This is a genomic window from Streptomyces sp. H27-D2, from assembly GCF_035828615.1.
Classification (GTDB): domain Bacteria; phylum Actinomycetota; class Actinomycetes; order Streptomycetales; family Streptomycetaceae; genus Streptomyces.
Window position 1 is genome coordinate 55,531 of sequence record NZ_JAYMZR010000007.1, and the last position, 56,013, is coordinate 111,543.

The 56,013-nt window shown below is 70.8% G+C and carries 53 protein-coding genes (2 of these 53 cut by a window edge); 30 read left to right on the forward strand and 23 right to left on the reverse strand.

Features of this window, described 5'->3' with window-relative positions:
* The 4 genes from QMK28_RS04850 to mshD all read right to left on the reverse strand — a co-directional run.
* A protein-coding gene (locus QMK28_RS04850; RefSeq protein ID WP_326435719.1) for an NUDIX hydrolase crosses the window boundary here: on the reverse strand, nucleotides 1-271 show its 5' portion. The gene continues 146 nt to the left of window position 1, outside the view; only the first 271 of its 417 coding nucleotides appear in the window; the start codon lies at nucleotides 269-271; the stop codon falls past the left edge of the window.
* Between the two features lie 122 nt (nucleotides 272-393).
* Nucleotides 394-1,725 (reverse strand): CHAD domain-containing protein, encoded by a 1,332-nt coding sequence (locus QMK28_RS04855; RefSeq protein ID WP_443050537.1) that lies wholly within the window; start codon nucleotides 1,723-1,725, stop codon nucleotides 394-396.
* A 256-nt stretch (nucleotides 1,726-1,981) separates the two neighbouring features.
* Nucleotides 1,982-4,402 carry an RNA degradosome polyphosphate kinase gene (locus QMK28_RS04860; RefSeq protein WP_326435721.1) on the reverse strand — a complete coding sequence of 807 codons (2,421 nt, stop codon included), beginning with the start codon at nucleotides 4,400-4,402 and terminating at the stop codon, nucleotides 1,982-1,984.
* 300 nt (nucleotides 4,403-4,702) lie between these two features.
* The gene (mshD, locus tag QMK28_RS04865) at nucleotides 4,703-5,653 is read right to left on the reverse strand and encodes a mycothiol synthase (RefSeq protein ID WP_326435785.1); all 951 of its coding nucleotides are present in this window, start codon (nucleotides 5,651-5,653) and stop codon (nucleotides 4,703-4,705) included.
* A gap of 389 nt (nucleotides 5,654-6,042) precedes the next feature.
* On the opposite strand from mshD, the gene QMK28_RS04870 reads away from it, so the two are divergent.
* On the forward strand, nucleotides 6,043-7,875 hold the full coding sequence (locus QMK28_RS04870; RefSeq protein WP_326435722.1) for a bifunctional metallophosphatase/5'-nucleotidase: 1,833 nt from the start codon (nucleotides 6,043-6,045) through the stop codon (nucleotides 7,873-7,875).
* A gap of 358 nt (nucleotides 7,876-8,233) precedes the next feature.
* Nucleotides 8,234-9,250: a hypothetical protein gene (locus QMK28_RS04875; protein ID WP_326435723.1), complete on the forward strand. Its 1,017-nt coding sequence runs from the start codon at nucleotides 8,234-8,236 to the stop codon at nucleotides 9,248-9,250.
* Nucleotides 9,251-9,422: 172 nt separating this feature from the next.
* Here QMK28_RS04875 and QMK28_RS04880 read toward each other — a convergent pair whose 3' ends face one another.
* Complete coding sequence (locus QMK28_RS04880; RefSeq protein ID WP_326435724.1) at nucleotides 9,423-9,722, reverse strand: DUF397 domain-containing protein; 300 nt, start codon at nucleotides 9,720-9,722, stop codon at nucleotides 9,423-9,425.
* Between the two features lie 208 nt (nucleotides 9,723-9,930).
* Here QMK28_RS04880 and QMK28_RS04885 point away from each other — a divergent pair, with 208 nt between their 5' ends.
* A complete protein-coding gene (locus QMK28_RS04885; RefSeq protein ID WP_326435725.1) occupies nucleotides 9,931-11,358 on the forward strand; it encodes an LmeA family phospholipid-binding protein in 1,428 nt (475 codons plus the stop codon).
* A gap of 139 nt (nucleotides 11,359-11,497) precedes the next feature.
* Here QMK28_RS04885 and QMK28_RS04890 read toward each other — a convergent pair whose 3' ends face one another.
* Complete coding sequence (locus tag QMK28_RS04890; protein WP_326435726.1) at nucleotides 11,498-12,487, reverse strand: GlxA family transcriptional regulator; 990 nt, start codon at nucleotides 12,485-12,487, stop codon at nucleotides 11,498-11,500.
* Nucleotides 12,488-12,603: 116 nt separating this feature from the next.
* Between QMK28_RS04890 and QMK28_RS04895 the strand changes: the two genes are divergently transcribed.
* Entirely contained in the window at nucleotides 12,604-13,293 is a 690-nt protein-coding gene (locus tag QMK28_RS04895; protein ID WP_326435727.1) for a DJ-1/PfpI family protein, read from the forward strand.
* A gap of 135 nt (nucleotides 13,294-13,428) precedes the next feature.
* On the opposite strand, the gene QMK28_RS04900 is transcribed toward QMK28_RS04895, so the two are convergent.
* From QMK28_RS04900 to QMK28_RS04930, 7 genes are all read right to left on the reverse strand, one after another.
* A complete protein-coding gene (locus QMK28_RS04900; RefSeq protein ID WP_326435728.1) occupies nucleotides 13,429-14,886 on the reverse strand; it encodes a sensor histidine kinase in 1,458 nt (485 codons plus the stop codon).
* Nucleotides 14,886-15,668, reverse strand: coding sequence for a response regulator transcription factor (locus tag QMK28_RS04905; protein ID WP_326435729.1), 783 nt, complete (start codon nucleotides 15,666-15,668; stop codon nucleotides 14,886-14,888). The genes QMK28_RS04900 and QMK28_RS04905 overlap by 1 nt, the downstream gene beginning before the upstream one ends.
* Before the next feature lie 233 nt (nucleotides 15,669-15,901).
* The gene (locus QMK28_RS04910; RefSeq protein WP_326435730.1) at nucleotides 15,902-17,131 is read right to left on the reverse strand and encodes a S1C family serine protease; all 1,230 of its coding nucleotides are present in this window, start codon (nucleotides 17,129-17,131) and stop codon (nucleotides 15,902-15,904) included.
* A 225-nt stretch (nucleotides 17,132-17,356) separates the two neighbouring features.
* Nucleotides 17,357-18,379, reverse strand: coding sequence for a LacI family DNA-binding transcriptional regulator (locus QMK28_RS04915; RefSeq protein ID WP_326435731.1), 1,023 nt, complete (start codon nucleotides 18,377-18,379; stop codon nucleotides 17,357-17,359).
* Nucleotides 18,380-18,403: 24 nt separating this feature from the next.
* Nucleotides 18,404-19,258 carry a winged helix-turn-helix transcriptional regulator gene (locus tag QMK28_RS04920; RefSeq protein WP_326435732.1) on the reverse strand — a complete coding sequence of 285 codons (855 nt, stop codon included), beginning with the start codon at nucleotides 19,256-19,258 and terminating at the stop codon, nucleotides 18,404-18,406.
* Between the two features lie 719 nt (nucleotides 19,259-19,977).
* Complete coding sequence (locus QMK28_RS04925; RefSeq protein ID WP_326435786.1) at nucleotides 19,978-21,876, reverse strand: ABC transporter ATP-binding protein; 1,899 nt, start codon at nucleotides 21,874-21,876, stop codon at nucleotides 19,978-19,980.
* 287 nt (nucleotides 21,877-22,163) lie between these two features.
* Complete coding sequence (locus QMK28_RS04930) at nucleotides 22,164-23,906, reverse strand: ABC transporter ATP-binding protein (RefSeq protein ID WP_326435733.1); 1,743 nt, start codon at nucleotides 23,904-23,906, stop codon at nucleotides 22,164-22,166.
* A gap of 304 nt (nucleotides 23,907-24,210) precedes the next feature.
* Between QMK28_RS04930 and QMK28_RS04935 the strand changes: the two genes are divergently transcribed.
* The 7 genes from QMK28_RS04935 to QMK28_RS04960 all read left to right on the forward strand — a co-directional run bounded on the left by QMK28_RS04935 (nucleotide 24,211) and on the right by QMK28_RS04960 (nucleotide 29,245).
* Entirely contained in the window at nucleotides 24,211-24,456 is a 246-nt protein-coding gene (locus tag QMK28_RS04935; RefSeq protein WP_326435787.1) for a MoaD/ThiS family protein, read from the forward strand.
* A 10-nt stretch (nucleotides 24,457-24,466) separates the two neighbouring features.
* Nucleotides 24,467-26,212, forward strand: coding sequence for a hypothetical protein (locus QMK28_RS04940; protein ID WP_326435734.1), 1,746 nt, complete (start codon nucleotides 24,467-24,469; stop codon nucleotides 26,210-26,212).
* Nucleotides 26,213-26,290: 78 nt separating this feature from the next.
* On the forward strand, nucleotides 26,291-26,995 hold the full coding sequence (locus QMK28_RS04945) for an LmeA family phospholipid-binding protein (protein WP_326435735.1): 705 nt from the start codon (nucleotides 26,291-26,293) through the stop codon (nucleotides 26,993-26,995).
* 399 nt (nucleotides 26,996-27,394) lie between these two features.
* A complete protein-coding gene (locus QMK28_RS34165; RefSeq protein ID WP_443050543.1) occupies nucleotides 27,395-27,475 on the forward strand; it encodes a putative leader peptide in 81 nt (26 codons plus the stop codon).
* Between the two features lie 175 nt (nucleotides 27,476-27,650).
* Nucleotides 27,651-28,493 carry a sulfurtransferase gene (locus QMK28_RS04950; RefSeq protein ID WP_326435736.1) on the forward strand — a complete coding sequence of 281 codons (843 nt, stop codon included), beginning with the start codon at nucleotides 27,651-27,653 and terminating at the stop codon, nucleotides 28,491-28,493.
* 58 nt (nucleotides 28,494-28,551) lie between these two features.
* Nucleotides 28,552-28,842, forward strand: coding sequence for a DUF1416 domain-containing protein (locus QMK28_RS04955; protein ID WP_326435737.1), 291 nt, complete (start codon nucleotides 28,552-28,554; stop codon nucleotides 28,840-28,842).
* Nucleotides 28,843-29,044: 202 nt separating this feature from the next.
* The gene (locus tag QMK28_RS04960) at nucleotides 29,045-29,245 is read left to right on the forward strand and encodes a DUF3099 domain-containing protein (RefSeq protein WP_326435738.1); all 201 of its coding nucleotides are present in this window, start codon (nucleotides 29,045-29,047) and stop codon (nucleotides 29,243-29,245) included.
* Between the two features lie 54 nt (nucleotides 29,246-29,299).
* On the opposite strand, the gene QMK28_RS04965 is transcribed toward QMK28_RS04960, so the two are convergent.
* Nucleotides 29,300-29,662 (reverse strand): DsrE family protein, encoded by a 363-nt coding sequence (locus QMK28_RS04965; RefSeq protein ID WP_326435739.1) that lies wholly within the window; start codon nucleotides 29,660-29,662, stop codon nucleotides 29,300-29,302.
* A gap of 256 nt (nucleotides 29,663-29,918) precedes the next feature.
* On the opposite strand from QMK28_RS04965, the gene QMK28_RS04970 reads away from it, so the two are divergent.
* The 3 genes from QMK28_RS04970 (at nucleotide 29,919) to ygfZ (ending at nucleotide 32,280) form a co-directional block, all read left to right on the forward strand.
* On the forward strand, nucleotides 29,919-30,500 hold the full coding sequence (locus tag QMK28_RS04970) for an FABP family protein (protein WP_326435740.1): 582 nt from the start codon (nucleotides 29,919-29,921) through the stop codon (nucleotides 30,498-30,500).
* Nucleotides 30,501-30,622: 122 nt separating this feature from the next.
* Nucleotides 30,623-31,252, forward strand: coding sequence for a Fur family transcriptional regulator (locus tag QMK28_RS04975; protein ID WP_443050538.1), 630 nt, complete (start codon nucleotides 30,623-30,625; stop codon nucleotides 31,250-31,252).
* 47 nt (nucleotides 31,253-31,299) lie between these two features.
* Complete coding sequence (gene ygfZ, locus QMK28_RS04980; protein WP_326435741.1) at nucleotides 31,300-32,280, forward strand: CAF17-like 4Fe-4S cluster assembly/insertion protein YgfZ; 981 nt, start codon at nucleotides 31,300-31,302, stop codon at nucleotides 32,278-32,280.
* A 107-nt stretch (nucleotides 32,281-32,387) separates the two neighbouring features.
* Here the strand turns inward: ygfZ and dtd are convergent, their stop codons facing one another.
* Nucleotides 32,388-32,813, reverse strand: a complete 426-nt coding sequence (gene dtd / locus QMK28_RS04985) for a D-aminoacyl-tRNA deacylase (RefSeq protein ID WP_326435742.1) — start codon at nucleotides 32,811-32,813, stop codon at nucleotides 32,388-32,390.
* A gap of 172 nt (nucleotides 32,814-32,985) precedes the next feature.
* On the opposite strand from dtd, the gene QMK28_RS04990 reads away from it, so the two are divergent.
* Genes QMK28_RS04990 through QMK28_RS05000 form a run of 3 tightly spaced genes read left to right on the forward strand, consistent with a single transcriptional unit; the run spans nucleotide 32,986 to nucleotide 36,057 of the window.
* The gene (locus QMK28_RS04990) at nucleotides 32,986-33,669 is read left to right on the forward strand and encodes an RsiG family protein (protein ID WP_326435743.1); all 684 of its coding nucleotides are present in this window, start codon (nucleotides 32,986-32,988) and stop codon (nucleotides 33,667-33,669) included.
* Between the two features lie 54 nt (nucleotides 33,670-33,723).
* On the forward strand, nucleotides 33,724-34,791 hold the full coding sequence (locus QMK28_RS04995; RefSeq protein WP_326435744.1) for an asparaginase: 1,068 nt from the start codon (nucleotides 33,724-33,726) through the stop codon (nucleotides 34,789-34,791).
* Between the two features lie 24 nt (nucleotides 34,792-34,815).
* Nucleotides 34,816-36,057, forward strand: coding sequence for a GNAT family N-acetyltransferase (locus QMK28_RS05000; RefSeq protein WP_326435745.1), 1,242 nt, complete (start codon nucleotides 34,816-34,818; stop codon nucleotides 36,055-36,057).
* A 196-nt stretch (nucleotides 36,058-36,253) separates the two neighbouring features.
* On the opposite strand, the gene QMK28_RS05005 is transcribed toward QMK28_RS05000, so the two are convergent.
* Both QMK28_RS05005 and QMK28_RS05010 read right to left on the reverse strand, forming a co-directional pair.
* On the reverse strand, nucleotides 36,254-36,430 hold the full coding sequence (locus tag QMK28_RS05005; RefSeq protein WP_326435746.1) for a hypothetical protein: 177 nt from the start codon (nucleotides 36,428-36,430) through the stop codon (nucleotides 36,254-36,256).
* Nucleotides 36,431-36,565: 135 nt separating this feature from the next.
* Nucleotides 36,566-36,742, reverse strand: coding sequence for a hypothetical protein (locus QMK28_RS05010; RefSeq protein ID WP_326435747.1), 177 nt, complete (start codon nucleotides 36,740-36,742; stop codon nucleotides 36,566-36,568).
* Nucleotides 36,743-36,979: 237 nt separating this feature from the next.
* Here QMK28_RS05010 and QMK28_RS05015 point away from each other — a divergent pair, with 237 nt between their 5' ends.
* The 5 genes from QMK28_RS05015 (at nucleotide 36,980) to QMK28_RS05035 (ending at nucleotide 41,523) form a co-directional block, all read left to right on the forward strand.
* Nucleotides 36,980-37,861 (forward strand): winged helix-turn-helix domain-containing protein, encoded by an 882-nt coding sequence (locus tag QMK28_RS05015; protein WP_326435748.1) that lies wholly within the window; start codon nucleotides 36,980-36,982, stop codon nucleotides 37,859-37,861.
* Nucleotides 37,862-37,999: 138 nt separating this feature from the next.
* Nucleotides 38,000-38,926 carry a FadR/GntR family transcriptional regulator gene (locus QMK28_RS05020; protein WP_326435749.1) on the forward strand — a complete coding sequence of 309 codons (927 nt, stop codon included), beginning with the start codon at nucleotides 38,000-38,002 and terminating at the stop codon, nucleotides 38,924-38,926.
* A gap of 67 nt (nucleotides 38,927-38,993) precedes the next feature.
* Nucleotides 38,994-39,692 carry an HAD family hydrolase gene (locus QMK28_RS05025; protein ID WP_326435750.1) on the forward strand — a complete coding sequence of 233 codons (699 nt, stop codon included), beginning with the start codon at nucleotides 38,994-38,996 and terminating at the stop codon, nucleotides 39,690-39,692.
* A gap of 257 nt (nucleotides 39,693-39,949) precedes the next feature.
* Nucleotides 39,950-41,014, forward strand: coding sequence for a phosphotransferase (locus QMK28_RS05030; protein ID WP_326435751.1), 1,065 nt, complete (start codon nucleotides 39,950-39,952; stop codon nucleotides 41,012-41,014).
* A 68-nt stretch (nucleotides 41,015-41,082) separates the two neighbouring features.
* A complete protein-coding gene (locus QMK28_RS05035) occupies nucleotides 41,083-41,523 on the forward strand; it encodes an ankyrin repeat domain-containing protein (RefSeq protein ID WP_326435752.1) in 441 nt (146 codons plus the stop codon).
* Nucleotides 41,524-41,702: 179 nt separating this feature from the next.
* Here QMK28_RS05035 and murJ read toward each other — a convergent pair whose 3' ends face one another.
* Nucleotides 41,703-43,340: a murein biosynthesis integral membrane protein MurJ gene (gene murJ / locus QMK28_RS05040; RefSeq protein WP_443050544.1), complete on the reverse strand. Its 1,638-nt coding sequence runs from the start codon at nucleotides 43,338-43,340 to the stop codon at nucleotides 41,703-41,705.
* 378 nt (nucleotides 43,341-43,718) lie between these two features.
* Here murJ and QMK28_RS05045 point away from each other — a divergent pair, with 378 nt between their 5' ends.
* From QMK28_RS05045 to QMK28_RS05055, 3 genes are all read left to right on the forward strand, one after another.
* Nucleotides 43,719-44,285, forward strand: a complete 567-nt coding sequence (locus tag QMK28_RS05045) for a helix-turn-helix domain-containing protein (protein WP_326435753.1) — start codon at nucleotides 43,719-43,721, stop codon at nucleotides 44,283-44,285.
* A gap of 32 nt (nucleotides 44,286-44,317) precedes the next feature.
* Entirely contained in the window at nucleotides 44,318-44,980 is a 663-nt protein-coding gene (locus QMK28_RS05050) for a hypothetical protein (RefSeq protein ID WP_326435754.1), read from the forward strand.
* 258 nt (nucleotides 44,981-45,238) lie between these two features.
* A complete protein-coding gene (locus tag QMK28_RS05055) occupies nucleotides 45,239-45,589 on the forward strand; it encodes a DUF2516 family protein (RefSeq protein WP_326435755.1) in 351 nt (116 codons plus the stop codon).
* Between the two features lie 34 nt (nucleotides 45,590-45,623).
* Here QMK28_RS05055 and QMK28_RS05060 read toward each other — a convergent pair whose 3' ends face one another.
* Together QMK28_RS05060 and QMK28_RS05065 are read right to left on the reverse strand one after the other, a co-directional pair.
* Complete coding sequence (locus tag QMK28_RS05060; RefSeq protein ID WP_326435756.1) at nucleotides 45,624-47,144, reverse strand: PP2C family protein-serine/threonine phosphatase; 1,521 nt, start codon at nucleotides 47,142-47,144, stop codon at nucleotides 45,624-45,626.
* Between the two features lie 465 nt (nucleotides 47,145-47,609).
* Entirely contained in the window at nucleotides 47,610-48,764 is a 1,155-nt protein-coding gene (locus QMK28_RS05065) for a C40 family peptidase (protein ID WP_326435757.1), read from the reverse strand.
* 448 nt (nucleotides 48,765-49,212) lie between these two features.
* On the opposite strand from QMK28_RS05065, the gene pstS reads away from it, so the two are divergent.
* The 4 genes from pstS (at nucleotide 49,213) to pstB (ending at nucleotide 53,349) form a co-directional block, all read left to right on the forward strand.
* Nucleotides 49,213-50,340, forward strand: a complete 1,128-nt coding sequence (gene pstS / locus QMK28_RS05070; RefSeq protein WP_326435758.1) for a phosphate ABC transporter substrate-binding protein PstS — start codon at nucleotides 49,213-49,215, stop codon at nucleotides 50,338-50,340.
* Between the two features lie 75 nt (nucleotides 50,341-50,415).
* Nucleotides 50,416-51,417 (forward strand): phosphate ABC transporter permease subunit PstC, encoded by a 1,002-nt coding sequence (gene pstC / locus QMK28_RS05075; RefSeq protein WP_326435759.1) that lies wholly within the window; start codon nucleotides 50,416-50,418, stop codon nucleotides 51,415-51,417.
* A 46-nt stretch (nucleotides 51,418-51,463) separates the two neighbouring features.
* The gene (pstA, locus tag QMK28_RS05080; protein ID WP_326435760.1) at nucleotides 51,464-52,540 is read left to right on the forward strand and encodes a phosphate ABC transporter permease PstA; all 1,077 of its coding nucleotides are present in this window, start codon (nucleotides 51,464-51,466) and stop codon (nucleotides 52,538-52,540) included.
* Between the two features lie 32 nt (nucleotides 52,541-52,572).
* Entirely contained in the window at nucleotides 52,573-53,349 is a 777-nt protein-coding gene (pstB, locus tag QMK28_RS05085) for a phosphate ABC transporter ATP-binding protein PstB (protein ID WP_326435761.1), read from the forward strand.
* Between the two features lie 162 nt (nucleotides 53,350-53,511).
* Here the strand turns inward: pstB and QMK28_RS05090 are convergent, their stop codons facing one another.
* Both QMK28_RS05090 and QMK28_RS05095 read right to left on the reverse strand, forming a co-directional pair.
* Nucleotides 53,512-54,510, reverse strand: coding sequence for an inorganic phosphate transporter (locus QMK28_RS05090; protein ID WP_326435762.1), 999 nt, complete (start codon nucleotides 54,508-54,510; stop codon nucleotides 53,512-53,514).
* A 6-nt stretch (nucleotides 54,511-54,516) separates the two neighbouring features.
* On the reverse strand, nucleotides 54,517-55,137 hold the full coding sequence (locus QMK28_RS05095; RefSeq protein WP_326435763.1) for a DUF47 domain-containing protein: 621 nt from the start codon (nucleotides 55,135-55,137) through the stop codon (nucleotides 54,517-54,519).
* 196 nt (nucleotides 55,138-55,333) lie between these two features.
* On the opposite strand from QMK28_RS05095, the gene QMK28_RS05100 reads away from it, so the two are divergent.
* Complete coding sequence (locus QMK28_RS05100) at nucleotides 55,334-55,684, forward strand: metal-sensitive transcriptional regulator (protein ID WP_326435764.1); 351 nt, start codon at nucleotides 55,334-55,336, stop codon at nucleotides 55,682-55,684.
* A gap of 283 nt (nucleotides 55,685-55,967) precedes the next feature.
* Here QMK28_RS05100 and QMK28_RS05105 read toward each other — a convergent pair whose 3' ends face one another.
* Nucleotides 55,968-56,013 carry the end of a hypothetical protein gene (locus tag QMK28_RS05105; RefSeq protein ID WP_326435765.1) on the reverse strand. Its footprint extends 149 nt past the window's final position, so 46 of the gene's 195 nt are visible here — the last part of the coding sequence; the start codon falls outside the window, past its right edge; the stop codon is at nucleotides 55,968-55,970.

Genomic DNA, 56,013 nt, shown 5'->3' on the forward strand with positions numbered 1-56,013 from the left:
CCGCCCAATAGCGGACCTCCTTGGGACGGCCGTTGGCGAGGTAACGGACGGTGGGCAGGCCCGCACCGGGGGCGCACGTCATGCCGGTCTCCTCCAGCACTTCACGCAGCGCCCCGGCGAGCGCGTCCTCGCCGCGCTTCAACTTGCCCTTTGGGTATGACCAATCTGCCCACTTCGGCCGATGGACCAGGGCAAGCTCGATGCCGTCGACGCGAGGCGAAACCCGCCACAGCACGCACCCCGCCGCGCGGATCGGATCGGCGTCAGTCATCCTCGTCGTCTCCCTCGTCCGTACCGTCCCCACCTGCTTCCCCGACGTCCCCACCGGCTTCCCCGACGTCCTTCCCGTATTCCTCATGCCCGCACGACCCCGCCGCCCGCCCTCGTGCGCCGTCATCCTCTTTCGAGTACGGACACCGCCGCCGACACGGCCGCCGAAGCCCGCGCCGAAGCGGCGGCGGACACCGATCCTGACGCGGGCAGCCACAGCGCGCCGAAGGCGAAGCGGGCCGCCTCGACCTCGTGCCGCTGGTCGGCGTGCAGGACGCCGAGCGCGTAGGCGGTGGCCGGGGCGATCCTGGGCGTACGGGCCGCCGCGGCGGCGGCCCCCGCGGCCTCGGCGGCGTCCCGGTGCCGCTCCAGCGCGCGGCTCGCGGCTGCCAGCCGGGCGTCCGGTTCGTACTCCCTGGGCCCTTCGCGGGCCTCTCGCCCGTCCCGTACGGCCGGTGCGCCGGACGCCTCCCGTTCATCCTGCCGCGCGCCCTGCGCGGGGCCGGGAGCGTCGCCCCACCGCAGTACCTCCTGCGCGTAACGGCTGAACCGCAGCAGCAGCCGCACCTGGAGCCAGGGCGCGTCCTGGTGCTCGGTGGCCGCCAGTGCCCGGGTGGTGCCGTACGGGTGCGTGTGGCCGGACAGCGGCAGCGCGGCGACCGCTTCCGCGAGCCGCCGGTGCGCCTGCTCGGCGAGCGGCGGCAGCGTCTTGGCCGCGGGGCGCGCGGCGGCGACCGGGTCGAGCGGCACCTCAGAGGCCAGCACCGCGACGGCGTCCGCGACCGCGTGGAAGCGGGACGAGCCGAGGACTTGCAGCGCGGCCGAATGCGCCCGGGTCCTGGCCAGCGTCAACTGCCGCTCCAGCAGCGCCCCGGCGCGGGCCGCCCCGACGGTGAGCGCCGTCGCGCCGTCGGAGGCGGGCGCGCTGGGCACGGCTTGCCCCCGCGCATCCAGCCGCTGACGGCCTTGCTGCTGACCGCCCTGCTGCTGAGCACCTTGCTGCTGACGGCCTTGCTGCTGACCGCTCTGCTGCTGACCACCTTGCCGAGGCGGAGTGACGGTGCTGCTACCTGGGCCGGCGCCGCCCGCGCCCCTGCCCGTGTCCGGGCCGGAACCTGCCGCAGCCGTACCCGTACGGGGCGCCTCGACGCCCGGCGTCTCAGGCCCGCCCGAGAGCCGGTGCAGCGCGCTCAGCAGCCGCGACAGCCGGGCCGCGTACGCGTGCTCGCTCGCCAGCGAGCTGGACAACCAGCTCAGCTCGGCGCGGAGTTCGTCCGCCCACGCGGTGTCCGTCAGCGGCCGGAACGTATGCAGCGCGCCGATGATGCGCCGGGCCGAGCGGCGCAGCAGCCTGGCCGCCTCGCTCGCCGCTTCCGCGTCCGCTCCGCTCTCGCTGTGCAGGCGGAGACTGCGCAGGAACTCGGCCGCCTGCTCGTGCAGATACGCCTCCAGCACGTCTCCCGCCCTTTCCCCGTGATCGCCGCGTTGGCCGGGTCCCCCGGGTCCCCCGGGTTGACCGAGTGATCCCGCGTTCTTGCCGGCGGGCCCCGCCTTGCCGGCCGGCACCGCGTTCCTGCCGAGCCCTCCGGGTACCCCTTGTCGAGTCTTGGGTCCCGCCGATCCCGCCGAACCCGCAGGTCCAGCCCCTCGGACAGCTCCCATCACTCCGGCGGGTCCACCCACTCCGGTCTCCGCGGTACTGCCCGTTGGGTCAGGGTGTCGCTGGGCCACGCCGGCGCCTCCGGGCGTCTATGAGCATCTCCTGCACGTTCCGCAGCGGTTGCCCGTCCGCGTCTGTGGCGTGCCGTGTCCATTCGCCGTCCGGGCCGAGGTGCCAGGAGGCGGTGCCGTCCGACATGCCGGTCTCCAGCAGCCGGCTGAGGGACCCGCAGTGGCCCGGGTCGGTGACGCGTACCAGGGCCTCGATCCGCCGGTCCAGGTTGCGGTGCATCATGTCCGCGCTGCCGAACCAGACTTCGGGTTCGCCCGCGTTGCCGAAGGCGAAGACCCGCGAGTGCTCCAGGAACCGCCCCAGCACGCTGCGCACCCGGATGTTCTCGGACAGCCCGGCGACGCCGGGGCGCAGCGCGCAGATGCCGCGCACCCAGATCTCCACCGGCACGCCCGCCCGGGAGGCCCGGTACAGCGCGTCGATGATGGCCTCGTCCACTATCGAGTTGCACTTGATCCGGACGTACGCGCTGTGTCCCGCGTGGTGGTGGACGACCTCCTTGTCGATGCGCTGGAGCAGTCCGTCGCGCAGCGACTTGGGGGCGACCAGCAGTCGGCGGTAAGTCTCGCGGCGCGAGTAGCCGGAGAGCCGGTTGAAGAGGTCGGAGAGGTCCGCGCCCACTTGCGGGTCGGCCGTCAGCAGCCCCAGGTCCTCGTAGAGCCGCGCTGTCTTCGGGTGGTAGTTGCCGGTCCCCACATGGGAATAGCGGCGCAGCATCTCGCCTTCCTGCCGCACCACCAGGGACAGCTTGCAGTGCGTCTTGAGCCCGACGAGGCCGTAGACGACATGGCAGCCGGCCTCCTCCAGCTTCCGCGCCCACTTGATGTTGGCCTGCTCGTCGAAGCGCGCTTTGAGTTCGACCAGGACGAGCACCTGCTTGCCGGACTCGGCCGCGTCTATCAGCGCGTCGACGATCGGCGAGTCGCCCGAGGTGCGGTAGAGCGTCTGCTTGATGGCCAGGACGTCCGGGTCGGCCGCGGCCTGTTCCAGGAACGCCTGGACCGTGGTCGAGAAGGAGTCGTACGGGTGGTGCAGCAGCACGTCCCGCGCGCGCAGGGCGGCGAAGATGTCGGGCGCGGAGGCCGATTCGACCTCGGCGAGGTCGCGGTGGGTGCCCGCCACGAACTTGGGGTACTTCAGCTCCGGCCGGTCGAGGGCCGCTATGCCGAACAGGCCGGTGAGGTCGAGCGGGCCGGGCAGCGGGTAGACCTCGGCGGCCGAGATCTTGAGCTCCTGGACCAGCAGGTCGAGCACGGACGGGTCGATGGACTCCTCGACCTCCAGCCGCACCGGCGGCCCGAAGCGCCGCCGCATCAGCTCCTTCTCCAGCGCCTGGAGGAGGTTCTCGGTGTCGTCCTCCTCGACCTCCAGGTCCTCGTTGCGGGTGACCCGGAACATGTGGTGCGCGAGCACCTCCATGCCGGGGAACAGCTCCTCCAGGTGCGCCGCGATCACGTCCTCCAGCGGCACGTACCGCTGCGGCGAGGCCTCCAGGAAGCGGGAGAGCAGCGGCGGGACCTTGACCCGGGCGAAGTGCCGGTGGCCGCTGACCGGGTTCCGTACGACGACGGCGAGGTTCAGCGAGAGCCCGGAGATGTACGGGAAGGGGTGCGCGGGGTCCACGGCCAGCGGGGTGAGGACCGGGAAGATCTGCTGCCGGAAGAGGGTGAAGAGGCGTTCCTGCTCCTTCTCCGTCAGCTCCGGCCAGCGCATCAGGTGGATGGACCGCTCGGCCAGCTCGGAGGCGATGTCCTGCTGGTAGCAGGCGGCGTGCCGGGCCATGAGCTCGCGCGAGCGGGTCCAGATCAGGTCGAGGACTTCGCGCGGCTGGAGGCCGGAGGCGGAGCGGGTGGCCACGCCGGTCGCGATACGGCGTTTCAGGCCGGCGACCCTGACCATGAAGAACTCGTCCAGGTTGCTCGCGAAAATAGCGAGGAAGTTCGCCCGTTCGAGGAGCGGGGTCGTCGGGTCCTCGGCCAGTTCGAGCACCCGCTCGTTGAAGGCCAGCCAGCTCCGCTCACGGTCGAGGAACCGGCCGGAGGGCATCTCCTCGCCGTCCGGGCCGATGTCCGGGCCCGCCTCCGGCGCGTACGCGTCCAGATCGGCGTCGAGATCGGGCTCCAGCGCCGGCCCGGACGGTGTGACGGTCTGCGGGCGGTGCGCCGTGATGGCGCCGACCGAGGGCTGGGGCCGCGGGGCCGCGGTGCCGGGCGGGACCTGGGCCGGAGCCTGGTCCCGGGCCGGAGTCCGGGGCGTTGCCGGAGCCTGGTCCCGGGCCGGAGCCTGGTCCCGGGCCGGAGTCCGGGGCGTTGCCGGAGCCTGGTCCTGTGCCCCGGCCGTTGCCCGAGTCTGGGCCGTAGCCGGAATCTGGGCCTTTGCCTGCGCGCTGGACTGGTTCATGTCCCCATTCTTCCGCGCCTGGGTTACAACAGGCTCGGCGAAGAGCGAGGCTGATCGGAGCCACCGGTCGGGAGCTTTGGGCACAGCTGGCTGCATTCAGCGATGCTCGCAAGCGCGGTTGAATCGCCGGTAACGCGGACATGGCGGACAGGCAAGCGGATTCCTTCGGCAGGGTGCCGGGGGCGGGTATGGAACGGGTGCGGGGGCGGCCCGTGAGCCACCCCCGCACCCGTTCCCCCTCCGCTACCCGAGGGCTGTTCCGCTGGTCAGGCCGTGCAGCGGCGCGTCCGCCCCGCGCAATCAGCTCTCCGTGCGGTACATCAAGTCCGTCTCATGCGTGCTGAACCCCAGCCGCTCGTAAACCGTCACAGCCGGAACGTTGTCAGCATCGACATACAGCATCGCGGTAGGCAGCCCCGCTCCCGCAAGGTGCCGCAGACCGATCGCGGTCAGCGCCTTGCCCAGGCCGCCGCCCTGCTCCTTGGGGTCCACGCCGAGGACGTACACCTCGCCGAGCTGCTCCGCGGCATGCACCTTGGTCCAGTGGAACCCGACGATCCGGTCCGTGCCCGCGTCCGTGCCCGGTCCGCCGCCCGGTCCGCCGCCCGCAGGGCGCACCGCTAGGAAGAACCCCTTGGGGTCGAACCAGGACTCGGCCTTGCGGTCGTCGAGGTCCCGCTGGGTGAGCGAGCCCTGTTCGGGGTGGTGGGCGAAGGCCGCGGCGTTCACGGCGAGCCAGGCCGCGTCGTCCTGGCCCGGCACGAAGGTCCGTACGGTGACGCCCGCGGGCAGCACGGGCTCGGCCTGTGCGAGGTCGGCGAGCGGGCGTCGCAGCTGCCGGAGCTCGCGGAAGAGCGTGAGCCCCAGGACCTGCGCGAGATGCCGCGCCGCCGGGTGTCCGCCGTGCGCCCACACCCGCAGCCGCTTGCCGGACTCCGCGAGCAGCGCGAGCCCGAGCGCCCGCCCGTGGCCCTTGCCGCGGTGCTCGGGGTGCACGACCAGCTCGGCGGCCGGGGCCTCGACGGGGTCGGTGTCCTCCAACTGCCCGTAGCCGACGAGCACGCCCGCCGCGTCCCGCATCACCAGATGCCGTACGCCGTCCCTGCGCCCGCCGCGGAGCTGGAGCCGGCCCTGCTCGGAGACCGCGGACTGGCCGTCCTGGACCGCCGCCGCCCCGATCAGCTCCAGCACGCCCCGCGCCACCTCGGCAGCCGGCTCGTCCGTCGCCTCGACCTGCCGCAGGCCGCCCACCGTGCTCACTGTGGTGGCTGGGTTAGCTGTGCCGGCCGCGTCGGCTGCGTTGGCTGTGCCGGCCGCGTCGGCTGCGTTGGCTGTGCCCGCCGCGTCGGCTGCGTTGGCTGTGCCCGCCGCGTCGGCCGCGTTGCCCGCGTCGGCTGGGTTGCCCGGGGTGCCCGCGTCGCCTGCGTCGGCTGGGTTGGCCGGGGTGCCCGCGTCGCCCGCATCGGCTGGGTTGGCCGGGGTGCCCGTGTTCCTCGCTTCGCTCATGGCCCCGAGCCTACGGCCGCACCCACGCGCAACCCGCTCGTTACCTCGCCGGTCCTGACACGCTACGCGCGTTGACCCTAGGCTGCCGTGCACTCGACAAGGCCGACCTCACGGCTGACGACGAAGGGGACCACATGCCAGCGACACCTCAACGGCGCCGGGTGGCGCGCAGGTTGACCGCCGCGGCGGCCGTGCTCGCCGCCGCCGCGGGCGCGCTGTCGGCCGCCGGACCGGCAGGGGCCGAGAGCGCCGAAAGCGCCGGGAGCACCGCCGCCGGCTACGGCAAGCACCGCCCCGGCCGGACCGTAGACGTACAGTTGCTGTCGTTCAACGACCTGCACGGCAACCTGGAGCCCCCGCAGGGCTCCTCAGGCGCCGTCACCGAGCGGCAGCCGGACGGCACCACGAAGGCCGTCCCGGCCGGGGGCGCGGAGTACCTGGCCAGTTCGCTGCGTACGGCCCGCGAGGGGCACCCCTACTCGGTGACCGCCGCGGCCGGCGACATGGTCGGGGCCAGCCCGCTGCTGTCCGGGCTGTTCCACGACGAGCCCACGATCGAGGCGCTCAACAAGCTCGACCTGGACGTCAGCTCGGTCGGAAACCACGAATTCGACGAGGGGCGGGCCGAGTTGACCCGCCTCCAGCGGGGCGGCTGCCACCCGAAGGAGGGCTGCTACGAGGAGGGCAAGCGCTTCAAGGGCGCGGACTTCCCCTACCTCGCGGCGAACGTCACCGACGAGAAGACCAAGAAGCCGATCCTCAAGCCGTACACCGTGTGGAAGCACAAGGGCGTGAAGATCGGCTTCATCGGCGTCACCCTCGAAGGCACGCCGGACGTCGTCACCGCCGAGGGCGTCAAGGGCCTCGCATTCCACGACGAGGTCGAGACGATCGACAAGTACGCCAAGGAGCTGAACCGCAAGGGCGTGAAGTCGATCGTCGCGCTCATCCACGAGGGCGGCTCGCCGGCCTCCTCCTCGTACAACTACGACTGCGACAGCCCCGGTCCCGGCGACGGCGTCTCGGGCCCGATCACCCAGATCGCCAAGAAGCTCACCCCCAAGGTCGACGCGCTGGTCACCGGCCACACCCACCAGGCGTACGCGTGCACGATCCCGGACCCGTCCGGCACCCCGCGCACCGTCACCTCCGCCGCGTCCTTCGGCAAGCTCTACACGGACACCACGCTCACCTACGACCGGCGCACCCGCGACATCGTGCGCCCCGGCGTCGCCTCGGCCAACCACGTGGTCGACCGCGAGCAGCCCAAGGCCGCCGACATGACCTCGCTGATCAACCGCTGGAACAAGCTGGCCGCCCCGGTGGCCAACAAGCCCGTCGGCTTCATCTCCGCCGACATCCCCGGCCGCGGCGCCGGCGCCCTGGAGTCCCCGCTGGGCGACGCGATCTCCGACGCCCAACTCGAAGCGACCGCGCCCGCCGGCAAGGGCGGCGCGCAGCTCGCCTTCATGAACCCCGGCGGCATCCGATCCGACCTCGCCTTCACGGCGTCCGGAGCCGAGGCCGACGGGGTGGTGACGTACGGCGAGGCGTTCACCGTGCAGCCCTTCACCAACATGATGAACGTCCTCGACCTGACCGGCGCGCAGCTGATCACCGCGCTCCAACAGCAGGTCAGCGGTGGGAACGAGGCGTCCCCGAAGATCCTTCAGGTCTCAAAGGGCTTCACCTACACGCTCGACATGACGAAGTCGGGCGCCGCCCGGATCGTCACCGGCACGGTGAAGCTGGACGGCGTCGCGATCGACCCGTCGAAGACCTACCGGGTCGCGATGAACGAGTTCCTCGCGGGCGGCGGCGACGGCTTCGCGGCCTTCAAGGACGGCAAGAACAAGCTCGTCGGCGCATCGGACCTGGACGCCTTCACGGCGTACCTGACGGCGCACTCGACGGCGTCCGCGCCGCTGGACCCGCCGAAGGCCGACCGCATCACCATCGTCAGGTAATCACCAAGAAGTCACCAAGTAATCGCTTTCGCGAGGGGCGGCCCGGAGTCGGGCCGTCCCTTCGGCGTGCGTCGCCCACAAGGCGCCGCACCGGATATCGAACCGCGCGTGGACAGCCGATGACGTTCATCATGTTCGTGCTCTGAGTTGACGGGTCAACAATTCCCTTTCGTTTATCACACCTCCCCGGAGCGCGGGCAAGAACGCGATTCGCGACAGCTCCCCGGAAATCAGCCAACTTCACTACCGGACCCCACCTTTCCGGTCCCGGGCGAATACCTTTCCCTTCGGCGCGACTTCAGCGTGCGACAGATCCAGTGCGCGACAGATTCAGTGTGCGACAGAGGAAGGGATCGGAATGACCACACCCGGAACTACGTGGGGCGCTTTCCAGTCATTGAAGGGCGGACTGCACAATGACCCCGCCGTGGCGGCTCTCGCCGACGACCGGCTGATCGTCTTCGCGGAGGGCGGCGACCACGAACTCTGGTACATCTGGCAGAACCACGACCTCAAATGGTCGCAGTGGTCCCGGCTGCACGGCGCGAAGATCGACGGCGTGCCGGCCGCGATCCTCGGCCGCGACGGCCTGGTCCATGTCTTCTGGCGCTCCCCGGACCGGAACCTGTACGCGACCAGGACCGACCACGTACTCGGCGGCCTGACCAAGGCCCCGGTGCACCTGGTGACGGGCATCGGCAGCGACCCCGCCGCGACGCACAACGCCGACGGCCGTATCTCCGTCTTCTTCCGGGGCACGGACAACGCGGCCTGGCACATCACGCAGAAGTCGGTCGCGTACACCGACTGGGCCCCGGTCGCCACCATCGGCGGCGACATCTTGGGCGTGCCGGCCCCGATCCTGTCCGCCGACGGCCGGGTGGAGGTGTTCGTCCGCGGCAGCGACGACGGCCTGTGGGTCTCCCAGCAGAAGGCTCCGGACAACAGCGACAACTGGAACAGCTTCGTCCAGATCTCCCAGGGGATGACCTCCGACCCCAAGCCCGCGCGGGACGCGGACGGCCGCATCCGGGTCTTCTGGCGCGGCACGGACAACAAGGGCTACTTCGTCAGCCAGCAGGGCGGCTACGACACCTGGAACCCGAAGGGCACCCTGAACGGCGGGCTCGACAGCGCGCCGTTCCCGATCCGCGCCCTCGACGGCCGGCTCGAAGTGTTCGTCACCGGAACGGACAGGTCCACCTGGGTGGCCGAGCAGAAAAGCGTCAACGGTGAATCCTTCGAAGAGTTCGTGACGCTGCACGGCGGCATCGCGGGCGACTCGATACCGGCCCGGCACACGGACAACCGCATCTTCGTATTCGTCCGCGGCACCGACCAGGCCATCTGGTTCGCGCCGCAGAACTGGGCGTAACCGGAAAACGGCGTAACCGGAAAACGTCGCCGAGGTCCGCCTCCGGACGGGGAGGCGGACCTCGCAGCGCGCGCTGTGCGGCACGGCACGTTGCACGGCACCGCATGTTGTACGGCAGTGCACGTTGCACAACACGGGGTACCGCGCGCCTTACGGTTTTACGCTGGACACATTACGCGCCGGCCGCAGCCGGGCCGCCGCCCGTTCCGCCTTCTTCGCCCGCTTCACCTTCGGATTCATCCTCGGCACCGCCCTCGGAGCCGCCCTCCGCCGCGTCTTCCACGAAGTGATCGAACTCGCCCGCTTTCACGCCCAGGATGAATGCTTTCAGCTTCTCCGGGGTGGTGGTCACGATGACATCCGGGTCGTTGCCGCCCTCGAATTTGATCGTGCCGTCCTCGGCGGCGTAGACGTGGAGGCCGGGCGCCTCACCCTCGCCCCGGTCGGACTGCTGCCGGTCCTGCGCGCTCATGTTCGATTCCTCTCGGTTGTGCGCACTCACGATCACGCGGCCCCGACCATGTCCATGGCCCCGACTGCGACTTGCGTCACCACACGGCCGTCGCATTCGCGCCGTAACCATCCCTGACCGGCGCAAAACTTGCCGGTGTTCCGGATACCGACGTCAGTACTACGCCAGGACTTGCGTTCGGGGGGCGCGCGCGTGGTGGGATGACCCGATGCGACCCCCCACACGCATACCCTCACATGCGCCCCGCTCACCGCTCGGACCGGACGACGGCCAACCCGCCGTCCGCCCCAACGACGCCCGCTCCGCGATGCCCCGCCCCGATGACACCCTGCCCGGCGACGGCTCCGGCGGCATCCCGCACGCCCACCCGCAGGACGGCTCCCAGGACGCCCCGCGCGAGCACCCGTACAGCAGGCCCGCGACGCACAACCCCTATGACGCCCTGGCCGCGCTCGCCGACCCGGAGCCTGTGCCCGGGACCGAGCCCGCGGCGGACGACAACAACGACCCGCTCGGGCTGGGGCTGCGGTCCGACGAGGACGACGAGGAACCCTGGGAACGGCCCAACCACCGCCGGATGCGGCGCGGGCGGAGCAGATTCGCCGCCGTGCCGATCACCGTCAAGGCGGTCGGCGCGGTGCTCATCGGCGCGGCGTTCCTCGGGCTCGCGGACCGCTGGGCGGTGCTCTACGCGGAGCAGAAGACCCAGGAGAAGGTGCAGGACTCGCTGCACCTGACGGCCGCCCCCGAGGTGACCATCCATGGATTCCCCTTCCTCACCCAGGTGTTCGACAAGCGCCTGGAGAAGGTGGACGTCACCATCCCGGACGTCGCGGCCAACCGGGTCTCGCTCGCCAAGGTGGAGGCCACCGCCGACGACATCCGGATCACCGGCAGCCTGCCGAACTCCATCAACGGAGCCGTCGTCAGCCGGATGCACGGCAACGTACTGCTCGCCTTCGACGACCTGAACCGCGAACTGGGCGCTTCGCAGGTCAAGTTCAGCGAGAACGGCCGCAACTCGGTGCGCGCCAGCGGGCATCTGCCGATCGCCGGACACGACCTCAAGGTGCGGGCCGAGGCGCGCATCCGGCGTGTCGGGAGCCAGGGCATCGCGACCAGCATCAGCGGCATGCGGCTCGACATCGCCGACCTGGCGAGCTACGAGCCCGGCCCCGGCGGCGGCCTGCGGCTGAGCCGTAAGACGGCCGAGCAGGTGAGCCGGGAGGCCGCGAAGGCCAAGGCGCTGTTCGCGGTGCCCGCCGTGGCCAAACGGCTCGGCGTGCCGCCCGGCGCGGTCGAGCAGGCGAAGCACAGCGAGAAGAAGCTGCACGAGCTCACCGGCGCCCCGCGCTTCGTCGACAAGCTCATGAAGCTGAACCTGGTCGACGTCGTCATCGACCACCCGTGGCTGCTGGAGAAGATCGGCATCGACCCGGGCCTGGTGAAGACCCTGACCGGGCTCAAGCAGCCGGAGCTGGCCGATCGGCTGTCGCTCTCCTTCCAACTGCCGGACATCCCGGGCTACGTACGGCTCCAGCACATCACCGTCGAGCGCGAGGGCATCCGGGCCGACCTGACCGGGATGGACCTCCCGTTCGGCGACGCGGCCAAGGATGACGCCAAGAAGAAGTGAGTCCGGGGCGGCTGGGTCGGGGGCGGTTGGGTCCCGGACGAGTGGGCCAGGGACAAGTGGGTCCAGGCCGAGTGGGCCAGGGACCGCGGAAGCGGCAGCGGCCAGCGGCCGCGGTAACAGCAGTGCCGTGCAGGCGCGTTCAGTCGGCTGCCCGTACGCCCTGCGTCGCTCGGTAGCGCGACGGCGGAACCCCGTACCGGGCGACGAACGCCTGCCGCAGCGTCTCGGCCGAGCCGAAGCCGCAGCGCGCGGCCACGCTCGCCACTGGCAGCGACGACGAGGCCAGCAGATGCCCGGCCGCTTCGGTGCGGGCCCGCCGGACGAACCGCCCCGGTGTCTGCCCCAGATGCTCCACGAACAGCCGGGTCAGCTGCCGCTCGCTCACGCCCGCGCCGGCCGCCAGCGTCGCCGCCGACAGATCGGCGGTCAGCCGGCTGGCGATATGGTCGACGACCCGCCGGACCAGGCTGTGCACCGGCGCCGGCGCACTCATGAACATGCTCATCTGCGCCTGGTTGCCCGGCCGGTGGAGATAGGTGACCAGCCCACGGGCCACCCCGCGCGCCAACTCCGCCCCGTGGTCCTCCTCGATGAAGGCGAGCGTCAGATCCAGTGCGCTGGTGACGCCCGCCGCGGTGGATACGCGGCCGTCACGGATGTAGATCGGCGCGGGATCGACCGTGACCTGCGGATAGGCGGCGGCGAGCCGCGGCGCGTAATTCCAGTGCGTGGTGGCCCGTTTGCCGTCGAGCAGACCGGCGGCGGCCAGCACGGTGGCCCCCGTGCACACCGAGGCGACCCGGCGGGCCTCCCTGGCCAGCCGGCGGACATGGCCGACGATCCGCGGGTCGTCCGCCGCGGTCTCGTGTCCGAGCCCGCCCGTGACGAGCAAGGTGTCGAGCGGCCCCCTGACCCGTTCCAGCGTTCCCTGGCCCTGGAGCGTCAGACCCCCGTCGCAGGCGATCGCGCGCCCGCCGGGCGTGGCCACGTCCACGCTGTAGCCGGGGACGGCGCCGATCCGGTTGGCCCCGTTCAACGCCGTGGTCACACACGCGATGTCCAACAACTCCGCCGCGTCGTAACCGACGACGACCACCCGCCGCCGCTCCGTGAGCTGTACGTCTGCCATGGGCTGCGCCTCCGCCATGAGCCGCACCCTATGGCGTAACGACTGGCATCCCAAGATTCCGGACAGCTTCTTCCGCCGCCCTGGAGCCTCCCCGGGCGGCGGAAGAAGCTGGCGTCATGACCAAAACAATCGCCTTTGTGCTCTATCCCGGCATCACCGTGCTGGACCTGGTGGGACCGCTCCAAGTGCTCAGCGCGTTCGCCGAGTTCGACCCCTCCTACCGGGTCGCGGTCGTCGCCCAGGGCCTCTCCGTCCTCGGCACCGACACCCCGCTGAAGGTGGCCCCCAGCCACACCTTCGACCAGATCCCCGAGCCCTTCGCGCTGATCGTGCCGGGCGGCGGACCGCCGGCCTTCGCCGCGCTCGGCAACGAGCCGCTGCTCGACTGGGTCCGGCGGGCTGCACGCACCGCCGAGGTCGTCGGCTCGGTCTGCACCGGCTCGTTCATCCTCGGCGCCGCGGGCCTGCTGGAGGGCCGGCGGGCGACCTCCCACTGGGGAGTCCGGCGACTGCTGGCGAAGTTCGGCGCGACCCCGGTCGCCGAACGCTGGGTCGAGGACGGCCCGGTGCTCACCGCCGCCGGGGTGTCGGCCGGGATCGATATGGCGCTGCGCCTCGTCGAGCGGCTGGCGGGCGAGGAGACCGCCCGCAGCGTCCAGCTCTTCATCGAGTACGACCCGCAGCCGCCCCTCGGCCCCATCGACTGGGCGGCCGCCGACCTCAGCTCCTTCGAGCCGCACAGCAAGGCCATGCTGGAAACGGGGCTGGCCGATCAACCCGAGATGTTGGCCCGGCTGATGAACTGAGCACCCTGATGAACTGCGCGCGGGGGCAGGCAACTGAGGTGGAGTGGCTGGACGCTTATGTGGAGTGGCTGGACTCCGGCTCGCGGCCGGTGCGCCGGCACTCCACACCATTGCGCCGTCGCTCCACAGCGGCAGTCACTCCACAGGCGCAGTAGAGGCCCGAGGCCGGCTCTCCGGCGGTGCGACGGGCGCGCCGGGCAGCCGGACCGCCGCGATCGCGCCGCCGCCGTAGGCCGCCCGCAGCGCGACCTCGCCGCCCGCCTGCTGGACCGTATGGGCGACGATCGACAGCCCGAGCCCGGAGCCCGGCAGGCTGCGGGCGCTGGGCGAGCGCCAGAACCGCTCGAAGACGTGCGGCAGTTCCTCGGCCGGGATGCCGGGGCCGTGGTCCCGTACCGTCAGCTCTCCGCCGTGCAGCGCGACCTCGACCACCCCGCCCTGGGGGCTGAACTTCACCGCGTTGTCGAGCAGGTTGACCAGCGCCCGCTCCAGCGCGGCCGGCTCGGCCCGTACGTACCAGGGCGCGAACGCCGCGGTGATCTCGATGCCGCTGCCGCGCAGCCTGGCCCGCTGCACCGCGCGGGCCGCGAGCTCGTGCAGCGCGATGACGGGGACCGGGGCGCTGCCCGCCGCCGCGTCCGGCCTGGACAGCTCCTGGAGATCGCCGATGAGCGCCGCCAGCTCCCCCATCTGCGCCCTGACCGAGGTGAGCAGCGCCCGCCGGTCGTCCTCCGGGATGCTGCGGCCGGACTCCTCGCTGCGGACGAGCAGGTCGATGTTGGTGCGCAGCGAGGTCAGCGGGGTGCGCAGCTCGTGCCCGGCGTCCGCGATCAGCTGCTGCTGGCGCTCGCGGGAGGAGGCGAGCGCCTCGGTCATCGAGTTGAAGGCGGCGGAGAGCCGCGCGATCTCGTCGTCCCCCTCGACCGGGATGCGGACCGCGAGGTCGTCGGTGCGGGCGATGTGCTCGACCGCTTCGGTCAGCTGGTCCACCGGCTTCAGCCCGGCGCGGGCGACCCACAGGCCGGCTGTGGCCGCCCCGAGCACGCCGACCCCGGCGACCATGAGCAGGACGAGCGCGAGGGTGTTGAGCGGGCCGGTGATCTCGCTCAGCGGGCGGGCGATCGACAGTGCGAGCTGCTGGTGCGAGCCGACAATCTGGATCGGCTGGGTGTAGACGCGCATCTTGGTGCCGTCTTCGGTGGTGACGTCGTGCAGCGTGCTGTCGCTGCGCCCGGTGGCGACCGAGGTGTCGGCCGGCACCACCGGCAGCGCCTCGGTGCCGGTCACCCAGCAGCGCGAGCCGTCCGCCTGGACCAGCTGGACGGAGGAGTTCATCGGGTTGACGAAGGCGGGCTGCTGGTCGGAGCCCTTGCCCAGCGGCTCGCTCAGGCACCCGTACTGGTCGAGCACGCGCTGCACCGAGGAGATCGCGGAGGTCGAGCTCAGCGACTTGTCGAGCTGTTCGGTGAGCTGGTGGCGGGTGATGAACCAGCACGCGAACGCGGACGCGGCGACCGCCACCGCCACGGCCGCCGCGGTGAGGATCGTGAGGCGTGAGCGCAGCGGCAGTGCGTGGAAGCGGGGGCGTCGCATCAGGCGCTGTCCGCCGAGGTGCTCTCGCCCGCCCGCGGCACGCCGGGCCGCGTGCCGTCGGCGGCCTTGAGGACGTAGCCCACGCCCCTGACGGTGTGCACGAGCCGGGACATGCCGCCCGCTTCCGTCTTGCGCCGCAGGTACATCACGTACACGTCGAGCGAGTTCGACGTCGGCTCGAAGTCGAAGCCCCAGACCGCCTTGAGGATCTGCTCGCGGGTGAGGACCTGCCGGGGGTGCGCGAGGAACATCTCCAGCAGCGTGAACTCGGTGCGGGTCAGCTCGACCGGCCGGCCGGCCCGGGTGACCTCGCGGGTCGCCAGGTTCATCCGCAGATCGCCGAAGACCAGCGCCTCGTTCTCGGCGGCGCCGGGCCGGTCGCCGGGTGCGGCGTACGAGCTGCGCCGCAGCAGGGCGCGGATGCGGGCGAGCAGTTCGTCCAGCTCGAAGGGCTTGACGAGGTAGTCGTCCGCGCCGGCGTCCAGGCCGGTGACCCGGTCGCCGACGGTGTCGCGGGCGGTCAGCATCAGGATCGGTACGCGCACACCGCTGGCCCGGAGCCGGCGGGCCGCGGTCAGGCCGTCCATCCGCGGCATCAGCACGTCGAGCACCAGCAGATCGGGCGCGTACGCCCCGACCTTGTCGAGCGCGTCCAGCCCGTCGACGGCGAGGGCGGTGGCGTACCCCTCGAAGGCGAGGCTGCGCCGCAGGGCCTCGCGGACGGCGGGTTCGTCGTCGACGATCAGGATTCGCTGCTGATCACCGGTCTCGGCGGAACTCACGACTGCCGCACCTCGCTCAGGACCCACTGCTGACCACCGGACTCGGCGGAACTCACGACTGCCGCACCTCGCTCAGGACCCACTGCTGACCACCGGACTCGGCCGAACTCACGACTGCCGCACCTCGTTCCACTCCATCGCCGCGCCGGCCCTCGTTGGGCCGCGTCGCACCGCGCCGCGTCGCGCCGCTCGCCGGACCATTCCCACCCAGTCTCATCCCACCCAGTCTCACATCACCGGGTGCCGCCGCCGCGCAGGTCGTCCAGGATCTTCTTGACGTCGTTGATCGGAATGGAGAAGCCGAGGCCGATGCTGCCCGCGCTGCCCGCCGCCGGTCCCTGTCCGGAACTGGGCGCGTACATCGCCGAGTTGATGCCGATGATCCGGCCGTCCATGTCGACCAGCGGGCCGCCGGAGTTGCCGGGGTTGAGCGAGGCGTCGGTCTGCAGGGCCTTGTAGGTCGTCTTGGAGGAGCCGACATCGCCGTTGTACTGGCCGCCGCCGAACTCGAAGGGCCACTCGCCGCTGCCGCCCGGGCCCTGGCCGGGGGGCTGGCCCTGGCCGTCCTGCCCGTCCTGCCCGTCCTGGCCGCCTTGTCCGCCCTGTCCGCCCTGGCCGTCTTCCTTCTGGACGGTCACATCGCGCTTCAGTGCGGAGACGATGCCGCTGGTGACGGTCCCGGTGAGGCCCTCGGGGGAGCCGATGGCGACGACCTCGTCGCCGACCTTGACCTGGTCCGAGTCGCCGAGCACGGCGGGCTTGAGGTTGCTCGCGCCCTCGGCCTTGATCAGCGCCATGTCGCGGTCCGGGTCGGTTCCGACGACCTTGGCGTCGAGGGTGCGGCCGTTGCTGAGCTTGACCTTGATGGACTGGGCGCCCGAGACGACGTGGTTGTTGGTGAGGATCTCGCCGTCCTCGCTGATGATCACGCCGGAGCCGGTGGACTTGCCCGTTCCGGAGGTCGCGTTGATCTCGACCACGCTCGGGCTGACGGCCGCGGCCACCCCGGATATGGTGCCCCGGTCGCTCGCGGCGACCGTCGTGCCGGTCACCGAGCTGCTCGCCGTCGAGTGGTCGGTGACCTGCCCGAGCAGCAGCGCGGTGCCGCCGCCGACACCTGCCGACGCGATGGCGACGGCGGCCAGCAGGGCCACCGGGCCGCGCACACGCCGCTTGCGGGAACCGCCGTGCCCGGTGCCGGTCGAGCCGTGCGCCGCGCCGTGCCCCGAGCCGTCACCGGCGGGCCGCGGCGCGTCGGCGTCGAACCCCTCGTACCCGCCGCCGGGCCATATCGTGACCCCTGAGGCGGTCGTGATCGGCTGCTGCGGCGCGTACGAGGGCTCGGGAGGCGCGGGGGAACCCGGCCCGGCGTCGGGCCGCTGCCCGCCCGGACCGAACCACTGGGACGAGGACTGCTCAGGCTCGTGCTCGTGATCGCCGCTGCGGCGAGTGTTTTCTGTCATGGCACTGACTCTGCTCACTCAAAATGAGAGCTTCCTGAGGGCACGCTGAGAAGCCCGACAGAAGTAGGTATGCCGGATATAAGGGCGGGCGCGGAGAGTTGGGGGCGGAGGCGCGCGGCGAGGTGGCGGGGGCGCGCGGGGCGAGGCGCGCGCGGGGGTGCGAGCGCGCGGCGGGGTGGTGCGAGGGAGCGCGGCGGGGTGGTGCGAGCGGGCTCGGCGCGCCGGTCAGGAGCAGCCGCAGGAGCGCCGTACCACCAGCGCCGAGGGGAACTGCTTGAGCCGCTCGCGCCGCGACCCGGCGACCCGCAGCCCGTCGTCCAGGACCAGGTCCACCGCGGCCCGCGCCATCGCCTCCCGGTCGGAGTAGACGGTGGTCAGCGGCGGATCGGTGAGCGCCGCTTCCTTCACGTCGTCGAAACCGGCGACGGCCAGCCCGCCCGGCACGTCGATGCGCAGCTCGCGCGCCGCCCGGAGCACGCCGATCGCCTGGTCGTCCGTCGCGCAGACGATGGCCGGCGGCCGGTCCGGGCCGGCCAGCAGGTCCAGCGCGACCTCGTAGGCGTCGTAGCGGTTGTACGGAGCTTGGAACAGCCGCCCCTCCGTCGAGTGCCCGGCCTCGGCCATCGCCAGCCGCCAGCCCTCGACATGGTCAGTGACCGGGTCTCCGTAAATGGGCGTCTTCTCGGTACCGCCGAGGCAGGCGACGTACGGGTGCCCGTGCTCCAGCAGGTGCCGGGTCGCGAGCTGCGCGCCGCCCACGTCGTCCGTCACGACCGCCACGTCGTCGATCGCCTCGGGGCGCCGGTGCAGCATGACGATGCGGGCGTCCCAGACGTCGATCTCGGCGGCGGCGTGCTCGCTGGGCCCCTGGCTGATCAGGATCAGGCCGGAGACCCGCATGCCGAGGAACGCGCGCAGGTAGTGCACCTCGCGCTCGTCCAGATAGTCGGAGTTGCCGACCAGCACCATTTTCCCGCGGTCGGACGCGGCCTGCTCGACCGCGTGCGCCATCTCCGCGAAGAAGGGCTGCCGCGCGTCCGGGACGATCAGGCCTATGAGGTCCGTACGGCGCGAGGCCATGGCCTGCGCGACCCGGTCCGGGCGGTAGCCCAGCTCCTTGATGGCGGCGAGCACCCGCTCGCGCGTGGCCGGGGCGACCGGCCTCGGCCCGTTGTTGATGACGTAACTGACGACCGCGGTCGACGTCCCCGCAAGCCTTGCCACATCGTCCCGCGTCACCTTGGCCACGCGCGGCAGTCTACGCGGGTGCACTCACCCATCAGTGGGGCGTACGCCCCAGGGCCGCGCGCCCCATGCGGTGTCGGTACGCGCGTCGCCTCGCACCTCCCCGCGACCGTCCCCGCGACCGCCGGCCAGCAGCTCCGCGCGGGCCTCCGCACGGGCCTGGGCCTGGGCTTTCGCCTGCGCCTTGGCCTCTTCCTGGGCCCGCTCGACCTTCTCGGGCGTCACGAAGCGGTAGCCGACATTGCGCACGGTGCCGATCAGCGACTCGTTCTCGGGGCCGAGCTTCGCGCGCAGCCGCCTGACGTGCACGTCCACCGTCCGGGTGCCTCCGAAGTAGTCGTACCCCCAGACCTCCTGGAGCAGCTGGGCGCGGGTGAAGACCCGGCCCGGGTGCTGGGCGAGGTACTTGATCAGTTCGAATTCCTTGAAGGTCAGGTCCAGCACGCGGCCCTTGAGCTTCGCGCTGTACGTCGCCTCGTCCACCGACAGGTCCCCGTTGCGGATCTCCATCGGGCTGTCGTCCACCACGATCTGCTGACGGCCCATCGCGAGCCGCAGCCGGGCCTCGACCTCGGCCGGGCCCGCCGTGTTCAGCAGGACGTCGTCGATGCCCCAGTCGGCGGTGACGGCTGCGAGTCCGCCCTCCGTCACGACCAGGACCAGCGGGCAGCCGGGTCCGGTGGAGCGGAGCAGCTGACACAGGCTGCGCACCTGCGGCAGGTCCTTGCGCCCGTCGATGAGGATCACGTCCGCGCCCGGTGTGTCCACCAGGGCGGGGCCTTCGGCCGGGGCCACCCGCACGCTGTGCAGCAGCAGCCCGAGTGCGGGCAGCACCTCCGTGGAGGGCTGGAGGGCATTGGTGAGGAGCAGCAGAGAGCTCATCGGCATCCCCCTTTCGCCGGGGGCGTCCGCCGTGTCGCGGCACGGCCGCCAGTACCAGTCGTACGGTCCTGCACACTTCGCTTGCCCATTACGCTCCTCGGTCCCTGCGAGAGGGGGCACCTCCCAGGCCATGCCTGGGGGAGTAGCGGCTACTGCCCGTCGTACGGTCGCGGCTCCGCGCCCGGAGCACACGTGTGCTTCAACGCTATGAACGGATGAACATGCGTGAAAGCACAAAAGGACCCGGGGGCAACATTGCCCGGATCCTCTGCCGAGCAGGATAGCCCACCCGGCCGCGTCACCGCAGGTCGCGCGGCGCGCTCTTGTTGTTCCCTGGGTCACTCCCGCCGGCCGCCGCGCGGCTCTGACCAGGGATGAGCGGCCCGGGGACACGGGGCTGCGGCCGATCCGAAGTGCTGCGAGCGCCAGGAGCGCGGGGGGCGCGTACGCAAAGTTCACGCCCCCTGCGTCCGCCTCCGCCCCGCGTACGGCGTACCCGTCGCGGCTGTACGGGTCACGGCTGTACCCGTCACGGCGTACGGGTCGCGGCGGTACCCGTCACGGCGTACGGGTCGCGGCTGTACGGGTCACGGCTGTACCCGTCACGGCGTACGGGTCGCGGCTGTACGGGTCACGGCGCACGGGTCACACCGGAGCGGCGCGTGGTGCGGTGCCCGCGCCCCCGGCCCCCGCGCCGCGCCCCCGGGCCGCCCCGCGCCTCAGTCCGCCTCGGCGACCGCTTCCGCGAACTGCGCCGCGTAGAGACGGGCGTACGCGCCCTCCGCCGCGAGCAGCTCGTCGTGCGCGCCCTGCTCCACGATCCGGCCGGACTCCATCACCAGAATGAGGTCGGCGTCCCGGATCGTTGACAGCCGGTGCGCGATGACGAAGCTCGTGCGCCCCCGGCGCAGCTCGCCCATCGCGTGCTGGATGAGCACCTCCGTGCGGGTGTCGACCGAGCTGGTGGCCTCGTCGAGGACGAGGATGGCCGGCTCGGCGAGGAACGCGCGGGCGATGGTGATCAGCTGCTTCTCGCCGGTGCTGACGTTGGAGCCCTCTTCGTCGATCACCGTGTCGTAGCCGTCCGGCAGGGTCCGTACGAAGCGGTCCACGTGGGTCGCCTTCGCCGCCGCGACGATCGTGTCCTGCGAGGCGCCGTCGGCTCCGTACGCGATGTTGTCCGCGATGCTGCCGCCGAACAGCCAGGTGTCCTGGAGCACCATGCCGATGTTGGAGCGCAGGTCCTCGCGCGACATCGCGGCGATGTCCACGCCGTCCAGGGTGATCCGGCCGCCGGTGACCTCGTAGAACCGCATCAGCAGGTTGACCAGGGTGGTCTTGCCCGCGCCTGTGGGGCCGACGATGGCGACGGTCTGGCCGGGCCGGGCGGACAGCGACAGGTCGTCGATGAGCGGCTTCTGCGGCTCGTAGCGGAAGGCCACGTTCTCGAACTCGACCTGCCCCCGGACGCTCTGCGGGCGCACCGCGTCCAGCGGGTCGACGCTCTGCTCCCGGGCGTCGAGCAGCTCGAAGACCCGCTCGGCGGAGGCGACGCCCGACTGCACCAGGTTGGCCATGCTGGCGACCTGGGTGAGCGGCTGGCTGAACTGCCGGGAGTACTGGACGAACGCCTGCACATCGCCGATGGACAGCGCCCCGGAGGCGACCCGCAGCCCGCCCACCACGGCGACCAGCACGTAGTTGAGGTTGCCTATGAACATCATCGCGGGCTGGATGATGCCGGAGATGAACTGCGCCCGGAAGCTGGACGCGTAGAGCTTCTCGTTCTGCTCGCGGAACATCTCGGCGGACTCCTGGTGCCGCCCGAAGACCTTGACCAGCGAGTGCCCGGTGTACATCTCCTCGATGTGGGCGTTGAGCTTGCCGGTGGTCTTCCACTGGGCGACGAACTGCGGCTGGGCCCGCTTGCCGATCCGGGTCGCGACGACGATCGAGACCGGGACGGTCACCAGCGCGACGAGCGCCAGCAGCGGCGAGATCCAGAACATCATCGCGAGCACGCCCACGATGGTGAGCAGCGAGGCGACGATCTGGCTGAGCGTCTGTTGCAGGGTCTGCTGGATGTTGTCGATGTCGTTGGTGGCCCGGCTCAGCACCTCGCCGCGCGCCTGTTTGTCGAAGTAGCTGAGCGGCAGCCGGGCGAGCTTCTCCTCGACCTGCTCGCGCAGCCGGTAGACGGCTCGCTGCACGACGTGGGTGGCGATCCTGGCCTGGGCGAAGCCGAGCAGCGAGGCCCCGATGTAGATCATCAGCACCCAGAGCAGGATGACGCCGACCGCGTCGAAGTCGATGCCGTGCCCGGGGACGACGTCCAGCTTGCCGACCATGTCGGCCAGGCTGTCCTGGCCCCGCTCGCGCAGCTGCGCGAGCGCCTGGTCCTCGGTGCCGCCGGCCGGGAGCTGCCGGCCGATGACTCCGGCGAAGATCAGGTCGGTGGCGTGGCCGAGGATCTTCGGCCCGAGGACGGTCAGCGCGACGCTGCACGTCGCCAGCAGCAGCGCGAAGGCGATGATCGCGCGCTCGGGGCGCAGCGTCGCGAGCAGCCGGCGGCTGGAGCCGCGGAAGTCCATGGAGCGCTCGGTGGGCTGCCCGCCCATGAAGCGGGCGGCCCCGGTGGCCGGCGCGGGGCCGCGGCGCGGGGCGGCGGGGGTCTCGGGGTCGGCTGTTTCGGCTGTTTCGGCGGTGGCGGCGGTGTCTGCTATGGCGGTATCGGGCTCGTCGCTCACGTTCGGCCCGTCGCTCACGTTCGGCCCGCCGGCGTGGTCCGCGCTGTCGCCGGGCACGCTCTTGCCGGGCACGCTCTTGCCGGGCACGCCGCTGTCGTGCGCGCTCTTGTCGTGCGCGCCGCTGTCCCGCGCGCCGTTCTTGTCCGCTCCCGGGGCGCTCATGCTGCTTCCTGTTCGGTGAGTTGGGAGAGGACGATCTCCCGGTAGGTGTGGTCGCCGGTGAGCGGGTCCATGAGGGTGCTGTGGGTGCCGGTCGCGACGACGCGGCCCTCGTCGAGGACGACGATGCGGTGGGCGTCGCGGATGGTGCTGACCCGTTGGGCGACGATGACGACGGTGGCCTGCTGCGTCTCCTGGCTGAGCGCGGCGCGCAGCCGGGCGTCGGTGGCGTAGTCGAGGGCCGAGAAGGAGTCGTCGAAGAGGTAGATCTCCGGGCGGCGGACCAGGACGCGCGCGATGGCCAGGCGTTGCCGCTGGCCGCCGGAGACATTGCCGCCGCCCTGCGCGATGGGGGCGTCCAGCCCCTTGGCGAGGGATTCGACGAAGTCCCGTGCCTGCGCGACCTCCAGCGCGTGCCAGAGCTCCGCGTCGGTGGCGTCGGGCTTGCCGTAGCGCAGGTTGGAGGCGACGGTGCCGGAGAAGAGGTACGGCTTCTGCGGGACCAGCCCGATGACCTCGGCCATCACCACCGGGTCGAGTTCGCGTACGTTCACGCCGTCGACCAGCACGCTGCCCCCGGTCGCGTCCATCAACCGCGGCACCAGATTCAGCAAGGTCGTCTTGCCGCTGCCGGTGGAACCGATGACAGCGGTGGTCTCGCCGGGCCTGGCGGTCAGCGTCACCTCGCGCAGCACCGCCTCCTCGGCCCCCGGATAGCGGAACTCCACGCCCCGCAGCTCCAGATGGCCGTGCCGGGCGACGTCGGCGACGGGCGAGGTCGGCGGCACGACGCTGGAGTCGGTGCCCAGCACCTCCTGGACGCGCTCGGCGCACACCTCGGCGCGCGGCACCATCATGAACATGAAGGTGGCCATCATCACGGCCATCAGGATCTGCATCAGATAGCTGAGGAACGCGGTCAGCGCGCCGATCCGCATGTCCCCGCTGTCGATGCGCTGCCCGCCGAACCACATCACGGCGACGCTCGACACGTTCACGACGAGCATCACGGTCGGGAACATCAGCGACATCAGCCGGCCGGCCCGTACGGACACGTCCATCAGCTCGGTGTTGGCCTTGGCGAAGCGCGCCCGCTCGTGGTCGTCGCGGACGAACGCGCGGATGACCCGGATGCCGGTGATCTGCTCCCGCAGCACCCGGTTCACCGTGTCGATCCGGGTCTGCATGCCGCGGAACAGCGGCCGCATCCGGCGGACGACGAGCGAGACGATGATGCCCAGGACCGGCACGATGACCAGCAGCAGCCCGGACAGCGGCACGTCCTGGTTGAGCGCCATCACGATGCCGCCGACGCACATGATCGGCGCGGAGACCATCAGCGTGAAGGTCATCAGCACCAGCATCTGCACTTGCTGCACGTCATTGGTCGTACGGGTGATCAGCGAGGGCGCGCCGAACTGTCCGACCTCGCGGGCCGAGAACGACTGCACCCGGTCGAAGACGGCGGCGCGCAGATCCCGGCCGAGCGCCATGGCGGTACTCGCGCCGAAGTAGACCGCGCCGATGGCGCAGACGATCTGGAGCAGTGTCACAGCGACCATGTAGCCGCCGAACCGCAGGATGTAGCCGGTGTCACCCGTGACGACACCGTTGTCGATGATGTCCGCGTTGAGCGTCGGCAGATAGAGCGTCGCGAGTGTCTGCACAAGCTGCAGCAGCACGACCAGGGCAATGGGTTTTGAGTAGGGCTTGAGATACGCCCGCGTAAGTCTGACCAGCACACCGCGCACCTTAGCGAGCGAACCCTTGAGCGGGCCTTTTCTTTTCCGGAGCTTGGCCGGGGCGTGAGATCCCGCCGACGAACGACGCCGTCGGGCGGGCCGCACGGCGCGGGCGGCGCCCGGGGTGGGAAACTCGCCCGTGCCGGAAGCGCGGCGCGGACCCGCCATCATGGAGGGCGGCAGCGCGCGACAGGCAGACGAGCAGGAAGGGGTCGCCATGGCAGCGACAGACACGGCGGGCACCCCCGCCGCGGGCGGCGCGGCGAGTGACAGCGCCCCGGCCGGCACGGTCAGGACCGGCACGATCCGGTACTGGGCCGCGGCCAAGTCCGCCGCCGGCCTCCCCGAGGAGCCGTACGCCGCGCGCACACTGGCCGAGGCGCTGGACGCGGCGCGCGCACGGCACGCGGCGCGCCCCGAGTTCGCGCGCGTACTGCTGCGCTGCTCGTACCTGGTGGACGGCGACCCCGTCGGCACCCGCGACCATCGCACGGTCCAACTGGCCGAGGGCGGCACAGTCGAGGTGCTCCCGCCGTTCGCAGGAGGATGAGCCCGACAGCATGAGCAACCAGCCGCACAACCCTTACGGGCCGCACGAGCCCGAGCAGCGCTACGAGCCCGAGCCGTACGACCCGCAGGCGTACGACCCGCAGGCGTACGACCCGCAGGCGTACGAGCCCCGGGCGTACGACCCGCAGACGTACGAGCCCCCGGCGTACGAGCCCCCGGCGTACGAGCCGCAGGCGTACGCCCCCGAGCCGTATGCCCCGCAGGAGCCGTACGCCCCGCAGGAGCCGTCCGGCCAGTACGGGCAGCAGCCGGACGGCTGGCCGCAGCAGCCCGGCGACCGGGGCCGGCACGCGGGGCAGCCGGCGCAGCACCCCGGTGACCAGCCCGGCCGGCCGGCGCAGCAGTACGGGCAGCAGCCCGCGTACGGCGCCCCGGCCGACCCGGCCGCCCCGTATGCGGCCTCTCCCGGCTACGACGACGCGCCGCAGAACCAGACCTGGGATGGCCTGACCTTCCAGGAGGGCGGCTACGACCAGCGGGGGCAGCAGTCCCAGCAGGCCGCCGCCGACACCGCGTACCTCCCGACCCAGAGCGCGAGCCAGGCCCCGGGCGCGGGGCCGGCACCGGGATCGGCACCGGGCTCGGGATCGGCACCGGGCTCGGGCCCGCTTCCGCCCGAGCAGACCCCGTCGTACGGCGGCACCGGCGCGCCCGCCCCTGGCGGCACCGGCGAATACGGCTACGGGGGCGCGGCAAGCAGCGCCGGCAACACCTATGGCGAATATGGCGAAGCCCAGGGCTACGGATACCCGCCCCAGCCGCAGGCCGTATCGCCGCAGGCCGTATCGCCGCAGGCCGCCACCGCGTGGGACGCCTCCGCGACGCACGCCCGCGACAACAGTTGGCAGGCGCAGAACCCGTACGGCTCCACCCCGGAGCGCGCCGCCACGCCCGCGCACACCAGCGCAGGCCCCGGCGCGAACAACCCCACGCGCGCCCCCGGCGGCCACACCCCCGCCGGCACCGCCTCCGCCGCCGCCCCCACCGCCGCCGATCTGGCGCGCGCGCAGGGGCGTCCGCAGATCCTCTCGCCGGGGTTCAGGCCCGCCGCGCTGACCGCCACGCTCGCCGTGCTGCTCGCGCTCACCGCGTGGGCGGGCCGCTTCCCGCTGGCCGTCGCCGTGGCGCTGCTCCAGGCGGTCACCGCCGCCGGCTGGTTCCGGCTGAACGGCATGTGGCCCGCGCGTCAGGGCATCGCCCTCGCGTTCGCGGGCGGCCTGGCCGCCGACATCGCGCTGCTCGCGGCGGAAAGCGAGCACGCGGCCACCGTCACCGTCGGCACACTCGGCGCGTGGGGCCTGCTGGCGCTGGTCCTCCAGCTGCGCAACCGCAGCGATCCGGACGAGCGGCTGTACGCGCTGACGGCCGCCGTCGCCTCGACCGTCGTGACCGTCCTCGCGGCCGGCTTCCTGATGGCGTCCGCCGACGCCGTCATCGTCGGCGCCATCGCGGTGGGCGTCGCGGCGCTGGCCCGCGCGCTGCCGCTGCCGTCGGCCGCCGCCCCCGTCGTCGCACTGGTCGCGGCGGCCGGTGCGGGCATCGCGGCGGGCGAACTGACCGGCCTCGGCCCGTCCGGCGCGCTGCTGGGCCTGGCCGCCGGAGCCTGCGCGCTGATCGGCCTGCGGGTGGCCAGCTACGACTACCCGTCGCGCTTTGTGCACCTCACAGCGGGGGTCGCGCTGCCGCTGGCCGCCGCCGCGCCCGTCGTGTACGTGATCGGCAGGGCACTGGGTTAAGCCGCGAACCGGAGTCCGTCCGGCTAGGCTCGGCGCTCCAGGGGGCATGAGTTCACGACCGTGGGGGACGAAAGAACGATGCGCGCACTGCGAATACTGATCATCCTCGCTGTGGTTCTCGGCGGCCTGTTCGTGGCCGCCGACCGCATCGCGGTCAATTTCGCCGAGTCCGAGGCGGCCGACAAGATCCAGAACACCCAGGGCCTGACCGGCGCCCCGGACGTCTCGATCAAAGGCTTCCCGTTCCTGACCCAGGTCGCGAACGGCTCGCTCGACGAGGTCGACGCCGACCTCAGCGGGATACAGGCCAGCTCGGGCGGCCGTTCGCTCACGATCACCAAGATGTCGGCGCAGCTGCACGACGTGGCGATCTCGAACAACTTCTCCTCCGCCGTCGCGAACCGCGCCACCGGCTCGGGCAGCATCTCGTACGCGGACCTGTCGAAGGCCGCCGAAGAGGGCGTCGCCGTCTCGTACGGCGGCCAGGACAAGGCCGGCACGAGCCAGGTGAAGGTCACCGCGCGAGCCACGGTGCTGGGCCGCACCCTGGAGCGCAACGTCGTCAGCACGGTGAGCATCGTCGGCGGCGACACGGTCAAGCTGCACGCCGAGGCGGTGCCCGGCTCGGAGATCCCCGGGCTGGAGAAGGTCATCCGCGAGAAGATCGACTTCGAGCGCAGGATCGAGGGTCTGCCGGCCGGCCTCAAGCTCGACAAGGTCGAGGCCACCCGGGACGGCATCGAGGTCTCGGTCATCGGCTCGAACGTCGAGCTCGCGGGCTGACGCGGCAGCCCGCTGGCCTTCGTGCCGCGCGCTGCGGCAGCCCCAGGCCGCCGCGTCGTGGGCTGCCGCAGCCCACCCAAGCCGCCGCGTCGTGGGCTGCCCCCCTCCTCGGGACCTCAGCACCTCGAACTCTTCGGCACCTTGGCACCTCGGCGAACTCTTCGGGACCTCAGCACTCGAACGCACGAGCCCGAACCGCCCTCTCCCGCGCTCCGAACCCCCGGATGGTCCAACCTCTGAGACACCCACGTCCGTACGGCAGAAAACCCGCCGCACGGGCGCTCCCCCATGCCTTCCGCGCTCTCCGAGCCGACCCCGCATCCCACATCGTGGACGATCCTGTCTCACCATACGACACGCCGGTGACAGCGCCGCCTGTGCATCCCTACGATCGGTCCCATGAAGCGACAGGCGGATCTTACGAAGCGGCGGGCAATCGACCTGTGCCGCGTCGCCGCCATGCTCTGTCGCAGCCTCTGACGGGGTCGCCCGCTCACGCTCCCCAAGGCCCCATCCGTGCCTTCCCGCACCGGGCCGCCCCCGCATTCCGCACCCCCCGCGCAGCGCCGCGCTCGCCGCCCCGCCGCGCGAAACCGGGTGCACCGCCGCATCCCGCAGCACCCGCCCCGCCGCAATCGCCCCGGAGGAGAACACCATGAGCCGCAGCGACGTCCTTGTAGACGCCGACTGGGTCGAGGCCCACATCGAGGACCCGAAGGTCGCCATCGTCGAGGTCGACGAGGACACCTCCGCGTACGAGAAGAACCACATCCGCAACGCCGTCCGCATCGACTGGAAGTCCGACCTCCAGGACCCGGTGCGCCGCGACTTCATCGACCAGGCGGGCTTCGAGAAGCTGCTGTCGGCCAAGGGCATCGGCAACGACACCACGGTCGTGCTCTACGGCGGCAACAACAACTGGTTCGCCTCGTACGCCTACTGGTACTTCAAGCTCTACGGCCACCAGGACGTGAAGCTCCTCGACGGCGGCCGCAAGAAATGGGAGCTCGACTCCCGCGACCTGGTCGACGCGGTCCCGACCCGTCCCGCCACGACCTACAAGGCCAAGGCCCAGGACACCTCGATCCGTGCCTACCGCGACGACGCCCTCGCCGCGATCGACACGCTGAACCTGGTCGACGTCCGCTCCCCCGACGAGTTCAGCGGCAAGCTGCTCGCGCCGGCCCACCTCCCGCAGGAGCAGTCGCAGCGTCCGGGCCACATCCCGAGCGCCCGCAACATCCCGTGGTCGAAGAACGCCAACGACGACGGCACCTTCAAGTCGGACGACGAGCTCAAGGCGCTGTACCAGGCCGAGGGCATCGACCTGGCGAAGGACACCGTCGCGTACTGCCGCATCGGTGAGCGCTCGGCGCTCACCTGGTTCGTCCTGCACGAGCTGCTCGACCAGGCGAACGTCAAGAACTACGACGGCTCCTGGACCGAGTACGGGTCCCTGGTCGGCGTGCCGATCGAGCTCGGCCCCAACAAGAGCTGAGCGCCGCATCATCATCGACCGACCGCGATACGCGATCAGAACCACCGAGGGATCAGTTATGTGTGGAGCAAAGACCGGCGGACCGGACCTGGCAGGAGTCGACGTGGCGAGCGAGACGATCATCCAGGGTTCCGTCACCCGTGACGGCGAGCCGGTCACCGGCTACGTGCGTCTCCTCGACGGCGGCGGCGAGTTCACCGCCGAGGTCCCGACCTCGGCCACGGGCCAATTCCGCTTCTTCGCCGCCCCCGGCACCTGGACGCTGCGCGCCCTCGTCCCGGGCGCGACCGCGGACCGTACGGTCGTCGCCCAGCGGGGCGCGGCCGCGGACGTCGCGATCGCGGTCTGACGGCAGCCGCCGTACGCGGCCGTATTACGCAGCCGTCGTAGGCAGCCGTCGTAGGCAGCCGTCGTACGCGGCACTGACCGGCCGGAGGGCCGCACCCCAGGGGTTGGACGCCTTTTGCGGGGTGCGGCCCTCCGTGCTGAGCGGCGTACGGACGCCGCCGCAGCCGCGACCGCAGCCGGGACCGCGGACGTACGGTGGAGGCATGTACGCGCGACGCCGCCACTGGTACTTCGCGATGATGGGGACCTGCATCGCGCTCTTCGTGCTGGCCTGGGGCGTGGTGCGGCTGTGGTCCATCCCGGCGGCGGTCGGCATGTGCGTGGTCGCGATGGTGATCCCGCCGTGCGCGGCGATCGTCGCGAACCGGCGCGGGCCCGACGACCGCTGGTGGGACGAGAAGTAGCTGGTGGGACGAAAGTAACCGCGCGGCCGGTAGCGCCGAGTCGGCGCAGCCGCGCTAATAGACCAGCGCCTGCACGCCGTCGGCCATGATCTCGCTCACGAAAACCTGCGCGCCGGCGATCCGCACGCCCGCCAGGACATCCTTCTCGCCGATGTCCCGGCGCGCCGCGCACTGCGTGCACAGCGTGATCTGTCCGGCCGCCCGGATGCTTTCGATCAGCTCGGGCAGCGGCGCAGCGTGCGGCAGCTCGAACTCCGCGGCCCGGCCCGGCAGCGCGAACCACGCCGACTCGCCGGTCAGCCACAGCGACACCTCGACGCCGCTGGCGACGGCGACCGCCGCCACCGTGAACGCCTGCGAGCACCGCTCGGGCGCGTCCGTACCCGCTGTCACCTTGATCACGAGCTTGTTCGCCATGCGCTCACCCTAAACGGGGAACCCCCTGCGGCGCGGACTACACTCGGCAGCGGTCCGTAACCCTCACTCCGTCCGAGGAGCACGCTCGTGCTTGAGGCAGTATTCACCGCCCTGCTGGTCCTGGTCGCCGTCGCCGTCGCGGCGTTCGCCGTCCTCACCGTGAAGAAGCTCTACCAGGGACAGCGCTGACCGCTCCGCGCCCCGCTGCTCGCCCCACGCTCCACCCCGCCGCTCTCTACACAGATCGCCTGAGCTGATGATCCAGATCCCGTCCGACCTCCATCCGGACCTCCTTCCGATCGCCTTCCTGCTCGGCAACTGGGCGGGCGCGGGCGTCGCCGCCCCGCTGGAGAGCGACGGCGGCCCCGAGTCCGAGAAGTACAACTTCGGACAGGAGGCGACCTTCAGCCAGGACGGCCGCGACTTCCTGGAGTACGTCTCGCACAGCTGGGTGCTCGACGCCGAGGGCAACAAGATCCGTCCGCTGGAGACCGAGAGCGGCTACTGGCGCATCGACAAGGACCGCAAGGTCGAGGTCGTGATGGTCCGCGACCAGGGTGTCGTCGAGATCTGGTACGGCGACCTGGCCGACCAGAAGCCGCAGATCGACCTCGTCACCGACGCCATCGCGCGCACCGCCTCCGCCGCCCCGTACTCCGGCGGCAAGCGGCTCTACGGCTACGTCAAGGGCGACCTGATGTGGGTCGGCGAGAAGGCCACCCCCGAGGTCACGATGCGCCCGTACATGTCCGCGCACCTCAAGAAGGTCGTCGACCCGAGCGAGTGGGCCAAGGACCTCGCGGACCTCCCCGACGACGGCATCGCCTTCTTCAAGTAATCGCCTTCTTCAAGTAGCGGGCCCCCGGCAAGCGACCCGTCACTCCCGCATACGCGCTCCGCGCGAGCGCCGCCCCCGGCCGCAACGCACGCGCCGGACGGCCCGCCTCCTACACTGGGGGCGTGGTGACCACCGACTGGCAGAGCGACCTCCGAAGCCGCGGGTACCGGCTGACCCCGCAGCGCCAGCTCGTGCTGGAGGCGGTCGACCGGCTGGAACACGCGACGCCGGACGAGATCCTCACCGAGGTGCGGCGCACCGCCGGCGGGGTCAACATCTCCACGGTCTACCGCACCCTGGAGCTGCTGGAGGAGTTGGACCTCGTCAGCCACGCCCACCTCGGACACGGCGCGCCGACGTACCACCTCGCCGACCGGCACCACCACATCCACCTGGTCTGCCGGGACTGCACCGAGGTCATCGAGACCGACGTCTCCACCGCCGAGCCGTTCACGTCCACGCTCCGCGAGACCTACGGCTTCGAGACCGACCTGCGGCACTTCGCGATCTTCGGCCGCTGCGCCCCCTGCACCGCCAAGGCCGCCGCGGCGGACCCGGGCGGCCCGGGCGGCCCGGCGAAGAAGAGCGGCACGGCGGCCGGCAGGACGAGTGCGGCTGCCGAGCCCGGCGCGGCCGACACGACCGGTACGACCGGTACGGCCGCTGCGGCTGCCAAACGCCCCAAGCCCGCCAAGACCGTCACCCCCGCCAAGCCCGCGCAGGGCGACCCACAGCCCCGCAGCGCCCGTTAAGGCGTCCGGCCGGTAGGAAGCCGGACGCCGGGTCGTAGGCTGGGCGCATGCAGCCACTTCCTTATGCCAGTCCCTTGCTGACGCTCCCGCGCGCGGTAGCCGCCGAGGGCCCGGACGAAGGCGTCGCCGCGCACTACGGCGACCTGTTCCGCGAGCAACGCACCCTCGCCGGCGGCGGCGGTTTCGTGGACCTCTCGCACCGCGGCGTGGTCGCGGTCACCGGAGCCGACCGGCTGAGCTGGCTGCATCTGCTCATCACCCAGCACGTCAGCGAGCTGCCGGCCGGGCAGGCCACCGAGGCGCTCATCCTCACCGCGAACGGCCACATCGAGCACGCGCTCTACCTCGTGGACGACGGCGAGACGACCTGGGCGCACGTCGAGCCCGGCACCCAGGGCGAGTTGATCGCCTACCTGGACAGCATGAAGTTCTTCTACCAGGTCGAGGTCGCCGACCGGACACCCGACTACGCGATCGTGCACCTCCCGGCGGGCTCGATCACCGAGACGCCCAAGGGCGCCACCGCCCGCGAGACCGCGCACGGCCGCGACCTCTTCCTGCCCCGCGCCGAGCTGGAGCTGTTCGCCGCCGAGCACGGTCCGGCGATCGGCTCGATGGCGCTGGAGGCGCTGCGCGTCGAGGAGCACCGCCCGCGCTTCGGCATGGAGACGGACCACCGCACGATCCCGCACGAGCTGGGCTGGCTCGGCAGCGCCGTCCACCTCCAGAAGGGCTGCTATCGCGGCCAGGAGACGGTGGCCCGCGTCGACAACCTCGGCAAGCCGCCGCGCCGGCTGGTCTTCCTGCACCTGGACGGCAGCGGAGTCACCCTGCCGGCCCACGGCGCCCCGGTCCGGCTCGCCGCCGAGGGCCCCGACAGCCGCCAGCTGGGCTTCATCACCACCTCGGCGCGCCACCACGAGCTGGGCCCGATCGCCCTCGCGCTGATCAAGCGGAACGTGCCGCTGGACGCGAACCTGCTCGCGGACAACACCGCCGCGGCCCAGGAGGTCGTCGTAGCGCCTTGAGCGCGGCGCGCGACTCCCCGGATCTTTCAGACCGCTCAGGTCTGTCCGGTCCGTCAAGTCTGTCCGATCTCTCAGGTCTGTCCGGTCTCCCAGACCTCCCAGACCTCTCAGACCTCGATGATCACCGTGAACGGGCCGTCGTTCGTGAGCGAGACCTTCATGTCCGCTCCGAACCGGCCCGTCCGCACGTCCGCGCCCAGCGCGCGCAGCTGTGCGACGACCTCGTCCACGAGCGGCTCGGCGATCTCGCCCGGCGCCGCCGCGTTCCAGGTGGGCCGACGCCCCTTGCGGGCGTCACCGTAGAGAGTGAACTGCGAGATGACCAGCAGCGGAGCCCCGGCATCCGAGCAGGACTTCTCGCCCTCCAGAATCCGTACGGACCAGAGCTTGCGTGCCAGTTGAGCCGCTTTGTCCTCAGTGTCCCCGTGCGTGACTCCTACCAGCACGCACAGTCCCTCCCCCACCACCTCGGCGACCGTCTCGCCGTCCACGACGACGCTCGCCCCGTCCACCCTCTGCACCACAGCACGCATACGGGACATCATGCACTGCGTCCCTCCGGCCGAACGTCCGTACCCCCACACGGGCTGTTCGGACCCGGAGCCGCTGCACACCTGCCACCCGCAGTGGCACGATGCCGGTAGGCGGTGCGCACCTCAGCTCTGTTCGACCTGGCTCCGCACCGGACGAGGGGACGGAATACGCATGAGTACACCTGGCGCCGGGCAGACACCCGGTCCGGTACCGACCGTACGGACGAGGCCCACCGTCCGTACGACGACAACCGCTCGCTCCGCTCCACCGCGCACCGAGGATGGCTCCATGTCCCAGGCCGGGTCCGCTTCCGAGGCACTGCTCCGCCCGCCGCTGCAACGCGGCCCGGAGCCCGAAGAGCCACTCCCCGAGCTGGGCGCCCTGCGGCTGCCCGAGCTGCGCGCGCTGCGCCGCTCCTCGCAGCAGGACGAGGCGGACCTGAGCTACGTACGGCGGCTGCTCCAGGGCCGGATCGACATCCTGCGGGCCGAGCAGGCGCGCCGCAGGGACCTGGGTCCGAAGGACCCGGAGTCGCAGGTCGTCGACCGGCTGTCGGAGATCCTCGCGGACGTGCCCTCGCGGGTGCGCTCCTCGGCCCGGCATGTGACGCTCGGGATGCCGCACAGCGAGGCGTACCAGAAGCTCGCGGCCGAGATGCTGTCCGAGGTCGAGCTGTCCGACCTGGTGGCCCGCACGGACGAGGACCTGACGGTCGCGATGGGCCGGCTGGTCCGCTACGAGCAGCAGGTGTCGCGGCAGCGGCAGCAGCTGCAACGGACGGCGGACGATTGCAGCACGGAGATCGCCCGCAGGTACCGTGACGGCGAAGCCCAAGTAGACGACCTGCTCTCCTGACAGCGGCCACAAGCCCGGGGGATCGGGCCGGCACCGACCCCCGGAAGGCCGACAATGACCTCCACCCCTGGCGACACCCCCAGCGACGCCGGTTCAGCCGGTATATCCGGCGGCCCGGCAGCGGGTGCGTCCGGCTCAGCCGGCGCGTCACCGTCCCCCGCCGCCGCGCCCCGTACGTCCGCCGCGCCCCCCGTCCTCGCGGAGCTCGTCCGCTCCGGGTTCGTGGAGGGGCACCACCGCGGCTCGCTGGTGGTGCTGGCCGCCGACGGCAGTGTGGAGCTGGCGCTCGGCGACACGACCGCGCCGGTCTTCCCGCGCTCCAGCAACAAGCCGATGCAGGCGGCGGCGGTGCTGCGGGCCGGGCTGGACCTGTCGGGCGAGCGGCTCGCGCTGGCCGCCGCGAGCCACTCCGCGGAAAGCTTTCACCTCGATCTCATCCGCAAGATGCTCACCGAGCACGGACTGTCCGAGACGGACCTGCGGACCCCGCCCTCGCTGCCGCTGGACGAGACCGAGGCCGAGGTCCGCCTCGCGGCGGGCGGCGGGCCCGAGCGCATCCTGATGGACTGCTCCGGCAAGCACGCCGCGATGCTCGCCGCCTGCGCCGTGAACGGCTGGCCGCTGGACTCCTACCTCGACCAGGACCACCCGTTGCAGCAGCTGGTCCTGACCAGCGTCGAGTCCGCGAGCGGCGAGCGCGTCGAGCACATCGGCACGGACGGCTGCGGAGCGCCCCTGATGGCGATCTCGCTCACCGGCCTGGCCCGCGCCTTCCGGACCTTCGTGCTGGCCGGCCCCGGCTCCCCCGAGCGCCGCGTCGCGGACGCGATGCGCGCCCACCCGGAGTACGTCGCGGGCACCCGGCGGTCGGACAGCTGGCTGATGCGCGAGCTGCCGGGCGTACTGGCCAAGGAGGGCGCCGAGGCGGTCCAGGCCGTCGCGCTGCCGGACGGCCGGGCGCTCGCCTTCAAGATCGACGACGGCGCGAAGCGGGCGCTGGGACCGGTGCTGGCCCGCGCGCTGCGCGGCATGGGCGTGGACGCGCCGGCGCTGGCCCGGATCGAGGATCAGCCGCTGTTCGGCGGCGGCGAGCGGGTCGGCGAAATTCGCGCGACTTTCTGAGCGGGCCTGCCTAGCGTGGGCGGCATGAGCCTCGAAGTCCGTAAGGTCACCGACTCCGAACTGGCCGACTGGCTGCGCGCCGTGAACGTCGGCTTCCTCCGGCAGCCCGTCGTGTCCGAGGAGGAGGTGGCGATACGGCGTGGGGATGCGGCCACGGACCGCAGGCTGGGGGCCTTCGACGAGGGCCGCTGCGTCGCCACGTACCGCAGCTTCGTCCAGCGGCTCTCGGTGCCCGGCGGCGGCTCGGTCGCGGCGAACGCGGTCAGCGCTGTCACGGTGTCGCCCACGCACCGGCGGCGCGGCCTGCTCAGCCGCATGATCACGGAGGACCAGGCGCAGGCCAAGGAACGCGGCGACGCCGTCTCCACACTGATCGCCGCCGAGTATCCGATCTACGGGCGGTACGGCTTCGGGCCCGCGAGCTGGACCACCGAGTGGCAGGTCGAGGCGGGCCGGGCGGGGCTCGACCCGCGCTGGTCGGGGCCGGAGGACGGCGGCCGGGTGGACTTCGTCGACGGCGCGGACGTACGGGCCCTGGGGCCGAAGCTGCACGAGCGGATGAGCGCCGTACGGCACGGCGTGATCGACCGGACCGACCGCAAGTGGCAGTTGGACACCGGCGCACTGCGCATCCCCTCGCTCCCCTGGACCGAGCCGTTCCACGCCGTCTACCGCGACGCGTCCGGCGAGGTGCAGGGCCTGCTCTCCTACACCAGCGACGACCGCTGGGAAGCCAAGCTCGCGCAGAACACGGCGACGGTCGACGACCTGATCGCGGTCACCCCCGACGCCGAGCGCGCCCTGTGGCGCTTCCTGCTCTCCGTCGACTGGATCACCACGGTCAACAGCGGCTACCGCGCCCCCGACGACCTGCTGCCGCTGCTGCTCGGCAACCCGCGCGCGGCCAGGGTCCGCACCCACGCGGACTTCCTGTGGCTCCGCCCGCTGGACGTGCCCGCGCTGCTCGAAGCCCGCAGCTACCCGGCCGCGGGCTCGCTGGTGCTGGAGGTCCACGACCGCGCGGGCCTGGCGGCCGGCCGCTACCGGCTCGACGCGGGGCCCGACGGCGCGTCCTGCGCCCCGACCACCGAATCCGCGCACCTCGCGCTGGACGTCGGCGAACTGGGGGCCCTCTACCTCGGCGACGAGTCGGCGGTCCGGCTGGCGGCGCTGGGCCGCGTGTCGGAGGAACGTCCGGGCGCCGCGGCCAGGGCCGAAGCGCTGCTGCGGACGGCCCGCCGGCCTTGGTGCCCGGACATCTTCTGAGCGGGCCGGCGCGGACAGTCCGCCGAGCGGGCCGGCGGTGTTCTGAACGGGCGGTGCGGCCACGGACCGAGCGGTGGGCTCCGAGCCGGGCAGTGCGGCTCAGGACCGGTGGTGCGGTGACCGCTCCCCCGTGACGAGCGGTCACCGACTACCGGTCACGGCGGCTACCAGCCGCCGCACCGCCCGCGGCGGCCACTCACGCGTGCCAGGCCAGCAGCACCAGCACGAGCAGCACGCCTCCGGCGCACAGACTCCCCTCCGACCCGGTCCGCGCGCCGGCCGTCACCAGGACGAGCGCCAGGACCAACACGGTCCCGAAGCGCCATTGCAGGTACTCCTCCAGAAACGCCACCACGAGTTGCGGCCACGGCATTTCTCCCCCTTCCCCCTGATTCCCTGACTCCCGACTCCGCGGGACTTCTCCCGCCCCGAAGCGGAGCGGGAGGCATCCCGGAAGCTCTTCTCGGCTACCGGCAGCGCGGCACGGCTACCGGCGAGCACGGCGCGGCTACTGGTAGAGCAGCACGGCCAGCACGACCGCTCCGGCGCAACTGCACGGCACGTTCTTGGCCTTGAGGCCGATGGTCAGCAGCACGAAGCCGACGACCCCGATGAGACCGAAGTGAAGAGCGAGTATCTGTTCGAGGCCGATGAGGACGGCTGCGAGGGCGAGTGCGAACGGCATGGGGTCCCTCCTTCAAGGCGGGAGGAGCGTCAACGGAAACGGAGCGGGGGAGTTGCGCCCATACGCCGTCGGACGGGCGGGACACGCGATGCTGGGGATCAACCAACTCCGGCAATCTCTTGCCATCTTGATCAGGTTGGTTAACCAACTCACTACGGGGTGTCCCCAGTTGGGACCATCTTCTAAACTGTTGGCAGAGAAGTACCGCTGTATGTCCGGAAGTTGTACCGTTTGGTGGTGACCCCAGAGAGCGCTGCAACCCAGGGACGGAAGCTGTCGCCCGAAGACGTCGCGCGCGCCCTGCGTGACCGCATCCGAGCAGGCACTCTCCAGCCGGGCGACAGACTGCCAACTCAGCAGGAGTTGGCATCCGAGTTCAGCGTCCCGCGCGGCGCGGTCCGCGCGGCGCTGAAAGTCCTGCGGTCCGAGCGGCTGCTCACGGACATGACCAAGGGCAGCCCCGCGACCATCGCCCGGCCCCCCGCGGCCGAACCGGGCGCGGGCTTCAGACCGCAGACCGCGATGGCCGCGCTGGCCCCCCGCATCCTGGCCGCCTTCGCCGCCCGCCACGTCGAGATAGACGCCTACTGCCTCACCGCCGCGACCCTCACCCTCGCCCTCGGCAAGCCCCTCGAAGACATCCACGCCGGCCGCATCCTCCCGGAACGGATCACCATCCGGCTGCTCATGCCGAGCAGCGAGACCGACCTCGCCTTCCCCAAGCCGGTGGACGACGGCGACGACGACCGCCCGCACCGCCGCTGGCTCGCCCAGCGCAACGCCCAGGCCCGCGTCCTGCGCGACAACCTGCTGCGGCTGCGCGGCTCGCACGGCATCGAGATCGACATCACGCTGCGGGCGGTGTCCCTCAACCCGACGGTCGAGCTGTACCTGCTCAACAACTCCGAGGCGCTGTTCGCCTTCTACCCGGTCAAGAAACACGCGGAGGAGTTCGAGCAGGACTCCGTCGAGATGTACGACACGCTCGGCATGCAGTCGGTGCTCTTCGCCCTCTCACAGGACAGCCCCGAGCTGTGGCACGCGACGTTCGTGGAACAGGCGCTGCTGTACTTCAACTCGCACTGGGAAAACATCACATCGGAGCTGAAACTCGGCTAGCGGCGGCTCGCCCGCCGAGTAGACCGAGTAGGCAGTGGGTTGGTCAACAAGTGTGGGCGCATCACCCCAGGTCGGGGAAGTCAGGGAAAAGTTGGCAGACAACTCCCACTGTGCGGAATGTAGTTGTACGGTTTTGAGGTGACCCACCGGGACGAATCCGCGAACGGCAGCAAACGACCTCACGACCACGTAGCGGCGGCGCTACGGGGACGCATCGCCTCCGGGGCGCTCCCCGCGGGCGGGCAGTTGCCGACCCAGGCCGCGTTGGAAGCCGAGTTCGGAGTCCCCCGCGGCGTCGTACGGCAGGCGATCGACGTCCTCAAGGCCGAAGACCTCGTCACGGGCGGACGGGGCGCACCTCCGACCGTCGTCCGGCCCACACGGCGCGCCGCCAACGGCAAGGCCCGGAGTGCGGCCCGGGGGCTGGACAGCGGCGAGGGCGAGATCGGCGATCTGATCACCTACGCCTTTGAGTCGGACAGCGTTTCCATCGACTGCTTCACCTTGACGGCTGAGAGCCTGAACATGGCGCTCAGCCAGCAGCAGGCTCACATGGAGGGCCGCCCGCCCATCGACTCGTTGCGGCTGAGGGTGCTGCTGCCCGGCCCGGACACCCAGCTGGCGCTGCCGAAGAGCGTGGACAACCCCGACGACGAGCGGCCTCGGGACCGGCTGCGCGGCATCACGCAGAACGTGGCCGAATTGCTGCTGAACACCGCGCAGCAATTCGAGGGACGCGGGTTCATCCGGCGGGTGGATCTGCGGATCAAGGCGGTCCCCATGACGCCGCAGCTGAAGTTGTACCTGGTCAACGGGGTCAGGGCCTTCACCGCCCCGTACATCGCGCAGCGGAATCGAGTCCTCATCGAGGACGGCATCTGGGTCGATATCGTCGATGTCCTGGGGATCGGGGTGACGCTGGAGGAGCAGAAGGTCGACACCTACCAGCAGTGGTTCGACAGCCTGTGGGAGGAGCTTGCCGAGGAGTATCCGCTGACCGGCCCCGAAACACCGGTCAGGCCCGATACGACGGCTCGCTCCGGCGCGGCCCCCTCCCCGAAGTGACCGATCGCTCCGGGAGACTCTTCAAGTAATACTGGTCAACTCTGCCCAAAGATCGGACACTTGGACAGTGAAGACGTCCTCCGAAGAGACGAATGCCATCCACGCGGCGCGTCACCTCATTGAATCGGCGAAATGCATACTCTTCGACTTCGATGGTCCGATATGCCACCTATTCGCTGGGTACCCCGCTTCGGAGATCGCCGACTCGCTACGCGATTGGCTCCACGAGCGCACCCCACCGACGACCGCTCTGCCCGACAGCCAGGACCCACAGCGGCTACTGACCGGGGTGGCGGAGCTCATCAGTCCACGCCTGTTCGCTGAGCTGGAGCAAGAGCTCACCCGGCACGAACTCCGGGCCACGCGGACAGCGCGCGCCACTCCCGGCGCTCTCCCGTTGATTCAGCAGCTCGCCGCGAGCGGCCACGGCCTCGCGATCGCCACCAACAATTCGCGGCACGCCGTGGAACAGTACTTGCGCAGAGAGAACCTGGCCCGCCCCTTCGGCGCGCATATCCACGGCCGAGGGCAGCTACCGCATGAACTGAAGCCCCACCCGTCCTGTCTGCTGCACGCCCTGGAATCGACGCACACGCACCCCGGCGCCGCGCTCATGATCGGGGACTCGGACGCCGATGTGGCAGCGGCCAACGCGGCCCATGTCGCCTTTCTCGGCTATGCGAAGGACGAGCGCCGGTTCCTGCGACTGCGCAACGCCGGTGCGACCGACGTCATCCGGTCACTGGAGCCGCTCTCCGGCGGGTGAACCCTTGCCCTATTCCGCCCTTCCGTGACCATTCCAGCGCTTCTCCAGTTATCCGCAGCATCCCCGCAGTCAGGTGAGGCTAGGGTGCTGGCCTCCCCGCCCCAACGTTTCCGAGAGTTCCCACTGTGACATCGATCGCCTTGCGAAAAGTAGCGGCTTTGGGCGCAGATCAGGTGGAAGGTCCGCTGAAAGGGAATCATCACGAGGCATATGCCGTACGTCCCGGTGCGGACAGTCCGCTGGCGGTATTCGGCCGGGTGAAAGTCCGTGAGCCGCGCGAAGAGCTGCTCTGGTTGGACCGGCGCTGCTTCGTCTCAGAGGACGAGTTGCTCCTCGCTCTGGCGGACCGGAAGATTCCGCGCGTGCCTCCGCTGGCCGAGACGGACCTGGGGTTCGTCATCCACGGCTTCATCGAGGGCCGGACACTCGGTGACGGGCGGCCTGCCGGGCATACCGTCCCCATCGGCCATATCGACCAGATCATGGAACTCTTCAGCCACCTGGCGGCCGTCAAGCCCTACGATCTGGACCACGTCGAGCGCCGCTGTCTGTACAAGGGCCGGCCCAAGGACGAGGACCGGGCCGAGAACACCGAGAACGCCGAGAACGCCGAGAACGAGGACACCGGCGCGTTCCTCAAGGCCCTCGTCCGGTTCACCGAATCGCAGGCGTACCGAGCCCAACTTCCAGTGTTCGGAACCCTCTTCGACGCCCTGGGCATCCCGGACGGCGCCCTCGACAAGCTGGCGAGCGCCGCCGGCGGCCTCGCGCGCCGGCCTTTCTGCCTGCTGCACGGCGACCTCCACCGCGAGAACTTCATCGTCGACGTCGACCAGCGGCTCTGGACCATCGACTGGGAACTCGCCATGATCGGCGACCCGGTGTACGACCTCGCGACGCACCTCTATCTGATGCGCTATCCACAGGCTCAGGAGGCGATCGTCATCGAGCGCTGGCGCGAGACCGTCGAGTCCGTGCGCCCCGGCGCTTCGCAGGGCGTGGACCGGGACCTGGACCAGTACCTCGCGTACAAGCGGGCCCAGTCCGTCTACACCGACGTGATCCGCACCGCGGTCTCGCTGCGCGGCCGGCCGGACGGCGGCGGGTGGCTGCACGACCACGCCGCGCGGCGGGTCCGGGAAGTCCTCGCCCGCGCCCGCGAACCTCTCGGGCTGCCCCCGACCCCCGGCACGGCCCGTATCGCCCGCGCCTACGACGACTGGCGCCACACAGCCGCCACCCCGCCGGCCGACGCCGCCCCGGCCGACACCTGTCCGACCGCCCCTCTCCCGATCATCGAGTTGCGGCCGATCCGTACGTAGGGTGGCGACAACCGCGCGGCCCGCGTGAGCAGGGCGGCAGCAGCAGCCAGCAGGAAGGACGGCGGACCATGACCGACGACGCGACCCCGAACCCGCAGGCCCCCGAGATCGAGCACGCGCACGACCCCGAGGTGCTGCAACTCGCGGGCAAGGTCTTCGACCTGGCCAGGCACGGGGATACGGACACGCTCGCCGCCTACGTCGACGCGGGTGTCCCGGCGAACCTCACCAACGACAAGGGTGACTCGCTGGTCATGCTCGCCGCGTACCACGGGCACCCGGCGGCCGTACGGGCGCTGCTGGAGCGCGGCGGCGACCCCGACCGGGCGAACGACAAGGGCCAGACCCCGCTGGCCGGGGCGGTCTTCAAGGGCGAGGACGACGTCGTACGGGCCCTGGTCGAGCACGGCGCGGACCCGACCGCCGGGACGCCGTCCGCCATCGACACGGCGCGGATGTTCGAGAAGACCGAACTGCTGAAGCTGTTCGGGGCGGGACCGGCGGAGTAGTCGGCGGAGCAGTCACGGAGAGCGGGGCGGGCGGGGGGTCTGGAGCGCATCCTGGACGGCGTCGAGGTGCTCGTCGTACGAAGGCGGGGCGAGGCGACGGCGGGGCCTGAGCCGATGGGTGGGGGCGCCCCCACCGACTCACCAGCCCCACCGACTCCCGCTGCCCCATCTCAGCCGCGTCAGCCTCGTATGCCGCACCAGCCGCACCAGCCGCACCAGCCGCACCAGCCAGCAACCGCCCCCGCCTCACCGCAGCCCGGCAGACTCCGCAACTCACCTATGCGGAGCAGCCGGGCGAGCAGCAGAAACAGCACCACCATGGTCACGCCACCGGCGGCCAGCGACAGCCCCGTAGCCGCGAAGGCATCCATGGCGACGACCCGGGAACCGGCGCGGGCCACGCCCCAGCCCAGCGCCCCGGCCGACAGCGCGGCGACGGTCAGCTTGCCGTAGGTGCGGCTGAGCCGCTTGCCGTCCAGGCGGCCGTCGAGGCGTCGGCGCAGCAGGGACGCGGTGATCAGCAGACCCACGCCGTACGAGACGGTGTACCCGGCTGCCATCCCGGTGACCGCCCAGCGGGCGGACAGCAGTTGGTGGCACAGGGCGGCCAGCGCGATATTGACGGAGCCGATCCACACCGCCATCCAGAACGGCGTACGGGTGTCCTCGAAGGCGTAGAACCCGCGCAGCAGCAGGTACTGCGCGGAGAACGGGATCAGCCCGAGCCCGAACGCCTGGAGCATGTACCCCAGCGGCTGCGCGGAAGCCGCGTCCGCCGCCCCGTGCGCGAACAGCAGCGACGCTATCTGCGGCCCGAAGGCCAGGAAGAAGAAGGCCGCCGGGACGATGACGACTCCGCTGACCCGCAGCGCCTTGGAGAGATCCCCGCGCAGGTCGTCCAGTCGATGTTCGGCCACCGCGCGGCTCATCCTCGGCAGCAGGGCGGTGACCAGCGAGACCGTGACGATCGACTGCGGCAGCATCCAGATGGTCTGCGCGTAGGCGTACGCGGTGAACCCCGCGCCGGCCTTGGGCAGCGCGTCGTCAGCGGCGTTGGCGTAGCGGGTCACGACGGTCAGGGCGACCTGGTTGACCAGGACGAACAGCAGCGTCCAGCGGGCGGCGGCGACGCTCTTGCGCAGCCCGGCGCCCCGCCAGTCGAAGCGCGGTCGCAGCCCCAGGCCGGCCCCGCGCACGTAGGGGATCAGCGCGACGGCTTGCAGCACGATGCCGAGCGTGGTGCCGATGCCGAGCAGCCGCACCTGATCCGGGGCGATGTCCGCGACGGTGTGCGGGGCGGTCAGCACGCCGAGGTAGAGGCCGAACATGGCGATCAGCACAACGTTGTTGAGCACCGGCGTCCACATCATCGCGCCGAACTTGCCCTGGGCGTTGAGTACTTGGCCCAGGATGCTGAACAGCCCGTAGAAGAAGATCTGCGGCAGCAGGAAGCGGGCGAAGACCACGGTGAGTTCGAACGCCGCGTGATTCTTCGGCGAGTCGGCCATATACACCCCGACGATCTGCGGAGCGGCCCAGACCGCGAGGGCCGTACCGACCGCGAGAACGCACAGCACGAGCGTGACCAACCGCTGCTGGTAGGCCCGCCCGCCGTCCTGGTGCTCGACCCGGGCCCGCACCAACTGCGGCACCAGCACGGCGTTCAGCGCGCCGCCGATCAACAGCGTGTAGAGGCTCGCGGGCACGACGTTGGCCGTGTTGTACGTACTGGCCAACAGCCCGGACCCGAGCGCCGCGCCCTGCAACACCAGCCGGACCAGCCCGGTGGCACGCGACACGACGGTCCCGACGACCATGAGCAGGGAGGCCCGCCGCAGCCCGCCCGCACTGCCGTTCACGGCCCGTTTCGCGGCACCGGCTTCGACACCGTCGCCGCCTTCGACACCGTCGCCGCCCTCAATACCACCCTCAGCCTCGCCCCGGACCTTGCTCTTCGCCACGATCTGCGCCCCCTCAACCCATGCGATCAACCTGATGAGCGCCCTGTTCCGCTCCGCGACGCCCTGCGGCTGATTTCGGCGGCAACTCCTCCCGGTGCGGGACGCTGTCCGTATGGGTGGGGTTCCACAGCTGTGGGGCCGGCTGGGTCCGCAACATTCCCGCAATCTGTGCGACACGACACTTTTGCAAGCAGGCGCTTGCAAAAGTTAGCAAGGATGCGGCAGCATCAAGGCATGGCTTCACTCAAGGTCGGCAATCTCGGTGAGTTCCTGCGGGAGCACCGCCGCAACGCGCAGCTGTCGTTGCGGCAGCTCGCCGATGCCGCCGGGGTGTCCAATCCGTATCTCAGCCAGATCGAGCGCGGACTGCGCAAGCCCAGTGCGGACATCCTGCAGCAGCTCGCGAAGGCGCTGCGGATTTCCGCCGAGACGCTGTACGTCCAGGCCGGAATCCTCGATGAGCGGGACCGGGACGGGCTTGAGGTCAGCAGTGCGATCCTCACCGACCCGACCATCAGCGAGCAGCAGAAGCAGGTGCTGCTGCAGATCTATGAGGCCTTCCGCAAGGAGAACGGCCTGATAGCCGAGGCGGTCGCGCCCCGCGGGAGCGCGGCGACCGGCGACGTCCCCGCGACGGCGGACGTCATCGAGGCCGTCGAGGTCGTGGACCCGTCTCCGGCCGGGACGGACGAGCGCCCCGCGGACGGCACTGCCAGTGCCGCCGGCAAGGCCCGCCCGACCCGCAGGACCCGCAGCACCGGTACGACCCGAGATGAAGCCACACCCCCGAACCTGACCTGATCGACCTGACCCGATCCCGGAGGACCATCACCATGGCCATCACCGACGATCTGCGCAAGACCCTCTCCGACGCCACCCCCCTCTACGCCGTGGCCGGCACCGCCGATCTCGCCGCCGAGAAGCTCAAGGAGGTGCCGGCGCTGATCGAGAAGATCCGCGCCGAGGCTCCCGAGCGCATCGCGGCTGTTCGGGCCACCGACCCCAAGGTCGTGCAGGAGCGCGTGACGCAGCAGGCCAGGGAAGCCCAGAGCAGGATCAACGGCGCCCTCGGCAGCATCGACACCGACATCAAGAAGCTGCGCGACTCCGCGCAGGACCTCGCCCTGCAGGGCGTCGGCCGGGCGGCGGAGTACGCCGTCAAGGCGCGCGAGACGTATGACGAGCTGGCCGAGCGCGGTCGCGGCGCGGTGGACAGCTGGCGCGGCGCGGCAGCCGAGCAGGTCGAGGAGGTCGCCGTGGCGATCGAGCCGGACCCGCAGCCCGCAGCCGAGAAGTCCACGACGGAGGAGTCCACGACGGCCTCCGGCTCGGCCTCGACCACGGATTCGTCGTCCGACGCGGCCGCCGCCGACCAGTCGGCCGCGAGTTCCTCGCAGCCCACCGCCAAGAAGACCGCCGCGCAGCCCGCCGCGGCCAAGAAGACGACGGGCGGCACGCCCGCTCCCAAGAAGGCCACGCCGAAGTCCGAAGGCTGATCAAGCCGACACGGGCCCCTGATACGGATCTACGGATATAGGGGCCTACCGGCTCGCGTGAGCTGACCAGCCACGGCGTGCCGAAGGGCGCGCAGAGCGGTACGGAGAACAGTACGAAGCGCTGTACGAAGCACCGGATGGCGTACAGCGGAACAAGCCGGTACGGGCCGGGCACACTCCACGTGCCCGGCCCGTTGTACCGGTACGGTGGCCGCAGGACGCGCGGCGAGGACGAGGACTGACTGGGCGGTGGACGGCATGTTGGTGCAAGGTTTCAACGAACTGCTGTGGTGGGCCTCCATGGCCCTGCTGGTCTTCAGTGTGTTCGCGTTCGTCGACGCCGCGATCCGCCGCGAGGACGCGTACCGCGCGGCCGACAAGAAGACGAAACCGTTCTGGCTGATCGTCCTGGGCCTGGTGGTCGCGGTGAACCTCTACCCGATCATGTTCTTCCTGCAGATCATCGGGATCGTCGCCACGATCGTCTACATGGTGGACGTCCGCCCCGCGGTCAAGCAGATCTCCGGCGGCGGCGGCCGGGGCGGTGGTCGCCGCAGCGGCGGCAGCAGCTCCGACGGGCCGTACGGGCCGTACAACGGCGGCCGCTAGCCGCCACCGCGACGGTCGGCCCGCTCCCCGTCCGTCAGCCCCGGTCCAGCAGCAGAACCGCCACGTCGTCGGTCAACTCCCCGCCGTTCAGCTCCCGCACCTCGGTGACCGCCGCGTCCAGCAGATGTTCGCCGCGCAGGCCGTCCGCCATCTGGCGGGCCACCATCGCGACCATCCCCTCCTGGCCGAGCCGCTGCGTGCCCTCGCCGATGCGGCCCTCGATCAGTCCGTCCGTGTACATCATCAGGCTCCAGGCGCCGCCGAGTTCGACCTGCCGGCGCGGCCACCGGGCGCGCGGCAGCAGACCCAGCGCCGGGCCGCTGTCCTCGTACGGGAGCAGGATCGGCGGCCGTCCCGGGCGGACGACCAGCGGTGACGGGTGGCCGGCCAGGCACAGCCCGGCGCGCCGGCCGTCGGGGGCGATGTCCACGGTGCACAGCGTCGCGAAGATCTCCTCGTTCGGCCGCTCGTGCTCCAGGACCTTCTGGAGCGTTCCGAGCAGCACATCGCCGCACAGCCCGGCGAACGTCAGGGCGCGCCAGGCGATGCGCAGTTCAACGCCCAGCGCCGCCTCGTCCGGGCCGTGCCCGCAGACGTCGCCGATCATCGCGTGGACGGTGCCGTCCGGCGTACGGACCGTGTCGTAGAAGTCCCCGCCGAGCAGCGCGCGGCTGCGGCCGGGCCGGTAGCGGGAGGCGAAGCGCAGGTCGGAGCCCTCCAGCAGGGGCGTCGGCAGCAGGCCGCGCTCCAGCCGGGCGTTCTCCTGCGCCCGCACCCGCGACTCGGCGAGCTGGCGCTGTGCGAGGTCGGAGCGCTTGCGCTCCACGGCGTAGCGGATCGCGCGGCTGAGCAGCCTGCCGTCCAGCTCGTCGCGGAAGAGGTAGTCCTGTGCGCCGACCCTGACCGCCTCGGCGGCGCGCTCGGCGTCCGTCTCGGCGGTGAGCGCGAGTACGGCGTGGTTGGGCGCGATGCGCAGCACCTGCCGGAGGATCTCCAGCTCGTCGCCGGGCGCCGCACGGGGCTCGCCGGCGGACGTCTCACGGGATTCGTCGCCCGGCACCGGCAGCGGCGTCGGCAGCGCGAGGTCGAGCAGGATGCAGTGCACATCGTCGGTGAGCAGCCGGTTCGCCTCGGTGAGGTTGCGGGCCGTACGGATGCGGACGCGCTTGCCCGCCGCGTCCACCATGTCCGGCAGCGCGAGGGCGTCCGTGGGGTCGTCCTCGATCACCAGCAGGGTCGTCCCGGCGGTGTGGTCGGCCGCGGCCTCCGGGGCCGCGGGGCCGTCCCCCGCCGCGGGGCCTTGGCCGGCCGCGGGGCCGGTCCTGGCCGGGCGGACCGGCTGGTCCGCGAGAGCTACGTGACCCGCGTGATCCGCGCGGTCGCTGTGATCCGTCAGGTCCCTGCGTCCCTCGTGGTGGATGGCGGGGTCGGCTGCGTCCACCGGCCCTGTCTGATGCGGCGCGGGCAGTCGGTCGGTCTTCGGATGCGACAGCAGATCAGCCGGTCCGCTTCCCGCAGCCGGGACCTCTCGCTGCCGCGGTACGGGTACGGGCATTGCTGAGTTCCTTCCCTCCCCCCGAGGGCTCGACGGCCGCCGATCGGCGTACCGCCGCGCCTGGTCCGTCGCTCTCCGGTCAGAGAGAGTCACGGCACCGGGCATTGCCAGCCGACACTAGCGGTAGCGCACACCAAAGCGGAATGCCTGACGACAAACGTCCAGCGTCATATGCCGCGCCTCAACTGGTATTTCAGGACACCAGCAGGGCACCAGGGGGAATACGGGAATGAGAAACATCACGCCGTGCCACCCGCAACCCGGATCACCGGAAGATCGACACGGGATCGGGCCGGGGCCGGGGCCGCCGTTGCGCTGTTCAGGAACCGGCGTCGATCCGTTCAAGAAGCGGCGGAGAGCCGTTCAAGAACCGCCACACCCCGCCGCACTCCACCGCCCCCGCCCGCCCCGCCCCCCGGCCGTTACTTGTTACTTGTCCGGCTACTTGTGCGGCTACCTGTCCGGCTACTTGTCCGGCCGCACGACACCCAGAATCGTCATCGACCCGGCGCCCGTCATGGTGATCTGCCGCCCCGGCCGCGGCGCGTGCACGATCGCGCCGTCCCCGAGGTACATACCGACGTGGCTCGCGTCGTCGTGATAGATGATCAGGTCGCCCGGCCGCATGGCCTCCAGCGGGACCCTCGGCAGCTGCTTCCACTGCTCCTGCGAGGTGCGCGGGATGGAACGGCCCGCCGCCGCCCACGCCTTGAGGGTCAGCCCGGAGCAGTCGAACGTCGACGGGCCCTCGGCGCCCCACTCGTACTGCTTGCCGATCTGCTTCGTCGCGAAGGCGATGGCCCGCTTGCCCTGCGCGGACGCCTTGCCGTCGATCTCGTCCAGCACGCCCGAGCTCAGCCACTTCGCCTGCGAGTTCTGCGCCTTGGCCGCCTCCAGCTGTTTCAGCCGGGCGCGCTCCTTCGCCTGTAGCCGCGATTCCAGCTTCTCGGCGGCCTTGATCTTCTGCTTGATCTCCTTCTTCGCCCCGGCCTTGCTCTCGCGCGTCTTCTCCAGCTTCTCCCACCGGCTGGAGGCGTCCTTCGCGTAGCCGGACAACTCCTTCTTGGTACGGGACAGCTGGCCGATCATCCCCTTGGTAGCCCGCTGCCCCTTGTGCACCAGGCCGGCGTCCTCGAAGAAAGCCTGCGGATCGCCGTTCAACATCAATTGCGCTTCGGGCGGCATCCCCGCGCCCTGATACTGGGCGCGGGCCATCGCGCCCGCCTGCTTACTGAGCGTGTCCAGCTTGCCCTGGGCCTTGGCTATCGCCTTCGCCAGTTTCACGATCGATTTCTGCTGCTCGACCACGTTCTCGTTGGCGGCGTTGTACGCGTCGGTCGCCGCCTCGGCCTTCCGGTAGAGCCGCTCGACCTCTTTGTGGACCTTTTCGAGCTCCGGTTTCACCTTGGGCGGTTCCGGCCGGGACCCCTCGGAACCGACGGCCTCCCCAGAACCCTCGGGACTGGCAGACCCCTCGGAACCGGCGGCGCCCGTCCCCTTGGGACCCGGCTCCGCCGACTGCGCGTACGCCCCGCTCGCGCCCGCGAGCAGACCCGCGCCGCACAGCACCGCCGTGCACGCCACCGCCCCGGCCCGCAGTACCGCTGTCCGACCATCCATCCGGCGTCGCACCCGCCACCCCCATCGCCCCGACAACGCTCGCTGACATTCCGTCTCTCAGACGTCCCCCAGTCCCGGATCGTGCCACGCGTCCCGGTAATTCAACAGAGCGGCGAACGACTTCCGCATGACCTCGCGGCTTCCCGCCCCCGACCCTGCGGCTCCCTCCCCCGGACCCGGCGACTTCCCCCTCCGGACCTCCCGGCTTTCCGCCCCGGATCTCCCGACTTTCCTTCCCGAACACAACCGCCACATCCGTCACACAAAGCGACTCATACCTCACTATTGGTGACGGCACCGGTCCGACGGCCGAGGTTCACTCTGCGTTCACCCGCCCCCTTCGGTCACGTCATCTCATCTGCCTAATTTCGGCCGTACCGAATAAGCGAATCATTCGACTTCATCGCACGCCGCCGCACCGGCGGCTCCAGAAAGGAACTTCCGAAAAGTGACTCTTCAGCGCACGAACCGGCTTCGCGCCCTCGCCATCGGCGCCATCGCCGTCTCCGGCGCCCTGGTCCTCACGGCGTGCGGCTCCGACGACAACGGCAACGGCGGCAGCGCCGCCGAGCAGAGCAAGGCCGCGAGCAACATCAAGTGCGACGGCAAGGGCCAGCTGCTGGCCTCGGGCTCGTCCGCGCAGAAGAACGCCATGGACCAGTGGGTGAAGACCTACGCGGCGGCCTGCAAGGACGTGCAGATCAACTACAAGCCGACCGGCTCCGGCGCGGGCATCCAGGAGTTCCTCCAGGGCAAGACCGGCTTCGCGGGATCCGACTCGGCGCTCAAGCCCGAAGAGGTCACGCAGTCGAAGAAGGTCTGCAAGGGCGGCCAGGGCATCGACCTCCCGATGGTCGGCGGCCCGATCGCGATCGGCTACAACGTCAACGGCGTGGACGACCTGACGCTGGACGCCAAGACGCTCGCCGAGATCTTCGACGCGAAGATCACCAAGTGGAACGACCCCGCGATCAAGAAGCTCAACCCGGACGCGAAGCTCCCGTCCACCAAGATCCAGGCGTTCCACCGCTCCGACGAGTCCGGCACCACGGACAACTTCACCAAGTACCTCAAGGCCGCGGCTCCCAACTCCTACAAGTACGAGCCCGGCAAGGCCTGGGAGGCCAAGGGCGGCCAGTCCGCCGACGGCTCCTCGGGCGTCTCCTCGCAGGTTAAGCAGACCGACGGCGCGATCTCGTACTTCGAGCTGTCCTACGCCACCGCGAGTGACATCAAGGCCGTGAAGCTGGCCACCGGCGCCTCCGCCCCGGTCGAGGCCACCGTCCCCAACGCCTCCAAGGCCATCTCCGAGGCCAAGGTCGTCGGCAAGGGCAAGGACCTCGCGCTGGACCTCGCGTACGACACCAAGGCCGACGGGGCGTACCCCATCACCCTGGTGACGTACGAGATCGCCTGCGACAAGGGCAACAAGGCCGAGACGCTGGCCGCCACGAAGTCCTTCCTGACCTACATCTCCAGCACGGACGGCCAGAAGGCCCTCGCGAGCCAGGGTTACGCCCCGATCCCCGACGAGATCTCCGCCAAGGTCCGCGCGACCGTCGCGAGCCTGTCCTGACAACCGGTGCACCGCCGCACAGGGGGACGCCGCCCGGACCACAGGGCGACGCCCCCCAACAGACCGGAGAGACCCATGGATATATCTCCCGCAGCACAGAACACCGTGCCACCCCCCGAACTCACCGGTACCGGCAAGGCGAAGCGCACCACCCGCCCCGGTGACCGGATCTTCCTCGGCCTCTCCCGCGGATCGGGCATCACGCTCCTGGTGATCATGGCCGCGATAGCCGTGTTCCTCACCTACCGGGCCGCGATAGCGATCTCGAAGGACGAGGGCAACTTCTTCACCACCTTCGAGTGGAGCGCCAACACCGACCCGCCGGTCTTCGGCATCGCGGTGCTGGCCTTCGGCACCGTCGTCAGCTCGATCATCGCGATGGTCATCGCGGTTCCGATCGCTGTCGGCATCGCCCTGTTCATCTCGCACTACGCGCCGCGCAAGCTGGCCACCCCGATCGCGTACCTGATCGACCTGCTCGCCGCGGTGCCCAGCATCGTCTACGGCCTGTGGGGCGCGCTCTTCCTGGTGCCGCACCTCACCGGGCTGTACCAGTGGCTCGACCAGTTCTTCGGCTGGACCAAGATCTTCGCGTACAACGACGGAGCGGCCCGCTCGCTGTTCACCGTCAGCATCCTGCTGGCGATCATGATTCTGCCGATCGTCACCAGCGTGAGCCGCGAGGTCTTCCTGCAAGCCCCGAAGATGCACGAGGAGGCCGCGCTCGCGCTCGGCGCGACCCGCTGGGAAGTCATCAGGATCTCGGTGCTCCCGTTCGGCCGCTCCGGCGTCATCAGCGCCTCGATGCTCGGCCTGGGCCGCGCGCTCGGCGAGACGATGGCCGTCGCCACCGTGCTCTCCCCGAGCTTCCTGATCAACGCCAGCCTGCTCGACCCGGGCGGCGGCACCTTCGCACAGAACATCGCCAGCGGCTTCAAGGAGGCCAGCGACGTCGGCGTCGGCCGTGACGCGCTGATCGCCTCCGGCCTGGTCCTCTTCGTGATCACCCTGCTGGTCAACGGCGCGGCCCGGCTGATCATCGCCCGCCGCAAGGAGTACTCGGGGGCCAACGCATGACCGATCTGCTCACCGCCCGCCGCAAGCAGTACTCGGGGGCCACCGCATGACGAACCTGACGGCCGACAAGGTGCTCCCGGTCTCCCTCCCCGACCCGCACAGCCTGCACCAGCCCCGGCTGCCCCGCTGGAGCGCGCCCGCCATCGCGCTGGCCGCCGCCCTGCTCGGCAGCGGCATCGGGCTGGTCTTCGATCTGCACAGCCGCATCCAGTGGGGCCTGATCGCCGTCCTGCTGTTCCTCCTCGCCACCTACGCGCTGGCCACCGCGGTCGAGGGCCGCCGGCAGGCGAAGGACCGGCTCGCCACCAGCCTGATGTGGGTCGCCTTCCTGCTCGCGATCATCCCGCTGGTCTCGCTGATCTCGGAGACGGTCAAGCGCGGCGTGAAGGTGCTCGACGGCACCTTCCTCTCACACTCGATGGGCACCCTCCCGGCCATCGAGCCGGGCGGCGGCATCTACCACGCGATCATCGGCACCCTGGAGCAGGTCGGCATCGCGACCGCCATCTCGGTCCCGCTCGGCCTGCTCACCGCGATCTACCTGGTGGAGTACGGGCGCGGGAAGCTCGCCAAGACCGTGACGTTCTTCGTGGACGTGATGACCGGCATCCCGTCGATCGTGGCCGGCCTGTTCATCCTCACCCTGTGGATCGTCATCCTCGACTTCGACTACTCCGGCTTCGCCGGCGCGATGGCCCTGTCGATCCTGATGATGCCGGTGGTCGTCCGCTCGACCGAGGAGATGCTCAAGCTCGTCCCCAACGAGCTGCGCGAGGCCTCGCTGGCCCTGGGCGTGCCGAAGTGGCGCACCATCCTCAAGGTGGTGCTGCCCACCGCGATCGGCGGCATCACCACGGGCGTGATGCTGGCCGTCGCGCGCATCGCGGGCGAGAGCGCCCCGATCGTGCTGCTGGTGTTCGGCAACCCGTTCATCAACAACAACCCCTTCGAAGGCCCCCAGTCCTCGCTGCCGTACTACATCTACGAGCAGTGGGCCGCCGGCAACACGGCTTCGTACGACCGTGCCTGGGCGGCGGCGCTGGTCCTCATCGCCTTCGTCATGATCCTGAATCTGGTGGCCCGCGGCATCGCCCGCTGGAAGGCCCCGAAGACCGGCCGCTGAGGCCACGCGCACTGAGAAGAGAAGTGATTCACATGGCCAAGCGCATCGACGTCAGCGGCCTCTCCGCCTACTACGGCGGGCACCGGGCCATCGAGGACATCTCGATGACAGTGGAGCCGCGCTCCGTGACGGCCTTCATCGGCCCGTCCGGCTGCGGCAAGTCCACCCTGCTCCGCACCCTCAACCGGATGCACGAGGTCACCCCCGGCGGCCGCGTCGAGGGCAAGGTGATGCTGGACGACGAGAACCTCTACGGCAGCGGGGTCGACCCGGTCGCCGTACGCCGCACCATCGGCATGGTCTTCCAGCGGCCGAACCCGTTCCCGACCATGTCCATCTACGACAATGTCGCGGCCGGCCTGCGGCTGAACGCCCGGACGCGCAAGTCCGAGCTGGACATCGTCGTCGAGAAGTCCCTCAAGGGCGCCAACCTCTGGAAAGAGGTCAAGGACCGGCTGAACAAGCCCGGCTCCGGCCTCTCCGGCGGCCAGCAGCAGCGGCTGTGCATCGCCCGCGCCATCGCGGTCGAGCCGCAGGTGCTGCTGATGGACGAGCCGTGCTCGGCGCTCGACCCGATCTCCACGCTCGCGATCGAGGACCTGGTCGGCGAGCTCAAGGAGCGCTTCACGATCGTCATCGTGACGCACAACATGCAGCAGGCGGCGCGCGTCTCGGACCGCACGGCCTTCTTCAACCTCTCCGCGATAGGCGACGCCGGCAAGCTCATCGAGATCGACGAGACCGAGCGGATCTTCTCCAACCCCTCGGTCCAGGCGACCGAGGACTACATCTCCGGCCGCTTCGGCTGAGCGGGCGGTCGCCGTACGGCCAGCCTCACCCGTACGGCGACGCCTCGCCGGCCGCGGCCGGGCACAGAACGTCCTGCGGTGCTGCATGGCGGTGCCACCGCATGGCGAAGGGCCCGCCCCCGGCTTCCGGGGGCGGGCCCGTCTTTTGCTCAGCCCGTTCGGTTAGCCGAACGCGAGGTTGACGATCCAGTAGCTCAGCGCGGCCACCAGCGCCGCGGCCGGCATCGTGATGAACCAGCCCATGATGATGTTCTTGGCGACGCCCCAGCGGACCGCCTTGACCCGCTTGGTCGCCCCCACGCCCATGATCGCCGAGGTGATGACGTGCGTCGTCGAGATCGGCGCCTGGAACATGAAGGACGCGGTGTACATGACCGAGGCCGCCGTGGTCTCGGCCGCGAACCCCTGCGGGGGGTCCAGCTCGATGATGCGGCGGCCCAGCGTGCGCATGATGCGCCAGCCGCCCGCGTAGGTGCCGAGCGAGAGCATCAGCGCACAGGTGATCTTGACCCAGACCGGGATCTCGTCGCCCTGGCCCTCGACGTCGGCGATGACCAGCGCCATCACGACGATGCCCATCGTCTTCTGCGCGTCCTGCAGGCCGTGCCCGAGCGCCATGGCCGCCGCCGAGACGGTCTGCGCTATGCGGAAGCCCCGCTTGGCCTTGTGCGGGTTCGACTTACGGAACAGCCACATGATCGCGACCATCACCAGATAGCCGACGCCGAGGCCGACGATCGGCGACAGGAACATCGGGATGACGACCTTCTCCAGCACACCCGACCAGTAGACGGTGGTGGACCCGGCGAGCGCCGCGCCCACCATTCCGCCGAACAGCGCGTGGCTGGAAGACGACGGCAGACCGTAGTACCAGGTGACCAGATTCCAGACGATCGCACCGACGAGGGCGGCGAACAGGATCGCCATCCCCGCCTTGCCGTGCGGCGTCTCGATCAGCCCTTCGCTGACCGTCTTGGCGACTCCTTGGCCCAGAAAGGCGCCGGCGAGGTTCATCACCGCGGCCATGGCCAGTGCCGCGCGCGGTGTCAGCGCACGGGTGGACACCGAGGTCGCGATGGCGTTCGCGGAGTCGTGAAAGCCGTTCGTGTACGTGAATCCGAGCGCGACCCCGATGGTCACGATGAGTGCAAAGGTGTCCACCGGGGGTCAGGACTCCTTGACCGCGATGGTCTCGACGCAGTTGGCCACGTGCTCGAACGCGTCCGCCGCCTCTTCCAGCGCGTCCACGATCTGCTTCAGCTTCAGCACGTCCATGGCGTCGTACTTGCCGTTGAAGAGCTGGGCGAGAAGCTTGCGGTGGATCTGGTCGGCCTGGTTCTCGAGGCGGTTCACCTCGATCCAGTACTCGGTCAGATTGGTCATCGTGCGCAGGTTGGGCATCGCTTCGGCCGTCAGCTCGGCCGCTCGCACGAGGACCTCGATCTGCTGCTCGACGCCCTTCGGCAGCTCCTCCACCTTGTAGAGGACGACCAGATCAACGGCCTCCTCCATGAAGTCCATGATGTCGTCGAGCGAGGACGCGAGCTTGTAGATGTCCTCGCGGTCGAACGGCGTGATGAAGGAGGAGTTCAGCTGGTGGAAGATCGCGTGAGTCGCGTCGTCGCCCGCGTGTTCCGCGGCCCGCATCCGCTCGGCGATCTCGGCCCGAGCGGAGGAGTCCGCCCCGAGCAATTCCATGAGGAGCTTCGAGCCCGTGACGATGTTGTCCGCTGACGCGGCAAACATGTCGTAGAAGCTCGTCTCCCTGGGGGTCAGACGAAAGCGCACGGTAAGAGTCCTCAAGGTGCATCGGATTCGGTCACGCTGATGCTAGGCGCATCATCCAGCCACAGCTAACCGGCGTTCCATCAGTGTCGCGCATCGGGCAGAGTGCTCAGCAGTGGGCCCCGCTTCAGTCGGGAGAATTCGGTACCATATACCCAGCGGGGGTATATGGGGTAGACAGGGACAACGGGAGAGCGCCATGACGACCGCAGAGACCGAAGAGACCGCCGGGACCGAAAAAAGCGCCGTGACCGACCACGACCGTGGCGTCCATGGGTACAACGACAACAAGGACCAGCACCTCAAGCGGCTGCGCCGGATCGAGGGCCAGGTACGCGGCCTGCAGCGGATGATCGAGGAAGACGTCTACTGCATCGACATACTCACCCAGGTCTCCGCCAATACCAAGGCCCTGCAGTCCTTCGCCCTCCAACTGCTGGAGGAGCACCTGCGGCACTGCGTCGCCGACGCGGCCGTCAAGGGCGGCGAGGAGATCGACGCGAAGGTCGCCGAGGCCACCGCGGCCATCGCCCGGCTGCTCCGTACCTGAGGCGCCCGAGGCACCTGGGGCGCTTGAAACCGCTTGAGGCACGGCCGCTCGGGGGTGATATCCGGCCCGTGGGGCGGTTCGGCCGCGAGCATGGGGCGGCTCAGTGCGAGAGAGTCCGCCGGCGGTCGGCAGCCGGCTCAAAGGGTCGCGTACTCAAAGGGTCACGTACGGGACGGCCAACCGGCCCAAGGGGTCGCGGGAGTCCGAAGCGCAGGGTCCGAAGCGCAGGGTCCGAAGCACAGAGGGGGCACCGCGCCGAGGTCTGGGGCGCGGCCCCGTGACGTCACGACCGTGAGTCGGCCGTGCGGTCGGGGGCGATGGAATCCGCC

Excerpts from the sequence above, each read along its gene's own strand:
- QMK28_RS04860 (WP_326435721.1), bottom strand. The coding sequence starts at position 4,402 with ATGAACCAGTCCAGCGCGCAGGCAAAGGCCCAGATTCCGGCTACGGCC.
- QMK28_RS04870 (WP_326435722.1), top strand. The coding sequence starts at position 6,043 with ATGCCAGCGACACCTCAACGGCGCCGGGTGGCGCGCAGGTTGACCGCC.
- QMK28_RS04875 (WP_326435723.1), top strand. The coding sequence starts at position 8,234 with ATGACCACACCCGGAACTACGTGGGGCGCTTTCCAGTCATTGAAGGGC.
- QMK28_RS04880 (WP_326435724.1), bottom strand. The coding sequence starts at position 9,722 with ATGAGCGCGCAGGACCGGCAGCAGTCCGACCGGGGCGAGGGTGAGGCG.
- QMK28_RS04885 (WP_326435725.1), top strand. The coding sequence starts at position 9,931 with ATGCGACCCCCCACACGCATACCCTCACATGCGCCCCGCTCACCGCTC.
- QMK28_RS04890 (WP_326435726.1), bottom strand. The coding sequence starts at position 12,487 with ATGGCAGACGTACAGCTCACGGAGCGGCGGCGGGTGGTCGTCGTCGGT.
- QMK28_RS04895 (WP_326435727.1), top strand. The coding sequence starts at position 12,604 with ATGACCAAAACAATCGCCTTTGTGCTCTATCCCGGCATCACCGTGCTG.
- QMK28_RS04900 (WP_326435728.1), bottom strand. The coding sequence starts at position 14,886 with ATGCGACGCCCCCGCTTCCACGCACTGCCGCTGCGCTCACGCCTCACG.
- QMK28_RS04910 (WP_326435730.1), bottom strand. The coding sequence starts at position 17,131 with ATGACAGAAAACACTCGCCGCAGCGGCGATCACGAGCACGAGCCTGAG.
- QMK28_RS04920 (WP_326435732.1), bottom strand. The coding sequence starts at position 19,258 with ATGAGCTCTCTGCTGCTCCTCACCAATGCCCTCCAGCCCTCCACGGAG.
- QMK28_RS04925 (WP_326435786.1), bottom strand. The coding sequence starts at position 21,876 with ATGGGCGGGCAGCCCACCGAGCGCTCCATGGACTTCCGCGGCTCCAGC.
- QMK28_RS04940 (WP_326435734.1), top strand. The coding sequence starts at position 24,467 with ATGAGCAACCAGCCGCACAACCCTTACGGGCCGCACGAGCCCGAGCAG.
- QMK28_RS04945 (WP_326435735.1), top strand. The coding sequence starts at position 26,291 with ATGCGCGCACTGCGAATACTGATCATCCTCGCTGTGGTTCTCGGCGGC.
- QMK28_RS34165 (WP_443050543.1), top strand. The coding sequence starts at position 27,395 with ATGAAGCGACAGGCGGATCTTACGAAGCGGCGGGCAATCGACCTGTGC.
- QMK28_RS04950 (WP_326435736.1), top strand. The coding sequence starts at position 27,651 with ATGAGCCGCAGCGACGTCCTTGTAGACGCCGACTGGGTCGAGGCCCAC.
- QMK28_RS04955 (WP_326435737.1), top strand. The coding sequence starts at position 28,552 with ATGTGTGGAGCAAAGACCGGCGGACCGGACCTGGCAGGAGTCGACGTG.
- QMK28_RS04960 (WP_326435738.1), top strand. The coding sequence starts at position 29,045 with ATGTACGCGCGACGCCGCCACTGGTACTTCGCGATGATGGGGACCTGC.
- QMK28_RS04965 (WP_326435739.1), bottom strand. The coding sequence starts at position 29,662 with ATGGCGAACAAGCTCGTGATCAAGGTGACAGCGGGTACGGACGCGCCC.
- QMK28_RS04970 (WP_326435740.1), top strand. The coding sequence starts at position 29,919 with ATGATCCAGATCCCGTCCGACCTCCATCCGGACCTCCTTCCGATCGCC.
- ygfZ (WP_326435741.1), top strand. The coding sequence starts at position 31,300 with ATGCAGCCACTTCCTTATGCCAGTCCCTTGCTGACGCTCCCGCGCGCG.
- dtd (WP_326435742.1), bottom strand. The coding sequence starts at position 32,813 with ATGCGTGCTGTGGTGCAGAGGGTGGACGGGGCGAGCGTCGTCGTGGAC.
- QMK28_RS04990 (WP_326435743.1), top strand. The coding sequence starts at position 32,986 with ATGAGTACACCTGGCGCCGGGCAGACACCCGGTCCGGTACCGACCGTA.
- QMK28_RS04995 (WP_326435744.1), top strand. The coding sequence starts at position 33,724 with ATGACCTCCACCCCTGGCGACACCCCCAGCGACGCCGGTTCAGCCGGT.
- QMK28_RS05000 (WP_326435745.1), top strand. The coding sequence starts at position 34,816 with ATGAGCCTCGAAGTCCGTAAGGTCACCGACTCCGAACTGGCCGACTGG.
- QMK28_RS05005 (WP_326435746.1), bottom strand. The coding sequence starts at position 36,430 with ATGCCGTGGCCGCAACTCGTGGTGGCGTTTCTGGAGGAGTACCTGCAA.
- QMK28_RS05010 (WP_326435747.1), bottom strand. The coding sequence starts at position 36,742 with ATGCCGTTCGCACTCGCCCTCGCAGCCGTCCTCATCGGCCTCGAACAG.
- QMK28_RS05035 (WP_326435752.1), top strand. The coding sequence starts at position 41,083 with ATGACCGACGACGCGACCCCGAACCCGCAGGCCCCCGAGATCGAGCAC.
- murJ (WP_443050544.1), bottom strand. The coding sequence starts at position 43,340 with ATGGTCGTCGGGACCGTCGTGTCGCGTGCCACCGGGCTGGTCCGGCTG.
- QMK28_RS05045 (WP_326435753.1), top strand. The coding sequence starts at position 43,719 with ATGGCTTCACTCAAGGTCGGCAATCTCGGTGAGTTCCTGCGGGAGCAC.
- QMK28_RS05050 (WP_326435754.1), top strand. The coding sequence starts at position 44,318 with ATGGCCATCACCGACGATCTGCGCAAGACCCTCTCCGACGCCACCCCC.
- QMK28_RS05055 (WP_326435755.1), top strand. The coding sequence starts at position 45,239 with ATGTTGGTGCAAGGTTTCAACGAACTGCTGTGGTGGGCCTCCATGGCC.
- QMK28_RS05060 (WP_326435756.1), bottom strand. The coding sequence starts at position 47,144 with ATGCCCGTACCCGTACCGCGGCAGCGAGAGGTCCCGGCTGCGGGAAGC.
- QMK28_RS05065 (WP_326435757.1), bottom strand. The coding sequence starts at position 48,764 with ATGGATGGTCGGACAGCGGTACTGCGGGCCGGGGCGGTGGCGTGCACG.
- pstC (WP_326435759.1), top strand. The coding sequence starts at position 50,416 with ATGGATATATCTCCCGCAGCACAGAACACCGTGCCACCCCCCGAACTC.
- pstA (WP_326435760.1), top strand. The coding sequence starts at position 51,464 with ATGACGAACCTGACGGCCGACAAGGTGCTCCCGGTCTCCCTCCCCGAC.
- pstB (WP_326435761.1), top strand. The coding sequence starts at position 52,573 with ATGGCCAAGCGCATCGACGTCAGCGGCCTCTCCGCCTACTACGGCGGG.
- QMK28_RS05100 (WP_326435764.1), top strand. The coding sequence starts at position 55,334 with ATGACGACCGCAGAGACCGAAGAGACCGCCGGGACCGAAAAAAGCGCC.